Raw genomic sequence first — 55404 nt, forward strand, 5'->3', positions numbered from 1 at the left:
TCGCCCCGCGGGATCTACGAAGCAGCCGACGGGAAGTTCCTGTCGATAGCCGCATCGAATCAGACCATTGCCACGCGGTTGTTCGCGGCCATGGGCAAGCCCGAGGTGATCGAGGATCCGCGCTACGCGACCAACGCGGACCGACTGCGCAACAACGACGACGTCCAGAAGATGGTGATCGACTGGTGCGCTTCGATGCCGCGCGCCGAAGTGTTGGCCACACTCGAAAAATTCGAGGTGGTAAGCGCCGCAGTCAACGACGCCTCCGATGTGGTGCAGGATCCGCACTTCCTCGAACGGACCCTGGTCGAGATCACCGGCAACGATGTGCTCGGCAAAGTTCTCATGCCGGGGCCGGTGTTGCACATGAAGAGCTATGACGGCCCGGTGTACGACGGCGTGCCGGGCATCGGTGAGCACACCGCCGAGATCTTGGCGGCCGAATTGTCCATCGATGCCGAAGAACTGGCAGATCTGGCCGGACGAGGAATCGTCAGTAAGTAGCGACTGTGAAGAACAAGAGAGTACTGGTGACGGGCGGCGGCTCGGGACTCGGACGCGCCATAGCCGTCGAGGCGGCGACGCAGGGTGCCGAAACCGTTGTCATCGCCGATATCTCGCCTGACCTACTCGCCGAGACCGAAGCTCTGATTTCGGCGGCAGGGGCAACGAGTGTGGCGCTGCGAGTAGATATGTCCGATGGCGCACAGGTGCGCTCGATGATCGACGAGGCCGTGGCCGCAGCCGGAGGCCTCGACACTCTGGTCAACAACGTGGGCGTCATCGATACCGGTTTCGTGCCGGGGGAGCAGGCGAACATCGTCGACCTCCCCGAGGAGGTGTGGGACGCCGTCATGAACATCAACGTGAAGTCGATGTGGCTGGCCACAAAATACGCCGCGCCACATCTGCGGGCGTCGGATCGGGGCCCGTCCATCGTCAATGCGGCGTCGGTGTCGGGGATGATGGGTTACAAGACCCCTGCCTATTCCGTAAGCAAGGCTGCAGTAATCCAACTGACTCGAACCACAGCGATTTCACTGGCAGACGAGGTTCGGTGCAACAGTTTCAGCCCTGGAAGCTTTCGAACCACCATGGCGCAGAAGCACATCGATGCCGCCGCCGATCCGGTGGAGCAGGAGCGCCACATGAGCGGTGCCCATCTGATCCCGCGAATCGGTGATCCGATAGAGGTTGCGCGGGTCGCGTGTTTCCTGGCCTCGGACGCGGCGTCGTTCATGACCGGTACGAATGTGCCCGTGGACGGCGGGACTATGGCCTGGCGGGGCTTACGGGTCTGAGTGCGCTTCGCGCAGTGGCACGGTGAAGGCCCGCCTGGGGCACTCAACCGTGCCACTGGAGGCGAAGCCTCCACTTCACCTACATCCCGCCGTCGACGGTGATGATGGATCCGGTGGTGTAGCTGGAGGCATCGCTGGCGAGATACAGCGCAGCTCCGACGATTTCGTTGGGATCGCCGCCGCGCTTCGCGGCGAAGGTTTCGGCGCGCTTGCCGAAAGCCTCCATGTCCCAGGCGTTGGAGACATCGGTCAGGAACGTGCCCGCCATGATGGCGTTCGTGCGTACATTCGGCCCGAACGTCTTGGCCAACCCGACGGTGATGGCGTTGAGGCCGGCCTTGGCAGCGGCGTAGGGCAGTACGTCGGGTCGGGGCTTGGTCGATGCTGCGCTCGATATGTTGATGATCGAGCCGCCGTCGCCCTGGGCCATCCGGGTTCCGATGAGTGCGGCCAGACGGAAAGGGCCCTTGAGATTGACCCCGAGGACTTTGTCGAAGAGAGCCTCGGAGATGGTGTCCACGGAGTCGTAGAGCGGGGACATGCCCGCGTTGTTGATCAAGATGTCGACCTTGCCGAAATGCTCGTAGGAAGCATCGACAAGCGCATCGAGCGCATCCCACTTACCTACGTGGGCAGCGATCGGGAATGCTCGGCGTCCGGTCGCTACGACGATTTCCTCGGCCGTGGCCTGGCAGGACTCGAAGTCACGGCTGGCGATGATCACATCGGCTCCCGCCTGGGCGAGTCCGAAAGCCATGGCTTTGCCGAGGCCGCGGCTTCCTCCGGTGATCAGGGCGACGCGCCCGGTGAGATCGAACTGGGCTGGAGCGTCGAACTGGGGCATCTATTTCTCCTGGATCCGGACCATGTCGTGCAATTCCTTAGTATGGTAATCATAGATAGACGAATGGAGACATGGTGTCGGAATCGGAACAGGGACTGTTCGAGCTCCCAAGTAAGTATGTCGAACTGCAGGTGGAAGCGCGCGCACTCGCAGAATCGGTCCGAGATATAGCCGCGCGCGCCGACGAGTCGGACGGTATCGACGTCGACGTACGCAAGCGCCTCCAGGCAAGCGGGTTGGCCGAGGTGACCGTGCCGTCCCGGTACGGCGGCCGCTTCGACGAGGTCGACTCACTCGCCGTCACTGTGATTCGGGAGCGCCTCGCCTCCGAGTGCGGGCACCTCGATTCGCTCTTCGCGATGCAGGGAATCGGTAGCTACGGATTGTCCGTCGGCGGGACTCCGGCGATGCAGGAGTACTGGCTCCCGCGGGTGGCCAACCTCGACGCAATCGCCGCCCTGGGGCTGACCGAACCCGATGTCGGTTCGGATCTGAAGGCGTTGACGACGTCCATCGAGGAGATCGACGGCCAACTCGTGGTGAACGGGCACAAGTCGTTCATCACCAACGGCGGCGACGCGGACTTCTACAGCATCCTCGGACGCGAAGGCGATGGTTATTCGCTGGTGCTGATTCCGGCGAACACGCCGGGGGTCAGCACTGAACGGCCGCATCAGATCATCGCGCCGCACGTGCTCGGTGACGTGATCCTGAGGGACGTTCGGGTTCCCCTGGATCACCGCATCGGCATGCAGGGCAAAGGTTTCTCGCTGGTACTCGCCACGCTGGCGACCTTCCGGGTGTCGGTTGCCGGTGCGGCAGTAGGGCTCGCCGAGGCTGCGCTGAAAGAGGCTGTGCAGCATGCGAAAGGCAGGGAGCAGTTCGGCGTCAGCCTCTCTCGCCTCGGTTCGGTGCCGGAACATCTGGCCATGTGTTGGACCGACATCGAGATGGCCCGTTCACTGACCTATCGGGCGGCCGCAGCCTCTGCTCGCGATGCCCGCGCCAACCTGCACCTGTCCTCGATGGCGAAGGTCGCCGCGACGGAGGTCGCCGGCCGGGTAGTGGACCGTGCCGTCCAGGTGATGGGTCGCTACGGCATCTCTCGCGGTAGCACTATCGAACGTCTGTACCGCGAGGCGCGTCCCATGCGTATCTACGAAGGCTCGACCGAGGTCATTCTCGACTCCTTGGCGAAACAACTCGTCAAGGACGGAACGCTCTAGAGATCGCCGCAGCGCGATATCCCGTCCGGCAGTGCATCGCGCCGGGCGGGAATCGTCGTGCGCGGACGCGAGTGTCTGGTCGTGAAATCGCCCTTGACGCAACATGATTGATGATTATGATTGGCCTTGTTGTGATTACCGTCACGCTCGCCTCGAGGAGAAATTTCATGTCGTCACGCCCCGGAATCGAAAACACCCTCAGCCGCTACGGCCTCGGATACGACGACCATCATCCCGAGATGATCATTGCCTCCTTTACCGAGGACGCCGTGCTCACGATGAAGATTGCCGACGGTGATCTGATCGGTCCCTTCGAGGGAATCGACGCCATCATGGAATTGATGAACGGTTCTGCGCACTCGCAGTCGGACCAGCGCCGCCACCTGACGACGAACATCCTGATCGACGACGTCGACGCCACTCACGCGAAAGTGATTGCGTACCTGACGATCATTTCGGTCGAGGGCGGAAAGCTGACGGTGTTGTCCACTGGAAAATACGAGGACGAGTTCGTGGAGGTCGACGGAACCTGGTTGATCTCCAAGCGTCACATCGCTCTCGACCTGCCGTATTGAGCCGAACCTGTCGTATCGATTCTCACGTGACGTACCGAGCCTAGGAATCACCAATGCAGAATCAGGGATTGATCCCCGCCAAATGGGCGGCACTGACGCCGGACCGGCAGGCGGTGTTCGACGTACCCAACGATCGACGCATCACCTTCTCCCAACTCGACGAGCGGGTTCGACGCCTCGCCAACGGTCTTCGCGGACTCGGGCTCGAGAAGGGCGACCGGGTCGCGGTGTTGACTCGCAACAGCGTCGAGTTTCAGGAGCTGTATTTTGCCGCCGGCCGCGCCGGTCTCGTTCTGCAGCCGCTCAATTGGCGACTCGGTGTCAAACAGCTCATCGGTCTGATCGCGGATGCCACCCCCAAGGTGATCATCACCGCCTCGGAATGGTCGGAAACGAAACAAGAATTGCAGCGCGCGGTGAACGTCGACCACTGGCTCGAGTTCGGTGCCGACTCCGACGGCAGCTACGACGAGCTGCTCGCACGATCGAGCTCCGAGGAGCCGATCTGGACGCCGTCGATCGGCGGCGAGGATCCGTTCTTCATCTTGTACACCGGCGGTACGACGGGCGAGTCGAAGGGCGCGATCCACACTCATACCAGCGCCGCCAACGGCATGCTCAATCAGACTGTGGCCGAACGTATCGTCCCGACCGACGTCTACATGCTGACCGGGCAGATGTACCACATCCCGGTGGTCCTTTCGATGAACTACATGAAGCACGGTTGCCCAGTCGTGCTGGTGAACTTCGAGGCGAAGCAGGCTCTCGAGATCATCGAGACCGAGAAGGTGTCGGCGTTTCTGGGCATCACCACCATGCTGAACTGGATGATGGCGGTCCCGAACTTCGCGTCCTACGACCTCTCCAGTCTGCGCAACATTCAATACGGAGGCGGCCCGATGCCGTCCACCATCGTCCGTGCGGCGCTCGATTCGTTCCCCTGCACCTTGATTCAAGGGTACGGACAAACCGAGGGCACGACGATGTCGTTCCTTTCCCAAGAGGACCATCTCAACGCCGTCAAAGGTATCGATGCTCACCGCCTGAAGTCCTGTGGCCGTGAAGGGTTCGTCACCACCATCCGAATCGTCGACGCGTTCGGTGAAGAAGTACCGCGGGACGGCAAGACGCCCGGAGAGATCGTCGTACGCTCCGAATCGAACATGATCGGGTACCTGAACCGTCCCGAACTCACCAAGGACACATTGCGCGACGGCTGGATGTGGACCGGTGACATCGCAACCTGGGACGAGGATCGGTACGTGTACATCGTCGACCGCGCGAAGGACATGATCATCTCCGGCGGCGAGAACATCTTCAGCGTGCAGGTCGAGGAAGCCATCGGCGCGCACCCGTCGGTGTTGGAATGCGCCGTCATCGGCATCCCCGACGACGAATGGGGCGAGGCAGTGAAGGCCGTCGTCGTGCTCAAGCCCGGAACGGAAGCCACCGAACAGGAGATCATCGACGTGGCGAAGAAGAACCTGGCGTCGTACCAGAAGCCGCGGTCGGTCGATTTCGTCACCGCCCTCCCCAAGGCTCCCACCGGCAAGATCATGAAACGTGATCTGCGGACGCCCTACTGGGAGGCCGCAGGTCGAACCGTATGACCGAGGAAGAACTACACGCGATGATCGGGACCCGGATGCCGGGCGGCACCCGAACGTTGGAGAAGTGGTGGGTCGGCCTCGTTCTCGACGCGATGGAGTGCTCGGCCGACGACGGCGCAGCGCACCCGACCTTCGTATTCCTCGTCGCAACCGGGTCGATGGGGTGGACGTGGGACGAACTGTTCGCGGTGTTCTCCGCAACCGACGCGGATGGTCCGATGTTCGGCGAGACCGACACCGTCGTCCACGTACCACTGCTGGTCGGTTCCACCTACACGGTTACCGGCGAGATCGTCTCCGCCGTCAGGAAGACAGGGAAGAAGACCGGAGTGTTCGACATCGTTGGGTACCGGTTGGATATTCACGACGCCGACCACACGCTCGTGGCGTCCACCACCAACTCGATCGTCTTCCCGCGCCGAGAGCAGGCCGCATGAGACCCGAAGTGGGACAGACGCTTCCATCGCGCATCATCGACGGTGTCGATCCGGAGAAGATGAAGTTACTCTCTGCGCTGATGCGTGATCCCAACCCGATCCACTTCGACCGCACGGCGGTCGCCGAACTCGGCATGGGGGACAGGACCGTCAACCAAGGGCCGTCGAACATGGCCTACGTGCTGTCGATGCTGGGGGCCTGGGCCGGCGGCGTCGACCGGATAACGCACCACCGCTTTCGATTCCTCGGAAACGTATTCGAAGGCGACCGACTCGAAGCAGGCGGCATCGTCACCGCAGTCCGAGAAACCTCGACCGCGTTCGAGGTGGAGTGCTCGCTGACATTGACCGTCATCGACGGTGCTCGAGTTCTGACCGGCACCGCAGCCGTAACCATCGACAAGGAGTGAACATGCCAGGACGTCTCGAAGGAAAAGTTGCATTCATCACCGGAGCCGCGCGCGGCCAGGGGCGAAGCCACGCAATCAGATTGGCGCAGGAAGGCGCTGACATCATTGCCGTCGACATCTGTCAGAACATCGACACCGTCACACCGTTCTACCCGCTCGGCACCGAGGACGAGATGGCGGAAACGGTGAAGCAGGTCGAGGCTCTCGATCGGCGCATCTTCGCTCGTCCTGCCGATGTGCGTGATCTCGAGCAGCTACAAACAGTGTTCGACGAGGGTGTCGCCGAGCTCGGCCGTGTCGACATCGTCGTCGCCAACGCCGGCATCGCGACCTATGGGCTCTCGTGGGAGCTGACGAGCGAGCAGTGGAAGGACATGATCGACGTCAACCTCACCGGCGTCTTCCACACCGCGAAGGTGGCCATTCCCGCTCTGATCGCGGCGGGTCGCGGTGGATCGATAGTGTTCACCAGCTCGATCGGCGGGCTCAAGGGTATCCAGCACGTGGGGCATTACGTGGCTGCGAAACACGGCATCGTCGGCCTGATGCGCACGATGGCGAACGAGCTGGGCCAGTACAGCATTCGCGTCAACACCGTCCACCCGACGAATGTCGACACCATCATGATCCAGAACCCGGGCACCTATTCCATGTTCGCGCCGGGCGATCCGGAGCCCACGCAGGAGAAGGCAATGGCCGGTTTCGCCTCGCTCAACACACTGCCGGTGCCGTGGATCGAGCCCGTCGACATCAGCAACGCCGTGCTGTACCTCTCCAGCGACGAAGGCCGTTACATCACCGGAGTCACCCTGCCCGTCGACGCTGGTGCCTACATCAAGTGAAAGGAACGTCATGACGACAACTCTTGCTACCCAGGACCTCGCTCACCGCGCACAGCAGGCTCTCTACCGGTACGCCTGGGCCGCCGATGCGGGCGATCTCGACACGCTTCGAGGTCTCGCGATGGAGGACATCAACGTCACGCAGACGACGGAGACGAAGCACGGGATAGAGGAATTCCTCGACATCTATCGGGCGTTCGCTGCGTCCGACACCGAGGTCTCGCGGCACGCCGTGACCAACACGTTGGTGAGCGAAGAGGACGGTGGAGTTCGCATCGATGCGTACTTCGAGGCCACCCTGTTCAATGCCGACAGCACCTCCCGTATTTTCGGTAGGTACTCGGACTCCCTGGTCGAGGTCGACGGGGAGCTCAAATTGGCGCACAAGCGCATCCTGGTCGACCGGGTGATGGCACTGCCGGTCGCGACGTCGGCGTTCGTCCCGTACGGGTCCGCCTCGTCGTGAGCCGGGTGGGGATCGACGACAACGAGAACCTCGAGTCGGTCCGGGCGACGGCCGAGGGCCGCTCGACATTGATTGCGACACAGACCGAATGCACGTTCACGTTCACCACCGAAGCAGGGTGGCCGGCGGGCGTCGTGATGAGCTATCTGTTCACTCGAGATCGCTTCTGGTTGACGGCGGCATCGGGCCGCGCCCACGTGCGGGGCGCGGTTCGTGACCCACGGGTGACGCTGGTGATCTCCAATGCAGGCACGACGCTGCCGGGACGGCAGATGTTGTCCATCCGCGGCACCGCCACCGTCCATTCCGACGACGCGGTGAAGTCGTGGTTCTACCCGGAGTTCGCGCGTCACCTCGCGCCGGCAGACCCCGACGCGTTCGCAGCGCTGCTGGACAGCCCTGCACGTGTCGTCATCGAGGTGGAGACCGTTCGCGTTGCGGTGAGCCATGATTCGACCAAGCTGCCCGGTGACGGGCGGGGCGGTCACCGGTCGCGGTAGGTGGACCAGGTCGGCGCGGATTCGGGGTAGTCCGCGCCGGCGTACCTGGTCTGTGGCCAGCGGATGCGCTGGTCCGTGCGAAAGCTCGCGCCCATGGCCTCGAACGGAACCGCGTACATGAACCTCACGCGGCGGTGCTGGAAGCGCCAGCGATCCGTCATGACATATCGGTCGGTGTAGCGAAAAGCACTCATCATCAACGTGTCTCGGACAGCCAGCTCGGCGTGTCCGGTCATGCGTCCGGCCGCGTGCCTGGGATCGTCGAGCGTGATCAAGTGGATCTCGGGCGTATGGAGCATGGTGGTGTAGCGATCCATACTGTCGACGTAGAACGCGCGCAGTTCCTCGTGGCCAGTGAGAGTCTTCCCCGCAATCGTGAACGTTGCATCGGGCGCGTACATCTCGAGTACCGACTCGATGTCGTGGTCGTCGACGGCCATCGAGTAAGCGCCGGCAAGATCTCGGATGGCGTCCTTGGCGATCAAGATGTCCAGCGGTTCCATGTGTTGTCCGTTCCAGCACGAAACGTACGTGCGTGTGCGCTGAGTACCAGCCGCACACGCACGTACGTTTCGTTTTCTCGTCAGGCCTCGAAACCGTCCATCTGCGGCGGCGTGAGAGGGGAGATCACGCGGGAGGAAATCTTCCACCCGTCTTCGGTCAGAACATACGTGTCCTGGTTCAGCGCAATGGCTTTGAACGCGGCCCCACTTTTCGTGTGGCCCTCGGAGAACACGTAATTGGTGCCGTGGGCCGTGGTGTCCGAATCGGCGTGCACGATGTGGTTGGTGATGATGTGGAACTGATCCTCGATCTGCTCCGCATCACGCTCGAAGAAGTCGAGTATCTGCTCGTGTCCCTCGTAACGTGCCAAGCCTACCGGGGTTGCGTCCCATACCGCGTCCGCGGCGAATGCACTCAGCGCGAGTTTCGGATCGAACTTGTCCAACCCGAGCGCGTAGGTGTGCGTCGTTGCAATGATGTCTTCTCGCATGTTTCGATCTCCTACTCGTCGTACATGATGACGCCGCGGATGTTCTTGCCGTCGCGCATGTCCTTGATGGCCTCGTTGATCTGCTCGAGCTTGTAGGTCTTGGTGACCAACTCGTCGAGCATGAACTCGCCGCGGCGGTACATATCCGCGATCAGGGGGATGTCGCGTCGGGCCGTCGTGGTGCCGTACAACGTGCCCTGCAGCCTCTTTCCGGACATCGCGAAGGTGAACAGGTCGAACGGGACGTCGCGCTGCGTGACGGGCGCGGCCGATGTGAGGACGAGAGTGCCGCCGCGTCGGGTCATTTCCTGGGCGGGGTTGAGTAGGTGTCCGTAAGCGATGTCGACGGTGATGATCACCTTGTCGGCTCCCTGGCCGTTGGTGAGGCTGTCGACCAGTTCTTTTGCCTGGTCGAGGTTCTCTACGGTATGCGTCGCACCGAACAGTTTGGCCTGGTCGCGCTTGTACTCGATCGGGTCGACGGTGATGATGGTCTTCGCGCCCTTGTGGCGTGCACCCTGGACAGCGTTGATGCCGACTCCGCCAGTACCGATGATCACGACCGTCTCACCGAGGGTGACCTCGGCGGCATACACCGACGAACCCCAGCCGGTGGGCACACCGCAGCCGATGAGCGCGGCCTTGTCCAGGGGGATGTCCTTGCCGATCTTGACGCACGAGTCGATATTGGCGACCAGGTACGGCGAGAAGGTGCCGAGGAAGGAGAAGGGGCCGACGCCCTGCCCGCGGGCGTGTACACGGTGGGTGCCGTCGGGTGCGAATCCGGCGAGAACTCCGGCACCCATCTCGCACATGTTGGATCGACCGATCGTGCACATCTGACAATGGCCGCACGAAGGAAGGAACGAGAGTACGACGTGGTCGCCCACCTCGAAGCCGGTGACGTCGGGACCGAGTTCTTCGATGACGCCTGCTCCCTCGTGGCCACCGATGATAGGAGCCCAATCGAGCGGAATGTCGCCTGTGTCGACGTGATCGTCGCTGTGGCAGATGCCCGAGGCCGCAAGTTTGATGCGAACCTCGCGGCTCTTGGGTGGATCGATCTCGATCTCTTCGACGCTCCAGCCCGAGCGCGTGCCCGGTTCCCAGATCAAGGCTCCGATGGTCTTCATTGATGCTCCTTCTTCGACGCGAACGCTGTTGTGCACGTGCGTTGTTGAATTGATGCGCATTGTTTGATGTGACTGTCATCACCATAACCATGATAATGATTAGTGTAAAGAGTGGGATGCTAGACAGTGAGTACAGAAAGAGGTGCCAAGATGGTCGACCGTCCAACCAGCCAGACATTCACGCTCGCCTACGGAGACTGCGATGCGATCGGTATCTCGTATTTCGCGATGAACTATCCCTGGATGGAGCGCACCTACAGCGTGTGGCTGCACACACACGGTCTGGACAGTCACACGATGATGGAGACGGTGGGGGCGGGCACCGTCGGATTCGCCTCGGAGTGCAGCTACCTGACCTCCTGTCGAGTGTTCGACGAGATCGTCTGCGGCATGGAACTCGAACACCTGGGCACCACCTCGTACGTCATCGGCTTCCCGTTCACACGCGGCGACGAGCGGGTCGCCTACGGCAAGATCAAGTACGCGGTGCGCGGATCCGACGGACTCAAGACCCCTATTCCCGACGCCTTACGCGCGGCTCTCGAGTCACTCGATCGTCCGTGAGTCGATCGCCGGCGGCCGGGTCGCTCCAACCCGTCGGCACTCGCCGAAAACGAGTGCTCGGGGTCGCTGCGGCGGCAGCTTTCGCTTCCCTCGTCGTGGGGTCCAACGTGCCGGGGCCGTTGTTGCCGCTGTACGCCGAGCAGATGGCGCTCTCCACGTTCACGGTGTCGGCGCTGTTCGCCGTGTATCTCGTTGCCCTGGTGGTGACCTTCACGGTGATGGCCAGGACCCGGCTGACACGATTCGCCTGGGCCCTGCTGCCCGCTGCGATGCTCGGGGGCGTTGTCGCCGATCTCTCGCTCCTTGCCGGCGGCGAGAACGTGGTCTTCCTGTTCGTCGGGCGGTTTCTGACGGGCACCTGTGTCGGTGTGGCAACCGGAGCGACGGCAACAATCGTCGTCGCAGCACGCGGTGAGAAGGGTCGTACCATTGCGTCGTCGGGAGCGATCTTCGGATCGTTCGTCGGCCTGATCCTCGGAGCCGGCGTCGCCGAATTTCTTCCGGGTCCGACAGTGACGGTCTACCTCGTTCATATGACATTGCTCGTGGTCGTGGCCTGCGTCTTGCTCGTTGCCCTCTACTCGGCTCGCGAGACGCTGCGGATCGCGCTGATCGAGCCGAAGGGTCGGCGTGAGGCCCGGCCGGGGCCGTACATCGCGCCACGGACCCGCGCCGCCGGCTATGGAATCGGCCTGGCGGGCTGGGCGATCGGCGGGATAGCCGTCGGGATCTTGCCGACGGCGGTGCGCGAGCAGACGGGTAGCGAATCCCTGGTGGTCGGGGCCCTCGCGCCGGTGGTGCTGTTGTCGATCGCGTGGTTGTCGCCGTTCGCCTTCGCCGCGATCCGGACCCCACTTCGTCCCGTGCAATCGTTGGCACTGATCGGGTGCGGGGCCGTTCTCACTGCGTCGGGGGTGGTGTTGCCGAGTCTGCCGCTGATCCTGGCCGGGTGCGTGTGTTGGGGACTCGGCCAGGGGTTCGCCTATGCCTGCGGTCTGCGCCTGCTCACCCGTGGACTGTCGGCCATCGAGCAGGGCCGTACTGCATCACGTTTCGCGTCGTCCTCCTACGGTTTCACCGCCGTGCTCGCACTCGTCACCGGTGGCATCTCGACCGAGTGGGGAACGGGAGTTGGCATGGCTTTCGCGGGGCTCGTTTTCGTAGTGCTGTGTACGGCGGTCGCCGTACTCGGCCACAGGCGATGGGAGCTGCCGAAGGTGACGGACGCATCGGCCCCGGAGCCCGTCGCAGCGCCGGGCACGGTATGAATCGCCGCGCCGGCTAGGTTCTGCCGGGCGTCGACACAGGAAAATAGCGGGCCAACCAACTGCCGTCGCCGTCGTGCAGGACATCGGGCCAGTCTGCCGGGCGGTGATCTCCGTACGCGCGCATACTCTTCGGATCGCCGAGGCCGGATTCGTACTCTGCTATCGGTAGGTAGTACATGTACGACATGAGGCGGTCCTCGAATTTCCAGATGCCGTCGTATCGGCGGTAGGTATCGCGGTAGCGCAGGGCGGCGACCATCGGTACCGAGTTCCGGACCAGTTCGGCGTGTGATCCGACGGATCCGCAGGCGAGATCGGGATCATCGTCGTCGAAGCGGACGATGTGGCCGTGGGTGACATGGTTCGTCGGGCCCAGGGCGTCGAACCGTCCCGTGAAGGCGGTGACGATCTCGTCGAGCCCGGACGCGGTGAACACCCCATCGATCGAACGCATCGAGGCCGTGTCGGAGAAGATCGCCCGGATACCGTCGACGTTTCGTTCGTCCATGACGAGGCAGTAGACGATCGGGAGCTCGTGGATGGCAGCGCGGGATTCGATTCGGTCGAGGCGCGCGGCGAGCTCGATGTCATTCAATTGCGTTGCCTCCCTGTGATTTCACGGTAGTCAGGACATGGGTTGATCAAACCCGCATCATGGTGTTGTCCAGTCTATGCGCATCATTATGAGTAAATGAGGTTTCGGATGAGATTGCTACGTGGCCCGGTGGGGATCGTCGCTCTGGTGTTGACCGTCGCGGGGTGCAGCGGTGGGGGAGGGGGATCTACGGCGTCGGGCGAGATGCCCCGCGACATCACGCTGTTCTCTGTCACCGACAAGACCGGTCCTCTGTCTTTCGCGGGCACGAATCAGCTCAAAGGTATCGAGTTGGCTATCGAAGAGATCAACGATCAACAGTTCCTGGGTGATTCGACGATTCTGCTCGAGAGTCGCGATGCTGCGGGCGAAGCGCAGACTGCTGCCAGCCAGGTCACCGAAGCGACCGTCAACCCGCAGGTCGCCGCGATTCTCGGCACGGTCACCAGTGCCCAGTCCATTGCCGTGGCACCGCTCGCGCAGGCTGCCGGAATCCCCATCGTCTTCACTCAGTCCGGCAGCGAGGGTGTCCTCGTCGGCGACCATACCTATCGCGCAACGGCGCCCATGGCGACCTATTACGACCAGGCGGGTGAGTACCTGGAAAGCCAGGGCGCGAAGACGCTCGGAATTCTGTACAACGGTGCCAACCCGACTCTGACCGAGCTCTCCGAAGACATCATCCCGGGGATGGCCGAGGAATTCGGATTCGAGGTGACCGCGACGTCCGGGGTGCAGAACACCACCCAGGATTTCACAGCCCCAATCGCAAAGATTCTCGCGTCCGACCCCGACGGGATCGCGATCATGCTGGCCGGTGCCCAGAATGCAACTGCCGTCGGGCAGGTTCGGCAAGCTGGTTTCGACGGCACCCTGATTACCCATACCGGTTCAGGTGCCGGCAATTTGACTCCCGTGGGTCAGGCCGGCGCAGGTATGACCTGGCCGACCGACTTCACCTATCACGGAACGAATCCCGCGACGCAGGACTTCGTCGCGGCCTACCGGGCGAAGTGCGACGGTGAGAATCCGAACAACTACGCGGCAGAAGGATACGACGCCGCGTGGATGATCGCCCGTGCCATCGACAAGTCGGGTGGGGCATCTCGCGAGGACATTCAGAACGGACTGCAACAGTTGGTGGCCGAGGGCTTCACCGGGGCCGAAGGAGAGATCACCTTCGACGGCAACGATATGCGCGTCACCGGTGCTCTCGTGCAGTGGAACGGAACCGAAGAAGTTCTGTTGTCGGAGAAGTAGATCACTGCGGATCGGGGAAGACGGCCTTTCTCTTCTCGAGGAAGGCCGTCGCGCCCTCGATCATGTCCGGGCTGCCGACCGCCTGGTTCAACATGCCCAGGCCCGAGGAGAACGAATCGCGGGCGGCGTTCCACCACAGGTTCGAGCTCGTCTTGGTGATCTCGAGGTAGCGGGGGCTCAGGGCGGAGATCTCGTCGCACCAGGACTGCACCGTCTCTTCGAGTCGGTCGTCGTCGACCACCTCGTTGATCAGACCGAGATCGAGCGCCTGCTGGGCGGAGTATCGACGGCACAGCATCGCCATCTCCTTGGCCCGCTTCTCCCCGATCTGAACGCCCATCACGTTGGTCGCCCCGGTGACCGGTGCGCTGCCGACCCGGGGGCCCGTCTGGCCGAACGTTGCGGACCGCGCTGCGACCGCAAGATCGCAGGCCACGATCAGCTCGTTTCCGCCACCCGCCGCAGCCCCGTTGACGGCAGCGATGACGGGACGGGGGCAATTGCGGATGGAGTCGAAGAGCCGCAGCGAACCGCGGTAGAGCCGACGCATCTCCTTGGGGGAGGGCTCGCTGAGTTTGGCCAGCGATCCGCCGGCGCAGAAACTACCGCCCGAACCGGTGATGACGACCGAGCGATACCCCGAGGCGTCATCGAGAGCGTCGGCTATCTCGGCTGACATCTCCGGGTCGAAGGCATTGCGTCGTTCCGGCCTGTTCAGTCTGATCCACAGGGTCGCCGGTGTACTTTCGATGATTACGTCGGGCATGGGTTTGATGTTCCTTCGGCGTCGGGGGTTGAAAAGTATGGAATGGGAATATCAGTTTCGAGGCCACGTGCAGCTCAGGGCCATTGTTATAATCAACCGCCTCGATCTTCGAGGTAGTGGTGGATCACGTTCTTCGATCCGCGTGCAGCTGGGAGGACACAACTGATGACCGTGACCAATCGCGCTCCCAAAGCGGCAATGGTGATCGCGCAGCAGATCATTCGAGACACGTTGCGCCAGGGCCTCACCGTCGGCAATCTCCTTCCGCCGGAGAAGGCGATGCTGGAGAAGTATCAGATCGGCCGCGGCACACTCCGCGAAGCGCTCAGACTGCTCGAGTTCCAGGGAGTCATCGCGCTCAAGCCCGGACCCAAGGGTGGCCCGGTTCTGCTCGATCCGGACGCCTCGCACCTGGCCAGTACGGTCATTCTGCTGATGCAGCTCAAGAACGCGCCGTTCAAGGCGATCGCCGAAGCCCGCGTCGCGATGGAGCCGATGATCAGCAGGCTGGCCGCGCAGCGCATCACCGACGAATCCCTCGTTCAGCTCAACGGCACCATCGAGACCATGCGTGATTCCCTCGGCGACCAGTACATCTTCCTCGAAGCGAACAAGCAGTTCCACGACATCATCGCCTGGTCCTCCGGCAACCCGCTGTTCGGATATCTGGTTGACTCGCTGTTGGGCATCATGGACGGCACGATCATCGGCATCGACTATCCGGCGCCGCGTCGCGCCGCGATCCTGACTGCGCATCAATCGATCTACGACTCTCTTCTCGTGCGCGATCCCGAGCTCTCTCAGGAACGGATGGCCCAACACATCAACGAGTACGTCCGTTACGCGGAGCGCAAGTTCCCGGGCGTGATGAGCTCGGTCATCCAATGGGACCGCGCGCTGTAGGCACCCCGCGTAGGTGAGTGGAAGCGCGACCCCTGCTACGAACTTCCACTCACGAGCGGAGCCGAGCTACTCGACCGAAATTGCGCGCTCCGGGCAGCTGTCCGCGCCTGCCCTGGCCTCTCCGAGATGGTTCGGCTCTTGTCCCTCGGGCAGCACATATGCGTGCCCGTCCTCATCGCGCAAGGCGAAGACCTGGGGCGATGTCATCTGGCACAGTCCGTGGCCCTGGCACTGGTTCGCGTCGACCGATACGTTCACGATTCCTCCTTCGAAACTGTTCGAGGCTTTGCTCGATTCTGGCCACCTCGGTGACCACGTACCTATGCTGCCACTGTTGTGATGTTGACAACAGCTGAATCTAGTATAACCATTATCAGGACATCGCTCGAAATGGTTACGCCAGATTTCGCCTGTAGGAGGACTGAAAGACATGACGGAAAGCGGCCGTTGCCCGGTCATCCACTTCGACCACAACTCGCAGGAACACTCCGCAGATCCCGTCGGCTCCTATCGGACGCTCCGGAACGCCGAGAAGCGCGGCTGGTCGGAAGCGCACGGCGGATACTGGGTGCTCTCCGACTACGACGCCGTGTTCGATGCCTCCCGCGACGACGACACGTTCTCCTCGGCGCGAAACGAATACGGCGGAGAGGGATTGTCGGTGGTCATCCCCAAGACCCCGATGCACTTTCACATTCCGATCGAGCTCGATCCGCCGGAGTTCCGCAAGTACCGCAAGATCATCAACCCCATCACCTCTCCGGCCGCTGTGGAGAAGATGAAAGATCTCGTCGAGCATCACACGACGGCGTTCATCGACAGCGTGATCGAAGAAGGCGAGTGTGATTTCACGTCGGTCATCGGGGTGCCGGCCATCGTTACCGTCGACTGGCTCGGGCTCGGAATCGAGGACTGGAAGACGTACGCTTCCGCTCACCACGAGGCTCTTGCCGGGGTTCCCGGCAGCGAACACTACGAGCATGCGATGAAAGTCGACTTTCCGTACCTGTCGGAGAAGATGCGTGCCGTTATCGCCGATCGTCGAGAGAACCCCACTGATGACGTCATCAGCTACCTGGTGCAGCAGGAAGTCGACGGACGGGTGCTCGACGATTTCGAGGTGTTCGCGATGGTCGAGCTCCTTGTCGCCGGCGGAACCGGTACCACCGCGTCGCTCGTCAGCCAGACCCTCGTGTGGTTGGCCGATCACACCGACGTTCGCCAGCGGCTCATCGACGATCCGTCGCTCATGGACCACGCGGTCGAGGAATTCCTGCGCTACTTCTCGCCGACTCAGGCGCTCGCTCGAACCGTCACCGAAGATGTCGAGTTCAAGGGGTGCCCGATGAAGAAGGGCGACCGGGTACTGCTGTCCTGGGCGTCGGCGAACCGGGACGAAGCGTTGTTCGAGAATCCCGATGACATCGACATCGATCGATGGCCCAACCGCCACACGGCATTCGGCATCGGTGTGCATCGCTGCTCCGGATCCCACCTGGGCCGGCTCATGGCGAAATCACTGCTCTCGCAGATCCTCGAGCGCATGCCCGACTACACGATCGAGCGAGACAAGCTCGAGCGTTACCCACACCAGGGGACCAACATGGGCTGGCAGCGGATCCCGGCACATTTCACCCCCGGCAAGAAAATTCTCGCCGACGGTGAAGCCGTTGCCGCGTCCACCGCGCCCGCAGCCCCGATGTACTGATGACGAAAGTAGTGGTCGTTGGGGGAGGGCTTGCGGGGGCCCGCACCTGTGAAACGTTGCGGGCGCACGGGTTCGACGGGGAGATCGTGATGCTCGCCGCCGAAGCGCACCTGCCGTACGACCGGCCTCCCCTCACCAAAGCCGCGTTGCGGGGCGAGCTGAACACGGAGCTGCGAACCGACTACGCCGCGCTCGACGTCGAAGTCCGAACGTCCACTCCCGCAACCGCTCTCGACACCGGTGCGAAACGGGTACTTACCGCAGCAGGTCCAGTGGGCTACGACGCCCTGGTTATCGCTACCGGTGCCGCACCGGTCCTGCTACCGGGCTCGGCCCGGCAACTCGCCGTCCGGACCGCCGAAGACTCCCGCGCGCTGCGCGAACAGTTGGTCCCGGGTGCGAAAGTCGTTCTCGTCGGGGCGAGTTGGATCGGAGCCGAGGTTGCGACCGCAGCTCTCGCTGCCGGTGCCGACGTGACATGCATCGAGTTCGGTCCCGCGCCGCTGGGCGGTGCGCTCGGCGAAGAAATCGGGCTCCGATTCGTGGACTGGTGGTCCGAGGTCGACCTGCGGCTCGGAGTCGGGGTCACGGCAGTGACCGACACCGGTGTCGAGTTGAACTCCGGCGAGCACATCGATGCCGATATTGTCGTTACCGGTATCGGTGTCAGACCGGACACGGCGTGGCTCGACGATTCCGGTTTGAAGATCGACCGAGGCGTGGTCGTCGACGAGCATCTGAGAACATCCGACCCGCACGTGTTCGCTGTCGGAGATGTCGCGGTTCGGTGGTCGCCTCGTGCCGATGACCTACTGCTGGCAGAACATTGGGACGATGCCCGCACGGGCCCCGATGCGATCGCTCGCACGTTGACGGGGGACGCTCCCGTCGTCCATGATCCGGTCCCGTATTTCTGGAGCGATCAGTTCGGACACAAGCTCCAGTACGTCGGCCACCACGGCCCAGGAGACTCGTCCGTGATCAGAGAAGGCGACGATGGTAAGTGGGCCGTCGCCTGGCTCGATGAAAAAGGTTTACTGACAGCGCATCTGAGCATCGACTCCCCGAAACTCATGATCGGCGCACGCACCGCCATAACCGCCGGCGTACGGCCCGATCCCGTTGCTCTGCAAGACATGACACAACCGCTCGGCCAATAGAGGAGACATACACGATGACCGTAACAGTTCCGACCTCGAGCACATTGAAGAGCTACGACAAACTGTTCATCGGGGGAAAATGGGTCGAGCCGTCCTCCGACAGGATGATTCAGGTGGTCTCGCCGATCACCGAAGAACTCCTCGCGACCGTTCCGGAGGCGATGCCTGCTGACATCGACAAAGCAGTTGCCGCGGCTCGCAAGGCATTCGACGAGGGCCCCTGGCCCCGCATGACACCCGCCGAGCGCGCGCCGTACCTGATCCGCATTCAGGAAGAAGTGGAAAAGCGCTTCGACGCGATGACCGAGGCCTTCACGGCCGAGATCGGAGCCCCGGCAGGCGCGAGCGTCGCGTTCCACAACAACGCGCTCAAGATGTGGGGGGACGCGTCGACTCTGCACGAGCGCTTCGAGTTCGAGGAGGAGCGCAGCTGGGCCGAGGGGCACGGCACTCTCGTGCGCGAGCCCATCGGCGTCGTCGCCACGATCATTCCGTGGAACGGCCCCGTCGCCACCGCGTCGCTGAAGATCGCACCGGCACTCGCTGCCGGGTGCACGGTAGTCCTCAAGCCGGCACCCGAGGGCCCAGTCAGCACGATGATTCTCGCCGAGGCGCTCGAAGCCGCCGGTCTGCCCGAGGGAGTCATCAGCTTGCTTCCCGGTGGACGGGAGACCGGCGAGCATCTGGTGCGGCACAAGGGCGTAGACAAGATCTCGTTCACGGGTTCGACCGTTGCCGGCCGCAAGATCATGAGCATCTGCGGCGAGCGCATCGCCCGCGTCACCCTCGAGCTCGGTGGCAAATCGGCAGGCATCATCGCTGACGACATCGCCCTCGACAAGGTCTTCCCGGCTCTCGCGTTCGCCGGTATCGGACACAGCGGGCAGGTGTGTGCAGCAATCACTCGCATCGTCGTACCGCGTCACCGTCAGGACGAGATCGTCGAGACCATCAAGGCGATCTTCGAGTCGGTCCCCGTCGGTGATCCCCGGGAAGAGGGGACGGTCATCGGACCATTGGCCGCTGAGCGTCAGCGCACCCGCGTTCTCGATTACATCGAGGTCGGAAAGGCCGAGGGCGCACGTCTGGTCACCGGTGGCGGCCGGCCCGCCGGTATCGAGAAAGGTTGGTACGTCGAGCCGACGTTGTTCGCAGATGTCACCAACGACATGCGCATCGCCCAGGAAGAGATCTTCGGCCCCGTCGTCGTTGTCATTCCGTTCGACTCCACCGATGAAGCCGTCGCGATCGCCAATGATTCCGATTACGGACTCTCGGGTGCCGTCTACGCGGAGGATGCGACGTTGGCAGAGAGCATGGCCCGACGGATTCGCACCGGTCAGATTTCGGTGAACAGTTGGGACATGTGTGTCACGCAACCGTTCGGCGGCTACAAACAGTCCGGACTCGGGCGCGAGGGCAACGTCGAGGGATTGAGTTCCTTCCTCGAAACCAAGCTGATTCAATTCACGAACTGATCGCCTACCAAAATGGGCCCCTCGGTGAGGGGCCCATTTTCGTTGGCGCGGACTATGCGGGAATATCCACGCGCACCGAGAGCAGGCTTGCATCTCGCGTGCTTTCCCGTTCACGCTCCGAAGACGACGGTGCTGCGCATGCAAACAGGGTCTTTCCATCCTGGCCGCCGAGTGCACACGCGAAAACGCCGGTCCCGAAGGTCTTTTCGCCGACAATATCGCCACCTTCGATGACGCGAATCACGCGTCGATTGAGTGCATCGGCTACCCAGATCCCCCCTTCCGAATCCAGGCCGATGCCGTCGGGGGCAACCTGGGCTGCGCTCATCGCGTCCTTGACCGTTGTGCGCGGAACTTCAGGGCCGAATGCCGCCCAGGTGCGGCGGTTGGACAGGGTGCCGGTGTCATCCACATCGAACGCCGTCATCCGGTTTCCCATCGACTCTGCGACCACCAGTGTGCGGTCCGGTGTGATCACAGAACCGTTGGGGAACAACAGGTCTCCCGCTGCGATGTCGGCGTGGCCGTTCGGTGCAACGTGGATCAGCACCGCGGACTCGACGTATGAGCGGCTGCGGAACTCGAAGCCGAACGTGCTGATGTACGCGTGGCCGCGATCGTCGACGACCATGTCGTTGAGCTTGCCGGTAGCGAGAGCCGATACATCCGAGTGGGTTACCAGGGAGCCGTCGAATTCGCGGCGTAGTACGAGCCCGTCGGTCATCGATACGATGAGAAGACGGCCGTCCGGCAACCAACCGAGCCCCGACGGCCGGCCTTCCACAGTTGCTTCGACGTTGATGTCCCCGTTGTCGCCGATCGAAAGAACCTCGTGCGCATAGAGATCCGATACCCAGATGCGTCCGTCGTGCCATCGGGGGCACTCGAGGAATGCCCGATCGGTGACTACGGTCGTGATGTCGGTAGTGCTGGTCATGCGGTGTCCTTTTGTGTCGATCCGAACAGTGCGAGGGAATCCCTCAGGGCTGTGAGGCTTTGAGCATGTCCTCACGCTCGACGACTTTGACGCGTTCGCGGCCTTCGGGTTCGCCGAGTGAGCGTTCGTGGGCGTCGAGGCGGTACCAGCCGTCCCAGGTGGTGAAGGGGACCTGCTTGCCGTCGAGGAACGAGGTGACGGCGTCGAGATCGGGCTCGGTGGCACCGGCGAAGTTCGGCGCATCCTCGAGCAGGTTGGCGACGGTTTCGTTGGCGTCGCCTTTGGTGTGGCCGATGAGGCCGACGGGTCCGCGTTTGATCCAGCCGGTGACGTAGGTGGCGGGGACGGGTGTGGTGGACGAGGGGGACTCGACGACGCGTCCGGCCTCGTTGGGGATGGTGTCTGCCTGCTCGTCGAAGGGGAGTTGGCTGATGTTCTGGCTGAGGTAGCCGACGGCGCGGTAGACGGCTTGGACGTCCCAGTCGTTGTACTTGCCGGTGCCCGTGACGTTGCCGGTGCCGTCGAGTTCGGTGCGCTCGGTGCGTAGGCCGACGACCTTGCCGTTGTCTCCGAGAACCTCGTGGGGGGATTCGAAGAAGTGCAGGAACAGCTTGTGCGGGCGCTTGCCGACGTCGCGGATCGCCCAGTCCTGCAGGGTGTTGGCGACCATGTCGATCTGCTTGGAGCTGCGGCGGGCCTGCTCGGAGCCCTCGTCGTAATCGATGTCCTCGGGGGCGACGATGACCTCGATGTTGGGGGAGTGGTCGAGCTCGCGGAGTTCGAGTGGGGTGAACTTGGCCTGAGCCGGTCCACGACGGCCGAAGACGTGTACTTCGATGGCCTTGTTGGCCTTGAGGCCTTCGTAGACGTTGGCGGGGATCTCGGTGGGGAGCAGTTCGTCGCCGGTCTTGGCGAGGACGCGTGCGACGTCGAGGGCCACGTTGCCGACGCCGAGGACGGCGACTTTCTCGGCGTCGAGGGGCCAGGTGCGGGGCACGTCCGGGTGGCCGTCGTACCAGGAGACGAAGTCGGCGGCGCCGTAGCTGCCGTCGAGGTCGATGCCGGGGATGTTGAGTGCGCGGTCGGCGTTGGCTCCGGTGGAGAAGATGACGGCGTCGTAGAAGCGGCGCAGGTCGTCGAGGGTGATGTCGGTGCCGTAGTCGATGTTGCCGAGCAGGCGTACCTGGGGCTTGTCGAGCACCTTGTGCAGGGCGGTGATGATGCCCTTGATGCGTGGGTGGTCGGGGGCCACGCCGTAGCGGATGAGCCCGAACGGCGCGGGCATGCGCTCGAAGAGGTCGATGCTGACGCCCGGTCCGCTGACATTGTGGTCGGACTTCATGAGCGCGTCGGCGGCGTAGATGCCTGCCGGTCCGGCACCGACGATGGCGACGCGGAGTGATCGCGAAGGGTTCATTCCGCAATCGTAGTTATGATGCGCATGAATGCAAGGCCTGTTGAGACAATCGTCGAGATTTACTGAACCAGTTGCGCGACGACGACGAAGTTGTCGTCGGTGGGTTCGCCGCCTTGGACGTCGCAGTTCGCCAGGATCAATCGTCCGGGCACCGAGCGTCGGAGTTCGTTGTCGGCCAACAGCGACCCCTTCGGTAAGGGGCCGACCGATTCGACCGCGTACTCCAGAGTGCCGCTCGCTGTGCGCAACGCGACGGTATCGCCGGGCATCACCACGCGCAGCGCCTTGAACGGCGCGTCGCGCTTCGAATAATTGTGTCCGGCAACCACTACCGTTTGTTCGGTGGAGGTTCCCGGCATGCCGCTCTCGGCCCACCAGGCAGGTAGCTCGTCGACGGGGTTGAGTACCTGGCCACTGTCGCCGCCGCGGTAGAGCGGATCGGGATGGATGGGGCTGCTCAGATAGGTCGTGCCGTCCGAGGACCGGAGTTCGATGTGTTCCGGCTGAGCGGGAGCGACGTCGCTCGCCGGTGCCGCCACGGAGATCTGTGACTGCACCGGCGAGCGATCCGGCGCGGCGACCCCGACTTCGTCACTCGCACAACCTGATACGAGGAGAACGAAGGTCAGGGTCGCCGTCCACAACCAGCGGGTACTACGAGGTGGCATCGGTGGAGCTGCGGCGACGCAGGTAGAACGCTCCGCCTGCCGCCGCGACGACGACCACGCCGACTCCGGCGAGAATCACCGGGGTGTTCGACGAGCTGTCCGATGCGCCCGACGCCTCGTCGGAGGAGTCGCCGAGAGCGAGATCGACCGGCGGCAGATCGCCGGCAACACTGACGACACCGTTCTCGTCGGTGGTGAAGTAGTCCGCGACCGTGAACGATCCGTCCTCGTTCTTGACGCCGACCAGGGAGACACCGGTCTTGTCGACGACGACGGTGTTCTCGTCGACCTCGGTGACCGGAACGTCCTCGCGGACGGTGTTTCCGAGATTGATCGTCCACTCGAACTTCGGTCCGCTGGCAGCCAATTCGGCGGCTGCGGCCTTCAGATCGGCTTCGGCCTTGGCCTTCTCGTCGGAGTTGGCCTTTGCGGCCGTCGCTTCGTCCTGTGCGGTCTTCAGCGCGGTCGCGGCCTCGGTGGCCTTGGTCTTGGCTGCTGCGGCTGCCTCGGTCTTGGTCGCCAGATCTGCGTCGGCGGCCACAACGGCTGCGTTGGCATCCGTCACTGCCTGTGCGGCGTCGGCGGCCGCGGCCTCCAACTCAGCGATATCGGCGTCCGACGGCGCGGCGTCGAGCGCAGCCTGAGCTGCGGTGGCCGCGTCGGCTTTGGCGTCGGCGTCGGCCTTGGCAGCATCTGCTGCTGTCCGGGCGTCGGCTGCGGCCTTCTCGGATTCGGTTTCCTCACCTGCTGCGGCCTCGGCTGCAGCTTCGAGGTTCAGAGCGTTCTGCTCGGCCATCGCGGCCACGGCAGCGGCCGTCTGCGCTTCGACGTGCAGTGCCAGCGACTTCGCTGCGGTCGCGGCTGCGGCCCTGGTGGCCGCCGCGATCTTGGCGAGGTTGAGGCTCTTGAACGACTCCTGCAGTGCCGCGACGGAATCCTCGACTGCCTTGGTCGACGCATCTGCCTCGACCTTGGCGCTTGCTGCCAGTTCGGCCTTGGCGTTCGCATCGGCGCGAGCTGCCTCGGCTTCTGCGGTGGCCTCGGGATCGCCCGATACCGCTGCGGCCTCGAGCTGGACGGCAAGCTCCTCGGCTGCTGTCGCGTCGGCTTCGGCCTGGTCCGCTGCAGCGTTGGCCTCGTCGGCGGTGGTCTTCAGCTCGGCAGCGTCGTTCTTGGCTGCGGTGACCGCAGCACTGGCGGCCGTGCTGGCGACCACAGCGGCCTTGGCCTCTGCGGCGGCCGTCTTGGCCTTGACGTCGGCCTCGGCTGCGGCAACCTCTGCCTTGGTGGCGTCGGTGCTCGCGGTGGCCTCGGCGGCCTTGGCGGTCTCGAGCCGCACCTGGGCGGCAGTGGTGGCTTCCACCGCTGCCTTGCTCTCGGCCTCGGCGTCGGCGATCGCCTGCTTCTCGGCGTCGGACAGCTGCGGGATGATGTCCAGGTTGACCGTCGCGGTGCCGTCGTCGTTGAAGACGACGCCACCGGTCACCTGCGGCAGTGGGCGGATGGCCGACGGGACCTCGGGGGCCGGCACTGCAGCTGCGGCGGCAGCTGCGGCGTCTTCAGGGGTGACGGCCGGAGCAGGCGCTTCGATCTGCCCGTCGACGGTGGCCGATCCCTCGACGGTTGCGCCCTCTTCCGCGGTGGGAGCGCCGGACTCGGTGCCTTCTTCGGTGGCGGGCTGTTCGACGGAGGAGCTTTCGGGTGTCTGCTCCTGCGCACTGGCGATTCCCGGTGCGGCGATGGAGAGGGACAGTGCCATGGCGGCCCCGGCAGCGGCGAGGCGCGCCTTCTTGGACCTGGCGATCGACTTCTGCGACATGGAGATTGTGGCCCTTCGGTCAGTGGCAGCATCGTGCTGCACGCACCCGCCCTCCCACGCGGAACGGGTGTAGTTGGTGAGTCACACGAACAACCGTGTTGACGTGACCGTAAACCAACCGGCCGGTCTCGGGAACCGTTCAGAGCTTTACCTGAGAATTGGTTATGAAAGTGTTACTGATGGGACGTATGTGACGAGAGAGATTCGAGACGTGAAACGGCGGTCGAGATGCGTACATCTCGACCGCCGCGAAAACCCAGTCGGGTGAACGTATTTCAGTCGCCGACCGTCACCGCGCGGGCCTCGTCGATGCTGTGAGGTGCGGGTTCGTGATCGTCGACGTGAGCGAGCACTTTCCGGCCGGTTGCCAACACGACGATGGCGAGAGCAGTACAGGCGGCACCCACCCAGAACGGAACGTGCATGTTCGACTCGCCCAGTTTGCCGGCCAGGTAGGGAGCCGCGGCCCCGCCGGTGAAGCGAACGAAACTGTAGGCCGCCGATGCCGTCGAGCGCTCGACCGGTGCCGAGATCATCACGGTCTCGGTGATCAGCGTGTTGTTGACGCCGAGGAACAACCCGGCCACGACGGTTCCGACGATGAGGACGGTCTTGTTCTCGGTGAACATCGCCATGACGGCCAGGTCGACGGCGAACAGCAGTAGCGCGAGCATCATCATGTTCAGCGTTCCGAAGGCCCGCTGCAGTTTCGGCGCGACGAACACCGACGCCACGGCCAGGCACAGGCCCCAGCCGAAGAAGATGAAGCCGATGGAGTAGGTGCCCATGTCCAACGGGAAGGGGGTGTAGGCGAGGAGGGTGAAGAATCCGTAGTTGTAGAGCAGCGCAGTGATGCCGACAGTGAGCAGGCCGCGGTGACGAAGCGCGCGGAACGGATCGAGAATCGACGTGGTGCGGGCGGGCTTCGGGGTGTCCGGGAGCATGACGATGAGCAGGATGAACGCGACGGCCATCAGTGCGGCGACGCCGAAGAACGGTCCGCGCCAGCTGAACCCGCCGAGAACTCCACCGACGAGAGGGCCGGTCGCGATACCGATACCGAGTGCTGCCTCGTAGAGGATGATCGCGCGTGCGACACCTCCCGATGCGGCACCGACGATGGTCGACAGCGCCGTCGCGATGAACAGGGCGTTGCCCAGCCCCCAGCCTGCGCGGAATCCGATGATCTCGCCGACCGATCCGGACGTGCCTGCCAAGGCTGCGAAGACGACGATGATCGCCAGTCCCACCAGCAGCGTGCGCTTGGGGCCGAAGCGACTCGACACCACTCCGGTGATCAGCATCGCGATGCCGGTGACGAGCATGTAGCTGGTGAACAGCAGTGACACCTGCGAAGGCGAGGCGTCGAGCTGTTCACCGATGGGCTTGAGGATGGGGTCCACGAGACCGATGCCCATGAAGGCGATGACGCTGGCGAACGCAACTGCCCATACTGCGCGAGGTTGCTTCAGCAGGCTGTCGGTCGAGGTGCTGGTGGTCACGAAAGAGTTCCTCTCGTTTCGTGATCGACGGGCTCGAGGATGCTGCGAAGCTCGCTCAAGCCGTCGGTCAGTTTCTGGATCTGTTCTGGGTCGCGGTCGGACAGGTACGGGAGAAGTCCGTCGACGAGGTGGCGTCGACCTTCGGCGAGCCATCGGTGGCCGGCCTCGGTCATCTCGATGAGGACGGCACGCGAATCGTCGGGGTCGGGTCGCCTGGTGACGAGATCGGCGCTGCTCAACTTGGCCAGTAGTGCCGTTGCCGAGGGTTGGGAGCAGCGGTCCAGCTCTGCGAAGGTGCTGATGCGCAGGGGCTGGTACTCCTCGAGCAACGACAGGGCTCGCATCCACGCCCTCGGCCATTCGTCGCTGCCGAACCGTGCGGCCAATCGGACGAAGCGCGACGAGCTGGTGACCAGCTGCGAGAGGAGATCTCGGATGTCTTCGTCGGAGTGACTCACCGATTTATTGTTACATACACTAACTATCTATCGCAAAATGCGCTCGAGGCCAGGGCGATGGACGAGCTCGAATCAGTGTTGCCGCAGCAGATCGGCGATCTCGCGGTCCCACTCGGCGTCCCGTCGACCGTCGTAGCGGAAGCGCATCAATTGATAGGCACCGATGAGAACGGATGCCACGAGCACCCAGCTGCCGATGGTGTTGAAAATGGATGCGGCGACGACATCCGACGAGGTCAGGGGGCGCATGCTCAGGTCGCCGCTGTTGTCGACCCAGATCTGCGTGGTGGTCCCGGCAGGCGATCCGGTGTCGACGCTGACGCGTCCGGTGTGCTCGACGCCTCGGTAGACCCAGCGTGAGTCGACGGCTGTCGCGGCTGCGCCGGATGCGCCGAGCTCGGTGGATACGGCGGGCACGGATTGTGCGACTGCCGTCGTGGTCGCGGTGACCTGGTGAATCGAATTCTTCTGGTCTTCGAGTCGCTGTTGTTGATCGGAGTGGGCAGTGGCACCGATCCACAGCGACACCGGAACCATGAGTATCAGCAGTGCGGTCACCCAGTGCTTGATGCGCGCCTGGCGAACGTCGCAGTCGCGGAGCAACGGGTTGGGATTGCCGGCGAAGGCGGATCGTCCCGAACTGTCCTGCCCGGTGAGTTTGCGGCGCATGATGGTCCCCACTACCTCGATATGATCCGACCGACCTCTCCACGATGGCGACGCGACCTGCGAGTATCAAGCGATAGGGGTCAGCGTCACATGTGACTTGCGCTGTGACGAGATTGTCGGTGGAGGTCTGCGATGGTTGTCGGTCGGGTTCGGCGGGCTCGTGCAGCCGCGCTGATAGCGGGTGCGGTGACCGTGGTCGGTGCGGCGGCGGGGTCGATGCCCGTGCAGCGCATGGCCAAGCCTCTGATCGTCCCGGCGCTGGCGAGCGGGCTCGATCCAGCGCGAGATCGGGTGCTCCTGGCGGGTCTTGCGGCGGCCACGGTCGGCGATGTTCTGTTGATCGACCCCGACGACGATTCCGCTCTGGAATGGGGCGCGCGTGCGTTCGCGGTGATGCAGGGCAGTTATACGTATCTGCTGCTCCGTCGGGATGCGCGTCCGACGCTGCTCGACGCCGTTCCGCGATACGCCGGATGGGCAGTCGCGTCGACGCTCCTGGCCCGGCGGCAGCCCGCGGTGGCGTCGACCCTGACCGGCTACGGTGCGGTGCTCGCGACCACGTCGACCCTGTCTGCGCGTTCGGTCTCGCGCGGCGGCGATCGCAGGCTGATCATCGGCGGTGTTCTGTTCACCGTCTCCGACGCGCTGATCGTGTTCAGACGGCTCTTCCTGACCGAGGACCGTCGGCGGCGCGCCGCGGAAGCGGTCATCCTCTCGACCTATGTGGCGGCGCAGGTCCTACTCGTCGAGGCCCTGGCCTCGGGGTAGAAGCAGTACCCGCTCGCGGTGGGCAGGGTCGACGCGAACGGCGATGACGGTGCCCGGCTCGAATCGTGAGCTGTCCGAACGTGGGATGTCGTAGACGATCTTGCCGAAGTAGCTGCCCGACCCCGGCACGGTGAATTCGAGGTCCAACTCGGCGGTGTCGTCGTCGATCCGGCGGATGGCATCGACCGTCGCCCACCCTTCCACGCCGTGTTCGATCAGTTCCTTCTGCTCACGTGTCGGGCGTCCGGCGATCAGCATCGCCAGTCCCAGAGCTGCGCCGAATCCGGCGACCAGGGCTGCCAATTGATACGGAAGCGTTCCCGGTGGGGTGCGGTCCCTCAACCAACCGATCCAGATCGCCAGCACAAGGGCGTAGCCGATCGTCACGACGACGACGGATCGCACGATTCTCGCGTTGTTCACTTCGGTGCTCCTACGCCGCCGAAAGCGGCCGTTGGATATTCGACGATAGGGGGTTACCGGTAAGTAGGGTTACATGTACGGTGATCGATGTGACTCGACCAACTGTCTTCATCTCAGGCGCAGCTGCCGGTATCGGCCGCGCGACGGCCCTCAAGTTCGCCGCCAGTGGCTACCTCGTCGGTGCCTACGACATCGACGAGACCGGCTTGGCATCGCTCGGCAAGGAAGCTGCCTCGCTCAGCGGCCGTGTGGTCACCGGCATCTTGGATGTAACCAACTCCGACCAGTGGGAAACCCGGTTGAAGGAGTTCGTCTCCGAGGGCGACGGTCGACTCGACATTCTGATCAACAACGCCGGTATCCTCGCCGCGGGCGCTTTCGAGGACATGCCGCTGTCGGTGCACCGCCGTCAGATCGACATCAACGTCAACGGGGTCGTCTACGGCACCCTCGCGGCTTTCCCATACCTCAAGGACACGGCAGGCGCGCAGGTCGTCAACCTGTGTTCGGCGTCGGCCATCTACGGTCAGCCCGAGCTGGTGACGTACGGCGCAACCAAGTTCGCGGTACGCGGCATCACCGAGGCGTTGGATCTCGAGTGGAGCAAGTACGACATCTCGGTCAAGGCCATGTGGCCGCTGTTCGTCCAGACTGCGATGACCCAGGGCGTGTCGACGGGCACCACGAGTTCGCTGGGTGTCCGGCTCACCGTCAAAGACGTGTCCGACGCGATCTTCGACGCGACCCGGCCGGTGAAGCGTCGGCTCCACAAGGTGCATTTCCCGGTCGGCTTGCCGTCCAAGGCGCTCTCGCTCGGCTCGCGCTTCTCGCCCGCGTGGCTCACTCGCGAGGTCAACCGGCGCCTGAGCCACACCTAGAACTCGTCGCCGAACGATGCCGGCCCTGACGCCGGTATCGTCGGTCTTTCGAGCAATCGGTGTCGAAAGGTGGGTCGGGGTTTCTTCATGCTGAGTACGTGGGGTTCGAGCAGGGTGCGTTCGAGCAGGGCAAGGCGAATGGGTCGGTTTCGAGCCTGGTCGGTGGGAATCGGGGCCGCGGCGCTCGTTCTCGCCGGTTGCAGCAGTGAGTCCGCTGCCCAGCCGCCGCCGCAGCCGTCGACCACCACTCTCGCGCCGACGACGACCACGGCAACCACCACTCCTGAGCCGGTGACGACGACGGAAGAAGCGCTCCCGCCGCCCCCGCCTCCGGTCGAGCCGCCGCCCACCGCGGAACCGCAGACGACGTACGCCGCCATCGGCGGTGCCTTCTACTTCAGTTCCCCCGACGGTCTGTTCCAGTGTGGAATCGTGCCGTTGTCGAACCGCACCGAGGCCGGGTGTCAGGGCGCCACCACTCCGGTGCCGCCGCGGCCAGAGGATTGCATGATCAACTGGGGCAACGGTATTCGAGTCACCAATCAAGGGCCGGCGGCCTTCATGTGCTCCGGCGGCGTGGTCTACACCTCGGGTGGGGAAACGATCGATCCACCGCTCGCGGTCGGGGCGACCATCGCCGAGAACGGATTCACCTGCACGTCCGCCGATAACGGCATCTCGTGCGTCGACGACGCGACCGGACACGGATTCCGCATCGCACCGGACAGCAACGAAATCTATTGACCAGCGACAGCACTTCTCCGTCGGACGATGCCGGTCCCACCGAATGGGGCGAGAACCCCAACGGTGTCGGACCGTGGTCCGACACCCACGCCGAACCACCACCCGACGACCCACGGTTGGACCCGGAACTGCTCGCAGGCGGTGACCGCCGCAACGTCGTCGACGCCTACCGCTACTGGCGGCGCGAGGCAATCGTCGCCGATATCGACACCCGACGGCATTCGCTGCACGTCGCCATCGAGAATTTCACCAACGACGCCAACATCGGGACGGTGGTGCGCACCGCGAACGCCTTCGCCGCCCAGGCGGTGCACATCGTCGGGCGACGTCGGTGGAACCGCCGCGGTGCCATGGTCACCGACCGCTACCAGCACATCCACCACCACGACACAGTGGAAGCGCTGATGGCGTTCGCCGCGGAGCAGGGCCTCGTCGTCGTGGCCGTCGACAACACCCCGGGGTCGGTACCGATCGAGACGGCGGAGTTGCCGCGCGACTGCCTGCTGCTCTTCGGACAAGAGGGACCGGGCGTCACCGACAGTGCCCGCGAATCGGCGTCGATGACCGTATCGATCGCCCAGTTCGGTTCCACCCGCAGTATCAATGCCGGGGTTGCCGCGGGAATTGCCATGCACTCGTGGATTCGGCGGCATGCCGACATCGATACTGCGTGGTGACACCGCAGCGGGTTCCGGAACGGTTTCGGGGGCGGTTTCCGGGGCGGGATGTAACGAATCTGCAACGGTAGTGGCAGGATTGCAGGTATGCAGGAGTTGTGGTCGCAGCGTGCGGACGCCGCGGAGGGGGCCGTCGTCGCGCGGCACATGCGTCGGCTCTGGGGGCTACCGGGCACGACCTTGGGAGTCGTCGCCTGGCCACCGGTCCGGAAGGAACGGATGTTCCTGCGCTGGCACTACTGGTGGCAGGCCCACCTGCTCGACTGCGCCGTCGACGCCGCAGATCGCGATCTCACCCCCAAGCGCCGTCGGCGACTGAACAAGATCACCCGAGCGCACCGAACACGCAACGTCAGCGGGTGGACCAACAACTACTACGACGACATGGCGTGGCTCGGGTTGGCGCTCGAACGGGCGCAGCGGAAGCACTTCGTCGGCAATCGCGGTGGCATCCAGCAGATCGAGATGGAATTGTTCGACGCCTGGGCACCGGCCGAGGGCGGCGGCATTCCGTGGCGCAAGAAGTCCGACTTCTACAACGCACCCGCCAACGGTCCGGCCGCGATCTTGTTGGCGCGCACCGGTCGGCTGTGGCGTGCCCAGGAGATGGCCGACTGGATGGACCACACCCTCAGGGACGAGCGCACGGGGCTGATTCTCGACGGAATGCATTCCACTCGCGCACTCGTCGACGCCGGCAAACCCGGTGAGATGGAACGCGCCGTGTACAGCTACTGCCAGGGCGTCACGTTGGGTCTAGAGACCGAACTCGCAGTTCGGCTCGGCGAACCCAGGCACGCGCAGCGAGTCCACGCTCTGGTCGACGCAGTCGACAACCACCTGACCCGCAACCTCGTCATCACCGGCGGCGGTGGGGGAGACGGCGGCCTGTTCAATCCGATCCTCGCGCGCTACCTGGCGATGGTCGCGGTGAAGCTGCCCGGGGACTCCGACGCCGACGACCGAGCTCGCGAACTCGCAGCTGCGATCGTGCTGAACTCGGCCGAAGCAGCCTGGGAGAACCGCCTCGAAGTGGAAGACAACCCGCTGTTCGGAGCCGACTGGACCCGCGAAGCCCGATTCCCTGGACAGGGTCTGCACATCGCCAGCTTCACCGAAGGAACAGTCCGACCGTCCGACGTACCCGAGCGAGACCTGTCGGTCCAACTGGGCGGATGGATGCTCATGGAAGCCGCGTACCGCGTCGCAGCTGCAGGTTTCTGAGTCGCTACTCCACGACCTCTTCGACCTCGATGGTCTCTTCGGGGCGTGCCATTTCCTTGCGGTACTGCCAGATGCCGAGTCCGGTTCCGACGACCAGCAGCACGACCATGCCGATGAGGACGGCGGGCATCAGCCACGGGATGCCGTCGATGAACGAGCCGAAGTAGAACCCGATCAGCAACAGCACCGGAGCCCAGATGATGGCGCCGAGAGTGCTGGCGATCGTGTACTTGCGGTGGTCCATCTTCGCGGCACCTGCGACGAGCGGGCACAGGGTGCGCACCCAGGGGATCCATCGCGCGACCAGCACCGCCCAGAATCCGTGCTTCTCGAGCAGGAGATTGACCTTGTGCAGGTTCTTGGTGTTGAGGTATTTGCCGTTCTTGCGGGCCACCAGCGTCGAGCCTGTGCGGTGACCGATCGAGTACCCCACCTGATTGCCGGCGATGGCGGCGACCATCGCACCGAGCGACAGCGCCCAGATGTGACCGGTGCCCGACGCGTGGGTTGCCATCACGATTCCTGCCGTGATCAGCATCGAATCTCCCGGCAGGAACAACCCGATGATCACCGCGCATTCGATGAACACGAAAGTCATCACGATGATCCACACGACGAGGGGGCCCGCGGTCTCCAGCGGACCGAAACTACCGACGGCTTGAACGGACACCGTGGGAAGCGCAGTGGCAATCGAAGACATGGTCTAGATCACTTTCGGAATGTCAGGATCAGGACTTGGCGTCCGGGGCGTCTGCCTCGATGACGTCCGTTGCCTCGCCGAGTGGAGTCGTGCGGGCCTTGAGCATGCGCTTGCCCACCTCCCACGCGATCGGCAGAACCGATACCGCCACGATCAGCAGAAAGATGATGTCGACGTGGTCGCGGATGAACGCGATCTGCCCGAGCAGGTAACCGAGGGTGGTCACACCCGCGCCCCAGAGCACGCCGCCGACGACGTTGTAGGTGAGAAACAGCGAGTACTTCATGTGCGACGCACCCGCGACGACCGGTGCGAACGTACGCACGATCGGCACGAAGCGCGCCAGCATGATGGTGATCGGACCGTGCTTCTCGAAGAAAATATGCGATTCGTCGATGTACTTCTTCTTGAAGAAGCGCGAATCGTTGCTCTTGAAGAGGGCTGCGCCGCCCTTCGTGCCGATCAGATAGCCGACCTGATCACCGAGGATTGCCGCGATCGGAATCAGGATCACGAGAGTCCAGATGGACGCGAACGGCTCGATCTCGGTGGACTTCGACGCTGCGATCAACCCGGCCGTGAAGAGGAGAGAATCGCCTGGGAGCAGCGGAAAGAGCAGCCCGGACTCGATGAACACGACCAGCAGCAGCCCGATCAGCACCCAGTGACCGAAGGAGTTGAGCAGGTTCACGGGGTCGAGAAATCCAGGTAACAACGCCAGATTGGTCGTCACCGATTCCGATGCAGCTAGAAGACTCACCGCGCCCACACTACCGGCCTGAACCGGGAAGTCCTTCTGTAGTTGGTGTCGCCCGGCTGTGAACACGCTGCCCGGTTCGATCTCCCGCGCAATGACCTCAGCGATGCGGGTACGCACGACACCGGGCCCGGAGGTTGCCATACTGCACAGGACACAACCGAACTTTTCAATGGAGGAATGACGCCGTGCCTATCGCAACTCCCGAGGTCTACGCCGAGATGCTGGGCCGGGCGAAGGAACACAAGTTCGCCTTTCCGGCAATCAACTGTGTGGGTTCCGAGTCCATCAACGCCGCCATCAAGGGCTTCGCCGACGCGGGTAGCGACGGCATCATCCAGTTCTCGACCGGTGGAGCCGAGTTCGGCTCGGGACTGGGCATCAAGGACATGGTCGTCGGCGCTGTGGCGCTCGCCGAGTTCGCGCACGTGATCGCCGCCAAGTACGACGTCACCATCGCTCTGCACACCGACCACTGCCCCAAGGACAAGCTGGACACCTACGTTCGGCCGCTCATCGCGATCTCGCAGGAGCGCGTCGACGCAGGCAAGAACCCGCTGTTCCAGTCGCACATGTGGGACGGCTCGGCCATCCCGATCGACGAGAACCTCGAGATCGCCAAGGACCTGCTCGCCCGCGCGGCGGCAGCGAACATCATTCTCGAGGTCGAGATCGGTGTCGTCGGCGGCGAGGAAGACGGCGTCGAGGCGGAGATCAACGACAAGCTCTACACCTCCAACGAGGACTTCCTCAAGACCGTCGAGGCCCTCGGCGCGGGCGACGCGGGCTCGCGCTACCTGCTGGCGGCGACGTTCGGCAACGTGCACGGCGTCTACAAGCCGGGCAACGTCAAGCTCAAGCCGTCGGTGCTGGCGGACGGCCAGAAGGTCGCGTCGGAGAAGCTGGGCCTGGCATCGGGTTCCAAGCCGTTCGACTTCGTCTTCCACGGCGGATCGGGATCGGCGAAGAGCGAGATCGAAGAGGCTCTCGAGTACGGCGTGGTGAAGATGAACGTCGACACCGACACCCAGTACGCGTTCAGCCGTCCCATCGCCGGACACTTCTTCTCCAACTACGACGGCGTTCTGAAGGTCGACGGCGAGGTCGGCAACAAGAAGGCCTACGACCCGCGCAGCTACCTCAAGAAGGCGGAGGCCGGCATGACCGCCCGCGTCGTCGAGGCCTGCAACGACCTGAAGTCCGCCGGTCGCAGCGTGAGTGCCGGCTAGCCGGCAGTGGCGTGGATAAGTGCCCTCTGGGGCACATAGGAGCGGAGCCTGCGGAGCGACCCGCAGGCTCCCTCACGCCACTGCAGCGTCAGCTGCACACCTTCCACTGATCGCCTTCGAGGCGCAGGTCGAAGGTGCGCGGCGATCGATCGTTCGGGTTGGCCTCGGTGTGCGCGATGACCTGGGCGATCGCGGTGGTGTCGTCGCCGACCTGGATGGCGTCGATGCTGTCGAGGGTCGGGATGTTGCCCTGCTCGGCCGAGACGCGGTGGACATCGGCGAACTCCGCGTCCGGGATGTCTCGGTAGAACGTCGCGAGGTCACCGCACGAGGTACTGCGCAGCGTGGCGAGGTCGCCGTCGGCCAATGCGCGGGTGAACGACTCGACGGTCGTTCTGATCCGTGCCTCCGGGGAGTCGTCGACGCCCGTGCGGTCGATCAGCAGATACGCACCGGCTGCGACTGCCGCGACCACGACAACCACAGCCACCAGCGCCGCCCACCACTTCTTCCGGCTCGGTTTGCCGGGTTCGGCCGGCGGAGGTCCGACGCGCTGAGGACCGACCTGCTTCGGTCGCGGTTGCTGCGGCTCGATCTTCCTGGGTCCGACCGGCTGCGGCACTGCGGCTGGTGATTTCTTCTCTGCTGCAACATCTTTCGCCGGCGCGCCGGACGGGCTTCGCGGCGGGATACGACGCGGGGCTGCAGTCGGCTTCGCGACCGGCTTCGCCTCCGCTGCTGCCGGTTCCTCGGCTGGGGTAGTGACGATCTTCTCGGTCGGAGTCTCGGCGGGCTCGTCGACCTGCTTCTTCTTGCCCAGGTCGATCTTCTCGGTGGCTGCGTCGGCCTCGGAGGGCGCCTTCTTCTTCTCGTCCGGCATGTGTTCTCCCTCGTTCACCGAATTCATCCGAGAACTCGGAGGTTCTCGATTTCGTCAGCTGGCAGCCTATCGACCGGGTGTGCCGCTCGCCGCGAGCGCCACCGGGGGTGTTCGGACACGATTCGGTGACGTAAGGGCACAATGAGCGCCATGACTTCTTTCGGTGATCTGCTCGGACCCCAACCCACACTGTTGCCCGGAGACGACGAGGCCGAATCCGCGCTGCTGAACCACGAAGCGCCCGAGGCTGTCGCGGCGGCGCACCCGACGGCGTCCATCGCGTGGGCCTACCTGGCCGAGGCCGCCCTCGAGTCCGGTGCCACCATCACTGCGTACGCCTATGCTCGTACCGGTTACCACCGAGGTCTGGACCAGTTGCGTCGTAACGGATGGAAGGGATTCGGGCCGGTCCCGTACAGCCATGAGCCCAACCGAGGATTCCTCCGATGCGTCGCAGTCCTCGCCAAAGCGGCCCGCGACATCAACGAGCACGACGAGTACGCCCGCTGCCTCGACCTCCTCGAAGACTGTGACCCCAAGGCAGCAGAAGCGCTCGGCCTGGGCTGACCGGGCCCGCGCCAGCCGGGTGCGCGGCCGAACCCGAGTGAAATCGGGCAGCGCTCGGCTGAAGTTGTCGCTGCTGCCCATCATTCAGTGCGCGTTGGCGGCAGGTGTGGCGTGGTTCGTCGCGACGGACATCGTCGGTCACGAGAGCCCGTTCTTCGCGCCGATCGCCGCTGTAGTCTCACTGGGCGTCTCGCTCGGTGCGCGGGTGCGCCGATCGGCCGAACTCGTCGTCGGAGTGACGGTGGGCATCGGCATCGGAGATCTGCTGATCTCACTGATCGGCAGCGGTCCGTGGCAGATCGCTCTTGTCGTGGTGTTGGCGATGTCGGCTGCGGTGTTCCTCGACGGCGGCCCGATCATCGCGATGCAGGCCGGATCGTCCGCCGTGCTGGTCGCGACACTCATTCCACCCGGCAACATGGGTGGCCCCAACCGCATGGTCGACGCGTTGGTCGGTGGTCTGGTGGGCATCGCGATCGTGGCGTTGATCCCGACGCATCCGGTGTGGCGAGCCCGTAAGGATGCGGCGAGCGTGTTGGCGACGGCTGCAAGCGTGTTGCAGAAGGTGGCCGACGGTTTGGTGGCCAACGATCCCAAACCGATCGAGGAGGCGTTGCGCAAGGCGCGTGCGACGCAGTCCGGTATCGATGCTCTGCGGACCGACCTCAAGGGCGGCCGGGAGATCGCGCGAATCTCTCCGATGTACTGGAATCACCGCAATCGTCTTGCGGCGCTCGCGGCTACGGCCGATCCCATCGACAACGCCGTCCGCAATATCCGGGTGCTCGCGCGCCGGTCGCTGACGTTGGTGCGCGACGACGAGATCCTCGATCCGCGTGTCGTCGACGAGGTGGAGAAGTTGGCGCATGCGGTGGAGGTGTTGCGGCAGATGATCCTCGCCGATCCGGGACAGAAGCCCGACGCGGCAGAAGCGGCGCGAGTGTTGAGGTCGGTTGCGGCCGGTGCCAAGCCGGAGTTGATCTCGAACGCCGGTCTGTCGGCGACGGTGGTGTTGGCGCAGTTGCGATCGATCATCGTCGACCTGCTGCAGGTCGCCGGGCTCAAGCGTATTTCTGCCTTGGCGACACTTCCGCCGACGGTGGACCATCCGCACGTCCCGCCGGAGTTGTGACCCGAGCACATCATTGCATATATGCGTATGTACGCATATGGTGACTTCCGGAAGTCGACATCGGTCACCAGGGGGAGTCATGGGCGCGGGTCACGGGCACAGCCACGGCGTGGGCGGTCACTCGCCTGCAGGTGCGGGGCCGCCCAGGTCTCGGGTGCGCAAGATGGTCGTTGCGCTGGCGATCCTGGTGGTGTTCCTCGTCGTCGAGGCAACCGTCGCCTTGGCTATCGGGTCGCTCGGCCTGCTTGCCGACGCCGGCCACATGCTCACCGATGTGCTCGGCATGTCGATGGGTCTGATTGCGTTGATGCTCGCTCGCAAGGGAAGTGCTGCAGCGGCAAGAACATTCGGCTGGCATCGGGCAGAGGTGTTGACCGCCATCGCAAATGCGGTTCTGTTGCTCGGTGTTGCGGCATTCATCATGTACGAGGCGATTTCACGCATCGGCGACGCTCCTGAAATCCCCGGCGTACCACTGATTCTCACCGCGACGGCCGGTCTCGCGGCCAATATCGTCGTGATGCTGCTCATTCGCGGCGATGCCAAGGATTCCCTGGCCGTCCGCGGTGCGTACATGGAGGTTCTGGCCGATGCGGTCGGTAGTGTCGGCGTGCTCGTGGCCGGCGTGCTGATGGTCGTGTTCGGGTGGACGTGGGCGGACATCGTCGTCGGTGTCCTGATCTCGCTGTGGGTCATTCCGCGTGCGATCAAGCTCGCCGGGTCGGCGCTGCGCATTCTCACCCAGGCGAGCCCGGCAAATGTCGACGTCGACGCGCTGACCGGCGACCTGAGCGCATTACCGGGCGTGACGGGGGTGCACGACCTGCACGTGTGGACACTCACCACCGGAATGGATGTGGCCACGGTGCACCTCGAATGCGAGGGGTCGTCGTCGATGGTGCTCGATCGTGCCAAGTCGTTGCTGTCCGGCTACGGACTCGATCACGCCACGGTGCAGGTCGAACCCGCCGCGCACGGCCGAACGTGCAAGGAAGAGCTCACCTGGTGACGGTATGTACGTCGGAGCCGGGACGCCACACGTCGATCTGCATGTGATCGTCCACCAGTGAGGTCAGTACGACTTCGGTGATGTCGAGATCGAACACGTGGTACGGCACCAGCTCGCCCGGCGCGGCGTCGAATATCGGTTGCAGCACAGCAGGATCGGTGATTTCGACGGCACGCCCGCCGATCTTCGCGTCCCCACCCTCCATCGAATGGTGACCAGGATTGCTGTGCAGCGCGAACCGTCCGTCGCGCTGCAGATCTCGTGCTTTGACGGCTCCGAGCATCGAGCCGAGGCGCAGGACGCCGCTGTCGTCGAACTCGACCTCGGTTCCGCTGACGCGCGGTGAGCCGTCCACCCGGAGCGTCGCGAGTACATGGTGCTTGTGGGCGGTGAATCTGGTGCGCACCGCCGATGCCAGGCTCGGTGCTGCCGTCGAGAAGTCGTTCCACGTCGTCATGGGGAAATTATGCGACCGAGCACCGACACAATCGGGAAAGTCTGCACAGAACCTGCCTGCATCGACGGAATCCCGTCGATCGCGCTCGATACCGTGCAATTCTTCCCGCTACTCCTGGATGAACCAGCCGTCACAGCCAGAATCGCATCAGGTAGTTGCCGTTGCCGGCGAAGAACTCGGGAACACCGGACAGGCCGAACAGGGTGTAGATCGCACCGAAGAACACGGAGTTGACTGCGGGCACGAACAGCAACGCGACGAGCACGAGGATTCCGTAGCCCTTGAACTGATTCAGCGATGCACGGGTGGCGGGCGAGAGCGAGGGCTCCAGCGCGGCGTATCCGTCGAGTCCCGGTACCGGAATCAGGTTCAGGATCGTGGCCATGATCTGCAGGAACGCCAGGAAGCTGAGCCCGTACCAGAAGGCCTGATGAGTGCCGTCCGTGCCGAACACGCGAATGACGATCAGAAGTGCCACGGCGACAACGGCATTGGCGAAGGGGCCGGCGAGGGCGATGCGCCGCTGCGTGGACGCCGAGAACTGGCCGGTCCGCAGGTACACGGCCCCGCCCGGAAGTCCGATTCCGCCGATCGCGATGAATACCACCGGCAAGACGATGGACAGCAACGGGTGGGTGTACTTCAGCGGGTTGAGCGTCAGATAGCCGCGGAGTTCGACTTCTCGATCGCCGGCGCGAAATGCGGTGAATGCGTGCCCGAATTCGTGCAGGCACACCGACGCGATCCAGCCGGCCAGCACCAGAACGAACACCCCGAGACGCGCCGTGAGCGACGTGACGTCCTCGGCCGTCCAAGCCAGTGCGCCGCCTACTCCCGCGACGGCGAGAACGGCCACGAACACCGGGCTCGGCAGAACGGGGCTGCGGCGCAGCGGAACGGTCATCGGACCAGCAGCCACTCTTCGTGGTGACGATAGAACGTCGACCGCTTCACCGTTCTGTCGCCGGCAATGCCGTCGCGGATCAGGTCTGCGGCGGGGGAGCCGAGCTGCATCGCCCGTCCGCTCACCCAGCGGCGAGGCAGAAATCGTCGGCGGCTGATCACTCGCGCGCGCAGTCCCGGCAACTCCGGAGTCGGTGCCACCTCGACGCCGGGTACGACTCCGGAGAACAACCGAGTGTCGTCGACGTAGGCCTCGCCTTCGAGTTCCGCGCCGCCGGCACCGCCGAGGAGTGCGCGACCGACGACGGCCTTGCCTGCGTCGTCGCGAATGAGGGGTGTGCTCGACGCCTTGCCCGTCAGTGCCACTTTGGCGGCGCGAGATCCGGTTCCGAGCTTGTAGATGTGGGCGGCGTCGGTTGCGGTCTCCGGTACGAACGCGACTTCGACGTGCAGACGGTCGGTGCGCATCAATCGGGTCAGTACGGCCGCCAGGGACGCGTCGCTGCCCAGGACGATGATGCGGGGGGCCGGTGCGGATTCGATGTCGGAGAAGATCGCGCTGCAGTCGTCGTCTGTCGGTACGGCATCGGCGGTGCGCAGTGGGACGTCGGTCAGCGTGATCGGCAACGGCGGATTTCCGCAGTGCAGAACGAACGGTGTCACGGCGCTCCTAGATCTTCGTCGAACCCTCGAACGACCATAGTGCCCTCGTTTCGGCTCCACCGTAGCGGCATGCGGGCCAGCTCACCGCCTCGGCTAGACTGTTCCCCCGGCCACTGTCGCGCCTGCGGCAAATGGTGACGGCTGCGTTCGATCGAGCAGTATTTGCAGCGCGTCCTCGCACGAAAGCAACGTAGGAGAGCACATGCCGGCGATAGTCCTGATCGGCGCCCAGTGGGGCGACGAGGGCAAAGGCAAAGCCACCGACCTGTTCGGCGAACGCCTTCAGTGGGTCGTTCGCTACCAGGGCGGCAACAACGCCGGTCACACCGTCGTCCTTCCGAACGGTGACAAGTTCGCGTTGCACCTGATCCCGTCGGGAATTCTCACGCCCGGCGTGAAGAACGTCATCGGCAACGGCGTCGTCGTGGACCCGGGTGTGCTGCTCACCGAGCTCGAAGGCCTCGAGAAGCGTGACGTCGATACCACGAACCTGCTGCTCAGTGCAGATGCGCACCTGATCATGCCGTACCACGTCGCCATCGACAAGGTGACCGAACGCTTCCTCGGTGCCAAGAAGATCGGAACCACCGGCCGCGGTATCGGGCCCTGCTATCAGGACAAGATCGCTCGCGTCGGCGTCCGCGCAGCCGATGTGCTCGACGAGAAGATCCTGACCCAAAAGGTCGAGGCCGCACTGGAATTCAAGAACCAGGTGCTCTCGAAGATCTACAACCGGCGGGCGCTGGACTCACAGCAGGTGGTCGACGAGGTGCTCGAGCAGGCCGAGGGCTTCAAGCACCGCATCACCGACACCAGGTTGCAGCTGAACCTCGCACTCGAGCGCGGCGAGACCATCTTGCTCGAGGGGTCGCAGGGCACCCTGCTCGACGTCGACCACGGCACCTATCCTTACGTCACGTCCTCGAACCCGACTGCGGGCGGCGCATCGGTCGGTTCCGGCATCGGCCCCAACAAGATCGGGACCGTCCTCGGCATCCTGAAGGCGTACACGACGCGTGTCGGCTCGGGACCGTTCCCGACGGAGTTGTTCGACAATTACGGTGAGTACTTGGCCAAGCAGGGCGGCGAGGTGGGCGTCACCACCGGGCGTGCTCGACGCACCGGCTGGTTCGACGCCGTCATCGCGCGATACGCCACCCGCGTCAACGGCATCACCGATTACTTCCTGACCAAGCTCGACGTGCTCTCCAGCCTGGACACGGTGCCCATCTGTGTCGCGTACGACGTCGACGGCGTCCGGCACGACGAGATGCCGATGACGCAGACCGGTTTCCATCACGCCAAGCCGATCTACGAAGAGATGCCCGGTTGGTGGGAAGACATCTCCGGTGCCCGCACGTTCGAGGAACTGCCGATCAACGCACAGAACTACGTGCTGCGTCTCGAAGAGCTTTCGGGTGCGTACATGTCGTGCATCGGAGTCGGACCAGGCCGCGACGAAACCATCGTTCGCCGCGACATTCTGCGGTAGGCAACCACTGCGAAATTCAGGCCCCGAGGCGTAATGCCTCGGGGCTTTTTCGTGCCCGGATGCGCCGTCGATTGTCGACTTCGAACATCGGTGAGAAACAGCGGACCGGGTCGGGAAAGTGAGGGCGAAAGCAATTCGCTCGCTGTAATCGATCACGCCACCTGGGGCGATCCGCTGCAAGGTGGCTGTTTTCGTAATTCGAGAAGCTTTACACGCCGAGATCATGTGTAAACCAAAAGTATGAAACAAGCGGCCGAACATTCCCTCGGACTTTTACCATCACTTGGGTAACGGCCGAGAAGGTCGTTCCGAAACAATGGGCATCGCACCAGTTGCGGAGGCCTCTTCGGATGGCCGACCGACCTATAACCGGGTCACCTCCCCCTCCGGCCTCACGAACAAGGCCACCGAAGAAAGCGACCAAGAATGAACAAGGCAACCAAAGGCGCCATAGCCGCGGGGGCGGCAGCTGTACTGCTGCTCGGCGGTTTGGGCTCCTATGCGCTGTGGCAGGACACCGAAACTGTGACCGGAGGTGAGATCAACTCCGGTGAACTCTATTTCGATCCGGTCGCAAATACTGCGAACTGGACAGAGACGACGTCCGGGACGGTAATCGGAACCGACCCCTCTGGCTTCCTCATCGTGCCGGGCGACGTGCTCGAATACACGACCGACTACAATGTCACCTGGGCTGGAAACAATCTTCTTGCAAGCATCACCGCCGACTTCGCCGACGTTACGGGTGATGCCGAGCTTGAAGCGGCTTTGGCCGGTGCAACGGTGTCAGTCAACGGTGGCCCGAACGTGCCGAACGGCGATCCGGTGAGCCTGCCGCTCGGGGCTACATCGCCAACTCTCATCACTGTCGCTGTCACGATCCCGTTCGATATCGATACCGGCGGACTCATCGCGCAAGATGAGAGCGTCAGCCTCGCTGACATCACCCTCACGCTCGACCAGGTTCGTCCCTGACCGGTAGCAGTGACGAACAAGCACGGTCGTTATTGGGCGCTCGCAGCCGCGTCCGTCGCGGTGGTGGTCTTCGGATCAGCACAGTCGACGGGCGCGCTGTGGCGTGACGAGCAGATCGTCGCAGGCGGGACCATCAACTCCGGCACCTTGGACATCAAGGTCGGCCCGAACGGAGCGGAAGTGAACGATTACGTTCTCACTGCACTCGGCGCGGCAGACCTCGGACCGAACGGTTTCTCGCAGGCACCGCTGTCGATTCGGAACGCCGGCAACGTACCGTTCAACTTTCGGCTGCAGGGAACGACCGCGACCGGAACGGTCCCCCTTGCTTTGACTGCGACAACTGTTGCGGCCGAGGAGAATTGCCCGGCAGCAGGTGCGCCGACGGGTCCGACGACGCAGTTGTACACCGGAAATGCCAGTGGTGCGCAAGCTCCGGTGCCACCGGCGGCCAGACTGTTGGCCGCAGGTGCCCGCGAAGTGTGGTGCTTTCGGCTCGCCGTCGGTGCCGATCCGCCGCAGAGCGCGTCGTCGACGGTGATGTTCTCGTTCAGGGCGGACCAGACGTGAATGCCGACGACGACACGGACGTGATCGAAACCGTCACGGACGTATCCGAGGAGAACCGGACCGGTGTCTGGTGGTGGGCGAGCCGGATCGCGTCGTACACGCTTCTGGCGGCGATGTTGTTCGTCCTCGGGGTGACCGTCGTCATTCCGAAAGTCACCGGTTCGACGCCTTACACGATTCTCACCAGCTCGATGAAGCCGACGTACCCACCTGGAAGCCTGGTGGTGGTCAAGCCCGCCGACGCAGCCGAACTCGAGGTAGGCACGCCGATCACCTACCAAATCCGTTCGGGCGAGCCCGAAGTGGTGACTCACCGCATCGTGGCGACCCGGCAGAGCGGACGAGGTATCACCACCTATGTCACTCGCGGGGACAACAACGGATCCGACGACGAGAACCCGGTGCAGATCGGGCAAATTCGCGGAAAAGTCTGGTACTCGGTGCCGTACATGGGCTACGTCAACAATTGGCTCAACGGTGAACAGCGAAAGATCACAGTGACTGTCATCGTCATCGGCTTGGCCGGGTATGCACTGTTCATGTTCGTCGGGGCAGGTGTCGATCGCTACCGCAGCCGAAAGGAGGAGTCGCCGTGAGGCACAGTACTTTTGTCGCCTGCACGGCCGTCTTCGCCGGCGTCGCAGTCGTGTTGTTCCTCGGTGCCGGATCCACCCGAGCGCAAACGATCAAGTACAGCGACGACGGGAGGGAGTGGGCGCCGACCCTTCGAAGTGCATTCTTCGACAACGATATTCGGTGGGTTCCCGGCGACTCGCGTGAATCGCAGTTCCACGTGTTCAACGACACCGACCGGGACGGACGTCTCTGGCTGACCTTCGACAGCGACAACCCGGCGTTCCTTCGAGCCCTGAGCGTCTCCATCGGCGGCGGCGAGTTGGCCGAATCGTGCGCGTGGATCGACCTCGAGGCCGGAGAGAAGAAGCGCATCGACGCGGAGGTCTCGATGGCCGATTCAGCCGGAAACGACACTCGAACCTCCATCGCACGAATCGATCTGATCGTGCAATGGGACAACAGCAACAACGCCGAGTGCCCGGAAGTCTCGGGCGCGCGGACGGATACGGAAGGGGCGCAGCCCTGATGTCGCGTCACAGTGGCACCGCCGGTGCAAGGTCGGTTCTCCGCCGAATAGGCTCTGCGCTCATCAGCGCGCGCGCCCGAGCCATCATGTCGATCGGTATTGTCCTAGGCCTCGGTGCCGTGGGAACCCTTGCCGCATGGTCGGATACGGCGACCGCGACGTCGGGTGTGTTCACAACGGGTCGGCTCGACATCAAGGTGGGTGACCCCGCTGTGGACAACAATCCGCCGGCGTTCACCACGACGCTGGCCAATCCTGCGATCTGGCCGGGAGATACCGTCGCGGCCGGGCTTCTGGTGACCAACGACGTCGGTTCGGTCGCCAATTCCTACACCATTTCTGTTCTGGCCAGCAATGCCACTCTCGGGAATCTTCTCAACTCTTCGGTGCACTCCGGCCCGCCTGTGTCCGGCGTGTGTACTGGAAGCCCGATCAGCACGGTGACGGGACTCGGAACATCGAAGGTCTTCCCAGGTCTCAATCGGTCACTGATTGCGCGGCCGACAGAGGCCGTCATCGCTGGGCAGACCGACCAACTGTGCATCAGCGTGACCATGCCGGCCGGGACAGCTCAGCCCAATCCCGTTGCCACCGGTACCATCACGTACACCATCACCGCGACTTCGACGTAGATCATGTCCGCTACCCACGCCGCCTCCGCTGACCGCACCCGATCTCGCCCACGCCTGTTTCGCGAAATTGTTCTGACCGTCGGCGCTGTCGCCGGACTCGTCTGTGTGCTTTTTGCGCTCGCGGCCGTGTTCTTCGGTATCACCCCCTTGGTCTTCCGCTCTGGGTCCATGGCCCCCGCCATCGACACCGGCGCTCTGGCGCTGAGCAAGACGACTCCGGTCGCGGACATCGAGGTCGGCGACATCGTCAAGGTCACCAACTCGTCGGGAGCAGGAATCACCCACCGCGTGGTCGAGATCGGGGCCGTCGGAACCGATAGCGCGCAGCTGTTCCTTCAGGGTGACGCGAACGCTGAGCCCGATGCCGAGAGTTACGTGGTGTCAGAGGCCGATCGCGTGTTCTTCAGCGTCGGGAAACTCGGTTACGCGGTCAGCTGGCTCAGCGGCCCGGTCGCAGTGTTCATCGGTGGCATCGCCGTCGGCGCACTTCTCATGACTGCGTTCGGTTTTCGTAGGCCCAGCGTGGAGTCCGATGCAGAGTCCACTGCGAAGCCCGACGACGATCGACTGCAGGAATCGCGCAGTGGGCGGCACAGTGCCCACGGACGTGGGCCGTCGACCCTCGGGGTGGTGCTCACGTTGGCGACCATCTCGGCCGTGGGTATCGGTGCCTCGAACACTCCGACAACCCTTGCTGCGGGACAAGATACGGCGACGGCCCTCAGCGGCACCATCACCACGGCGTTGCCTCTTCCGGTGCCACAATCGGTAGACTGCAACAATCGCAGCGGCCTGATAAATGTGATCGGTAATTACGTCACCATGTCGTGGGCGTCCGCCGGTACAGGTTTCACGTACAGGTGGACGATCACCAGGGTGACGCAGAACGGGCAAGCTGATCGGATCGAGAACGTGTCGGGCACTTCCGTCGACATTTCCAACGGGCTCTTGTTGGGCACGAGGACGGGAACGTGGCTCTTCACAGTGCAGACAGTGTCCGGCACCAGGCTGTCCGCGCCGAGTGCCGGCTTTACGTTGGACATGGCATCGACGACGTCTACGTTGAATCTCCTTCCCAGCGTTCGGTGCGGCTCCGCGGTAGCCGCCGGCATCTCTGCTCGCAGTGCCCCCTTGGCAGTAGAGCCCGAGACCACCGAACCCGCGCCGACGGTGACGTCTATCGTTCCGGAGTCGACACTCGCACCGGCCCCAACAACGACGGATCCGTCGCTCACCGAGGAGTCCCCGGCTCCGCCGCCGGTCGAAGTTCCGGCAACAACGACAACCGTCCCGCCGACAACGACAACAACGACCGTCCCACCGCCGACCACCACCACTCCGCCTGCTCCCGCGGTTCTGTCCGCCCCGGTGACCTCGCCGTCGGGTGCGTCGACTGCCCAGGTCGTCGACATCGACGGCGTTCCGACGTTGCAGATCGTCGACGCCATCGGAGCAGTCCAGTACAGCGCTCCCGCCACGTCCAGTGAGGCATACGGCTATGGCGTGAACTGGTCGGCGGGAGACCAGCTGTGGCTGCTCGGTCCCGATCAGTTGGTTCGTCTCGACAGCAGCGGCGGTTCGTGGTCTCGAACGGTGATAGATCCGACGGCGACGGATCTCGTTCCGGCCGATATTCTCGAGCTCCTGAACTAGCCCATTTCACATATATGTCTTATTCGTCAGGCGCCGCCGCTGTTCGACGTGGATAATTGTCGCCAGGTCGGGCGACGAAAGGTCGAGTAATGACTGAAAATTACAATGGGTTGGAAGTTTTCAGCTACCAATTCGATCGCTTCGCATACGAACATCCTTGGATCGGCGCTCAGGCCGGTGAATTCATGCTCGGCCCCGAGGGTGGGGGAATGCTCGAATTCACCCATGCGACCGTGTTCGCTCTCCCCGAAGGTGGCGCGCACGAAGTGCACGGCCCGATCCTCGACTGGTATCTCGGCCACGGGGGACCCTATGGCGCACTTGGCTATCCGATCAGCAACGAGCGTCCGACGCCTACCGGATCCGGTCGCTACAACTTGTTTCAGCGCGGAGCTATCGGGTGGTTGCCGGATGTAGGTGCATTCACCATCGGCGGTCGGAGCGAGGAATCCGATGTCAGTCCGGGACCGGAAGCCGTGTTGGTGTCCGCGGTCGATGAACCTATCCCGGCATTCGGCATTTCTGCCTGAAACCCGTTCTTGCTCCCTGTTTCGGGCGATTTATTCGGTCGAGTAGTTTCATCTGGTCCGGCAGCAATTCAGAACAATCTCGGCTCGTCGAATCCCGGTACACCCTCGATGCCGAGTATCTTTTGTTTGGTATTCGTACCACCCGGTGCCGAAAAGCCGCCGACTTCCGTACCGGCACCGAGCACTCGATGGCACGGGACGATGATCGGTACAGGGTTGCGTCCCAGCGCACCGCCTACGGCCTGCGCTGCGCCGGGGTGGCCGAGTCGGCGGGCAATGTCGCCGTATGTGAGTGTCGCGCCCCGGGGAATCCCACTGCATACGGTGTACACCGCGGCGTCGAACTCCGAGACGTCCAGCACCAGTGGAATCGGGCTCATGTCGACAGTACGTCCATCGAGCAGGGCGACAATTCGCTCGATCGCGTCGGCCGCGAGAGCGTCGACGGGTCGTTCCGCTGCACCGAAGCCGGCCAGGTAGTCCAACATCGCCTCGTCCGATGGTTCGGGGAGGGCGACCGCGACCACTCCGTCGTCGGTCCAGGCGATGCCGCAACGGCCGATGGCGGTGTCGAAGAGCGTGCTGCTCGGCATCGGTCCAGTATTCACCTGACCTCAGTCGGCAGTCCAGTGAAAAGCTCAATGGACTTGAAAGTCGAAGACCAGTGGGCGAATACTGGTGGGCATGGCTTCAAGAGTCCTCAATGCAGCGTCACTGGCCCGTGATCTCGGCAGCTGGCGCGGCGACGCGTCCTCGGACGGATCCGGCAGGCGCAAGGCGTCGCGTCCGACGTATCGGGCGTTGGCCGACGGCGTTCGACTTCTCATTCACGACGGTCGCATTCCGCTCGGTGTCGGTCTGCCCAGTGAGCGTGATCTGTCGGCGGCTCTCGATCTCAGTCGTACCACCATCACGTCCTCGTATTCGGTCCTGCGCGACGAGGGCTATCTGATCAGCAGGCAGGGATCGCGCAGTACCGTCGCCCTGCCCGCAGCGCCCACCCCCAATGGACTATTGATTCAGTCGACGACGCCGTCGGGTCCGGTGGTGGACATGTCTCACGCGGCGATGGCAGCGGCGGACGGCACCATGACCGCGGCGTACGAGTCTGCGCTACAGGCACTTCCGACGTATCTGCCGACGCACGGCATGGAACCCATCGGTCTGGCGGTGCTGCGGGAGGCCATCGCACAACGCTTCGTCGAGCGTGGCCTGCCGACGACTGCTGATCAGATCATGGTGACTTCCGGTGCGCAGCAGGCGGTCCGGCTGTTGCTGGGCACGTTGACCTCGCCCGGTGATCGAGTGCTGATCGACCATCCGACCTATCCCAACGCGCTCGAAGCCATCAGGCGAGTCGGTGCCCGTCCCGTGCCGGTGCCGGTGCGTCCGGCCGACGGCGACTGGGATCTCGACGGGATCCGCAGTGCCGCACGGCAAACCGCCGCCAAGGTGGCGTATCTGATTCCGGACTTCCACAACCCCACCGGCCAGGTGCTGGGTGCCGAGGGTCGAGCGGAGCTCGCCCGCATCACCCGTGACACGCGCATGACGCTCATCGTCGACGAGACCATGGTGGATCTGTGGCTCGACGCCCCACCACCCCCACCGGTCGCGTCGTTCGGGCGGGTCTCGGGGTCCGATATCGTCACGATCGGATCGGCATCCAAGTCGTTCTGGGGTGGTCTGCGCATCGGATGGATCAGGGCGCATCCGTCGCTCGTCTCGCAGCTGGCGGGCTCGAGGGCGGCACACGACCTCGGCACGTCGATCATGGATCAGTTGGCGTCCTCGTTCCTGCTGCAGGACGCGGAACCGGCGCTCGAGCTCCGTCGGTCGCAGCTACGTGAGCGTCGTGAGGTGCTCGAAGACGCTCTGGCAGAACATCTTCCGGACTGGCGCTACCGCCGCTCCGAGGGCGGCATGTCGCTGTGGTTGCAGCTGCCTGCACCGGTGTCGAGTGCGCTCGCCGCCACCGCTCCCGCCTTCGGCGCAGTGCTGGCCGCGGGACCGAGGTTCGGCGTCGAGGGTGCCTTCGAGCGCTACCTCAGGCTGCCGTACACCCGTGAGCCGCAAGAGCTTCGGGCCGCGGTGATGGCGACGGCGGCGGCGTATCGAGCACTGGCCCCGAGCGCCGAATCGGAACAACCGGCGCTGGTCTTCTGACCGCGAACTCGAAGTTACGGACGGAAATCAGCCGAAATCCGTCCACAACTTCGAGTTCGACGCGCAATCAGCTCCAGACCGAGCCGATGTCGGTTGCGGTGGAGGGCGGTGGCGTCGGGACTCCGTTTTCGGTGCGGGAGAACCGCGGTGCCGGACGGTGCTGGGTGACGCCGCCGACGTCGATGAGCGAGTCGCGATCCTTCATGTGCGGGTGATTCGGTGCCTCGGCGAAGGTGAGGACCGGTGACACACAGGCGTCGGTGCCGTCGAAGATCGCGGCCCACTCGTCGCGGGTCTTGGACAGGAACGTCGCGGTGAACTTCTCGCGCAGCTCGGGCCATCGCGACTTGTCCATCTGCGGCGGCAGGTCCCCATCGGCGAGGCCCAATCCGGTGAGCAACTGAGCGTAGAACTGTGGCTCGAGCGAGCCGACTGCCATGTACTGGCCGTCGGAGGTCTCGTAGGTGTCGTAGAACGGCGCGCCGGTGTCGAGCAGGTTGGTGCCACGGTCGTCGCTCCAGGCTCCGACGCCACGCCACGACCAGATCATGTGCGAGAGTGCCGCGGTGCCGTCGACCATCGCTGCGTCCACCACCTGTCCCTGCCCGGAGCTCTGGCGCTCGTAGAGCGCAGCCATGATGCCGAAGACAAGGAACATGGAGCCGCCGCCGAAGTCGCCGACCATGTTCAGCGGCGGCACGGGCCGCTCGCCCTCGCGGCCGATCGCGTTGAGCACACCGGTGACGGAGATGTAGTTGATGTCGTGGCCGGCGGTCTGCGACCAGGGGCCTTCCTGACCCCAGCCGGTCATCCGGCCGTAGACCAGACGAGGGTTGCGGGCCAGGGCGTCGTCAGGTCCGAGGCCGAGGCGTTCGGTGACGCCGGGGCGGAACCCTTCGATCAGCACGTCGGCGCGCTCGATCAGGCCGAGGACCTTCTCGATGTCGGCGGGATCCTTGAGGTTCGCCTCGACGATGGTGCGGCTGCGCAGCTGATGGTCGTGCGGGGACACCTGGCCTGCGCGCTGGACGCGTACGACGTCTGCCCCGAGGTCGGCCAGCAGCAGCGCGGCGTGCGGGCCGGGCCCGATGCCCGCGAGTTCGACGACGCGGAGCCCTGTCAGCGGTCCACCAGTGTTCGACACGTTGTTGCCTCGTTCCGACTCGTCAGCTGCGAATGTGAATGGAGACTAACTTGTACTAGGTCGTCCAACTGATCGGGGTGTGGATAATAGGGCTGTGACTGCCCCAGATCCCGTCCGCATCGGTACTCCGCTCACTCCCGGGGCCACCCGGGTGATGTTGCTCGGCTCTGGTGAGCTGGGCAAAGAGGTGATCATCGCGTTCCAGCGCCTCGGCGTCGAGGTGATTGCCGTCGATCGCTACGACAACGCCCCTGGTCACCAGGTTGCCCATCACGCGTTCACCATCGACATGAGCAACCCCGAAGAACTACTGGCGCTGATCGATTCGCAGCAGCCGGACTTCGTGGTGCCGGAGATCGAGGCCATCGCCACCGATGCCCTGGCCGAGGTGGAAGCGCGGGGCCGGACGGTGGTGATCCCGACGGCTCGCGCGACTCAGCTGACCATGAATCGTGAGGGCATCAGACGTCTCGCGGCCGAGGAGCTCGGGCTGCCGACGTCCCCCTATGCGTTCGCCGATTCACTGGAAGACGTGCGAGAAGCGCTGTCCACCATCGGTTTTCCCGCGGTCATCAAGCCCGTCATGTCGTCTTCGGGCAAGGGGCAGTCCGTCGTTCGCAGCGAGGCCGATGTCGAGGCGGCGTGGGAGTACGCGCTGAAGGGCGGCCGCGTCGACCTCGGTCGTGTCATCGTCGAGGGATTCGTCGATTTCGACTACGAGATAACGCTTCTCACCGTCCGAGCAGCGAACGGAACCTCGTTCTGCGAGCCGATCGGGCACCTGCAGGAATCCGGCGACTACATCGAATCCTGGCAACCCCAGCCGATGTCCGACGCGGCCCTGGCCGGTGCGCGCGATGTCGCCGAGCGGATCACGACGGCCCTGGGTGGGCGCGGGTTGTTCGGCGTCGAACTGTTCGTGCAGGGCGACAACGTGTATTTCTCCGAGGTCAGTCCGCGGCCACACGATACGGGCCTGGTAACGCTGCGGACGCAACGGTTCTCGGAGTTCGAGCTGCATGCCCGGGCAGTTCTGGGTCTGCCGATCGACACGACGCTGCTCTCGCCCGGTGCGTCTGCGGTCATCTACGGCGGCGTCGATGCGGAGGGCATTCACTTCGACGGCGTCGCCGACGCGTTGGCGGTTCCCGAGACCGATCTTCGTCTGTTCGGCAAGCCGACGAGCTTCGTCCGGCGTCGGATGGGAGTGGCGGTGTCGACGGCGTCGGATATCGACACCGCACGGAGCCGGGCACGCGAGGCAGCGGGCAAGGTTCGTCCCGTCGTCTGACCGGACACGGGGCACACTGAGCTTATGAGTGCGCTCGGAGAAGTCCTAGTCGGCCTGGTGATTCTGGTCGGCCTCGTCGGTATCGTCGTCCCGATTCTGCCGGGCACCATCCTGATCTTCGGGGCCGTCGCAGTGTGGGCGTGGGTCACCGGCGGAGCCGCCGCGTGGACAGTCTTCGCGATCGCGACGGTGCTGCTGGTGATCAGCGGCGTCGTGAAATACACCTGGCCCGGGCGGCGCATGCGGGAGGCGGGTGTGCCGACGCGATCGCTGATGATCGGCGGATTGCTCGGCATCGTCGGATTTTTCGTCATCCCCGTCCTCGGCCTGTTCGTCGGCTTCATCGCCGGCGTCTACGTGGCGGAAGTGCCCAGGCATCGAAACCATTCCGAGGCATGGAGATCCACCGTGCACGCCACCAAGGCCGCTGGTCTGTCCATTCTGGTGGAACTGTTCGGTGCCCTGCTCGCCTCGGCGGTGTGGCTCGGCGGAGCGCTACTCGTCTAAGGGACCCGATACCAAGCCCGGGCGTTGCCGTCGAGCACCGCCGGGAGATCGCCGCCGACGGCGTGAGAAATGATGTCGATGTCGTTCGCCGAGAACGGGCGTGGGGCGCGGGTGCCCGGTAGATCGGTGCCGAACATCAACGCCGCGGGATTGACCCGGTGAATCTGCTGCAGGGTGTCGGCGATATCGAGATCGACCCGGCCGAATCCCGTTGCCTTGACGCGTACTCCGCGGTCGACGAGATCGAGCAGGTACGGCAGACCCTGTGTCGAGAGTCCCAAGTGATCGATGCTCACCGCCGGCAGTTTCGCGAGGACGGGTTCGAGCGAGAGCAGCAGGGACGCATCGACGTACAGCTCCGCGTGCCACCCCACCAGATCGTGGACACGACGCGCCTGAACGGTGAGCATCTGCAGATCCGTCTCGCCGCGTTTGAGATTGAACCGCATTCCCCGCACGCCCGCGTCGTTCAGTGCCACGATGTCCTCGTCGGAACATTCCGGATCGATCTGAGTGACGCCGACCCAGCCGCGTCCCAGAGTCTCCAACGCAGCGAGAAGGAAGCTCTGATCGGTGCCCTGGAACGACCCCGTGACCACTGCGCCACCGGTGATACCGAGCCCGTCGACGTCGTACAGGTAGTTCGAGACGGTGTACGGATCGGGCAGGAAACCGTGGTTCTCGATGAGCGGAAACTTCGGGTCGATGATGTGTAGGTGGGCGTCGAACACGGCCCCCAGCATGCCAGCTCACCCATTCGGCGTCGCGGCCACCGTTCGCGGTGTTTGAATTCGAAACATGAAACCGGAGACCACTGTCGTTCTCGACGGATACACCTATTTCGAATGTCCACGCTGGCACGAGGGGAGGATCTGGGTATCGGACTTCTACTCCCATCGCGTCGTGTCCGCCCTCGAGGACGGCTCCGACGTACGAGTCGAAGCCGAAGTACCCAATCAGCCGTCGGGCCTGGGATGGTTGCCCGACGGGCGGCTGCTCATCGTGTCGATGCGCGACTACAAGCTGCTACTGCGTGAGCACGACGGCTCACTGACCGTGCACGCCGATCTGTCGACGTACGTGAAGGCGAACCTCAACGACATGCTCGTCGACGCGCAGGGCCGCGCGTACATCGGTAACTTCGGGTTCGATCTGATGAACTTCGCGCCCGTCGAGACGGCCGAACTGATTCGCGTCGACCCGGACGGTTCCGCGCACGTCGTGGCGTCGGATCTGTACTTCCCCAACGGGATGGCGTTCACGGCGTCGGGCGAACTGCTCGTCGACGAGACGGTCGGCAACAGGGTCAGTGCCTTCGACATCGCCGAGGACGGGTCGCTGGGGGAGCGTCGCGATTGGGCGAAATTCGGTGAGCTGCCGTCGTCGACGGACATGGCCACCGCCATGGGCGAGGTGAAGGTGGCGGCCGACGGTTGCTGCATCGACACCGACGGCACCATGTGGATCGCCGACGCGCTGGGGCAGCGAGTGCTGCACGTGGCACCGGGCGGAGAGATTCTTCAGCAGCTCGATTTCGATCTCGGGGTCTTCGCCTGCGGACTCGGCGGATCCGACGGTCGCACGCTGTTCGTCTGCGCTGCACCGGATTTCAACGAGCATCAGCGCAAGATCGAGACCGAGGGAAAGCTGCTGGCAGTGCGGGTATAGAGCGCTCCGCGCATGTGAGTGGAACTTCGTAGCAGGGGTCGAAGTTCCGCTCACATGCGGCGCAGCCGCTCTAGGCCTTGTCGGGCTCGGATGCCTTCAGCATGTCCTCACGCTCGACGACCTTGACTCGTTCGCGGCCTTCTTCTTCGCCGAGTGAGCGTTCGTGGGCGTCGAGGCGGTACCAGCCGTCCCAGGTGGTGAAGGGGACCTGCTTGTTTTCGAGGAACGAGGTGACCGCGTCGAGATCCGGCTCGGTGGCACCGACGAAGTTCGGCGCATCCTCGAGCAGGTTCGCGACGGTTTCGTTGGCGTCGCCCTTGGTGTGGCCGATGAGGCCGACGGGTCCGCGTTTGATCCAGCCGGTGACGTAGGTGGCGGGGACGGGTGTGGTGGACGAGGGGGACTCGACGACGCGTCCGGCCTCGTTGGGGATGGTGCCTGCCTGCTCGTCGAAGGGGAGCTGGCTGATGTTCTGGCTGAGGTAGCCGACGGCACGATAGACGGCTTGGACGTCCCAGTCGTTGTACTTGCCGGTGCCCGTGACGTTGCCGGTGCCGTCGAGTTCGGTGCGCTCGGTGCGTAGGCCGACGACCTTGCCGTTGTCTCCGAGAACCTCGTGGGGGGACTCGAAGAAGTGCAGGAACAGCTTGTGCGGGCGCTTGCCGACGTCGCGGATCGCCCAGTCCTGCAGGGTGTTGGCGACCATGTCGATCTGCTTGGAGCTGCGGCGGGCCTGCTCGGAGCCCTCGTCGTAATCGATGTCCTCGGGGGCGACGATGACCTCGATGTTGGGGGAGTGGTCGAGCTCGCGGAGTTCGAGTGGGGTGAACTTGGCCTGAGCCGGTCCACGACGGCCGAAGACGTGTACTTCGATGGCCTTGTTGGCCTTGAGGCCTTCGTAGACGTTGGCGGGGATCTCGGTGGGGAGCAGTTCGTCGCCGGTCTTGGCGAGGACGCGTGCGACGTCGAGGGCCACGTTGCCGACGCCCAGGACGGCGACCTTCTCGGCGTCGAGGGGCCAGGTGCGCGGCACGTCCGGGTGGCCGTCGTACCAGGAGACGAAGTCGGCGGCGCCGTAGCTGCCGTCGAGGTCGATGCCGGGGATGTTGAGTGCGCGGTCGGCGTTGGCTCCGGTGGAGAAGATGACGGCGTC

General features: G+C 64.0%; 63 protein-coding genes (2 of these 63 running past the window's edge). 38 read left to right on the plus strand and 25 right to left on the minus strand.

The window, feature by feature from the left end; genetic code table 11:
* A protein-coding gene (locus tag CH291_RS13785; protein ID WP_179276534.1) for a CaiB/BaiF CoA transferase family protein crosses the window boundary here: on the plus strand, nt 1-504 show its 3' portion. Its footprint begins 699 nt before the window's first position; 504 of the gene's 1203 nt are visible here — the last part of the coding sequence; its start codon lies off the left edge, out of view; its stop codon occupies nt 502-504.
* 5 nt (nt 505-509) lie between these two features.
* Nucleotides 510-1301, plus strand: coding sequence for an SDR family NAD(P)-dependent oxidoreductase (locus tag CH291_RS13790; RefSeq protein WP_094687805.1), 792 nt, complete (start codon nt 510-512; stop codon nt 1299-1301).
* 79 nt (nt 1302-1380) lie between these two features.
* On the opposite strand, the gene CH291_RS13795 is transcribed toward CH291_RS13790, so the two are convergent.
* Entirely contained in the window at nt 1381-2145 is a 765-nt protein-coding gene (locus CH291_RS13795; protein ID WP_094687806.1) for an SDR family NAD(P)-dependent oxidoreductase, read from the minus strand.
* Nucleotides 2146-2216: 71 nt separating this feature from the next.
* Here CH291_RS13795 and CH291_RS13800 point away from each other — a divergent pair, with 71 nt between their 5' ends.
* From CH291_RS13800 to CH291_RS13835, 8 genes are all read left to right on the plus strand, one after another.
* Nucleotides 2217-3371 carry an acyl-CoA dehydrogenase family protein gene (locus tag CH291_RS13800; protein WP_094687807.1) on the plus strand — a complete coding sequence of 385 codons (1155 nt, stop codon included), beginning with the start codon at nt 2217-2219 and terminating at the stop codon, nt 3369-3371.
* Between the two features lie 167 nt (nt 3372-3538).
* Entirely contained in the window at nt 3539-3946 is a 408-nt protein-coding gene (locus tag CH291_RS13805; RefSeq protein WP_094687808.1) for a nuclear transport factor 2 family protein, read from the plus strand.
* Between the two features lie 53 nt (nt 3947-3999).
* Nucleotides 4000-5556 (plus strand): class I adenylate-forming enzyme family protein, encoded by a 1557-nt coding sequence (locus CH291_RS13810; protein WP_094687809.1) that lies wholly within the window; start codon nt 4000-4002, stop codon nt 5554-5556.
* A complete protein-coding gene (locus CH291_RS13815; protein ID WP_094687810.1) occupies nt 5553-5993 on the plus strand; it encodes a hypothetical protein in 441 nt (146 codons plus the stop codon). The genes CH291_RS13810 and CH291_RS13815 overlap by 4 nt, the downstream gene beginning before the upstream one ends.
* Entirely contained in the window at nt 5990-6403 is a 414-nt protein-coding gene (locus tag CH291_RS13820; RefSeq protein ID WP_094687811.1) for a MaoC family dehydratase, read from the plus strand. Before CH291_RS13815 ends, CH291_RS13820 begins: the two co-directional genes overlap by 4 nt.
* A 2-nt stretch (nt 6404-6405) precedes the next feature.
* Nucleotides 6406-7245, plus strand: coding sequence for a mycofactocin-coupled SDR family oxidoreductase (locus tag CH291_RS13825; protein WP_094687812.1), 840 nt, complete (start codon nt 6406-6408; stop codon nt 7243-7245).
* A gap of 10 nt (nt 7246-7255) precedes the next feature.
* On the plus strand, nt 7256-7711 hold the full coding sequence (locus CH291_RS13830; RefSeq protein ID WP_094687813.1) for a nuclear transport factor 2 family protein: 456 nt from the start codon (nt 7256-7258) through the stop codon (nt 7709-7711).
* On the plus strand, nt 7708-8211 hold the full coding sequence (locus CH291_RS13835; protein WP_094687814.1) for a pyridoxamine 5'-phosphate oxidase family protein: 504 nt from the start codon (nt 7708-7710) through the stop codon (nt 8209-8211). The genes CH291_RS13830 and CH291_RS13835 overlap by 4 nt, the downstream gene beginning before the upstream one ends.
* On the opposite strand, the gene CH291_RS13840 is transcribed toward CH291_RS13835, so the two are convergent.
* The 3 genes from CH291_RS13840 to CH291_RS13850 form a co-directional block, all read right to left on the minus strand.
* Nucleotides 8196-8714 carry a nuclear transport factor 2 family protein gene (locus tag CH291_RS13840; RefSeq protein WP_094687815.1) on the minus strand — a complete coding sequence of 173 codons (519 nt, stop codon included), beginning with the start codon at nt 8712-8714 and terminating at the stop codon, nt 8196-8198. The two genes, CH291_RS13835 and CH291_RS13840, sit on opposite strands and share 16 nt — an antisense overlap.
* Nucleotides 8715-8794: 80 nt before the next feature.
* The gene (locus CH291_RS13845) at nt 8795-9205 is read right to left on the minus strand and encodes a nuclear transport factor 2 family protein (RefSeq protein ID WP_094687816.1); all 411 of its coding nucleotides are present in this window, start codon (nt 9203-9205) and stop codon (nt 8795-8797) included.
* A gap of 11 nt (nt 9206-9216) precedes the next feature.
* Complete coding sequence (locus tag CH291_RS13850) at nt 9217-10338, minus strand: NDMA-dependent alcohol dehydrogenase (protein ID WP_094687817.1); 1122 nt, start codon at nt 10336-10338, stop codon at nt 9217-9219.
* 150 nt (nt 10339-10488) lie between these two features.
* Between CH291_RS13850 and CH291_RS13855 the strand changes: the two genes are divergently transcribed.
* Both CH291_RS13855 and CH291_RS13860 read left to right on the plus strand, forming a co-directional pair.
* Complete coding sequence (locus tag CH291_RS13855) at nt 10489-10902, plus strand: acyl-CoA thioesterase (RefSeq protein WP_094687818.1); 414 nt, start codon at nt 10489-10491, stop codon at nt 10900-10902.
* A complete protein-coding gene (locus CH291_RS13860; RefSeq protein WP_256980844.1) occupies nt 10899-12170 on the plus strand; it encodes an MFS transporter in 1272 nt (423 codons plus the stop codon). The genes CH291_RS13855 and CH291_RS13860 overlap by 4 nt, the downstream gene beginning before the upstream one ends.
* A gap of 13 nt (nt 12171-12183) precedes the next feature.
* Here CH291_RS13860 and CH291_RS13865 read toward each other — a convergent pair whose 3' ends face one another.
* Entirely contained in the window at nt 12184-12765 is a 582-nt protein-coding gene (locus CH291_RS13865) for a nuclear transport factor 2 family protein (protein ID WP_094687819.1), read from the minus strand.
* Nucleotides 12766-12873: 108 nt separating this feature from the next.
* Between CH291_RS13865 and CH291_RS13870 the strand changes: the two genes are divergently transcribed.
* Entirely contained in the window at nt 12874-14025 is a 1152-nt protein-coding gene (locus CH291_RS13870) for an ABC transporter substrate-binding protein (protein ID WP_094687820.1), read from the plus strand.
* A gap of 1 nt (nt 14026) precedes the next feature.
* On the opposite strand, the gene CH291_RS13875 is transcribed toward CH291_RS13870, so the two are convergent.
* Nucleotides 14027-14791, minus strand: a complete 765-nt coding sequence (locus CH291_RS13875) for an enoyl-CoA hydratase/isomerase family protein (protein ID WP_094687821.1) — start codon at nt 14789-14791, stop codon at nt 14027-14029.
* A 165-nt stretch (nt 14792-14956) separates the two neighbouring features.
* Between CH291_RS13875 and CH291_RS13880 the strand changes: the two genes are divergently transcribed.
* Nucleotides 14957-15694 carry a FadR/GntR family transcriptional regulator gene (locus CH291_RS13880; protein WP_094687822.1) on the plus strand — a complete coding sequence of 246 codons (738 nt, stop codon included), beginning with the start codon at nt 14957-14959 and terminating at the stop codon, nt 15692-15694.
* A gap of 66 nt (nt 15695-15760) precedes the next feature.
* On the opposite strand, the gene CH291_RS13885 is transcribed toward CH291_RS13880, so the two are convergent.
* A complete protein-coding gene (locus CH291_RS13885) occupies nt 15761-15952 on the minus strand; it encodes a ferredoxin (RefSeq protein WP_042938387.1) in 192 nt (63 codons plus the stop codon).
* A 172-nt stretch (nt 15953-16124) separates the two neighbouring features.
* Between CH291_RS13885 and CH291_RS13890 the strand changes: the two genes are divergently transcribed.
* From CH291_RS13890 to CH291_RS13900, 3 genes are read left to right on the plus strand one after another with little or no spacing between them, the layout of a single operon-like run.
* The gene (locus CH291_RS13890; protein ID WP_094687823.1) at nt 16125-17402 is read left to right on the plus strand and encodes a cytochrome P450; all 1278 of its coding nucleotides are present in this window, start codon (nt 16125-16127) and stop codon (nt 17400-17402) included.
* The gene (locus tag CH291_RS13895) at nt 17402-18562 is read left to right on the plus strand and encodes an NAD(P)/FAD-dependent oxidoreductase (RefSeq protein WP_094687824.1); all 1161 of its coding nucleotides are present in this window, start codon (nt 17402-17404) and stop codon (nt 18560-18562) included. Before CH291_RS13890 ends, CH291_RS13895 begins: the two co-directional genes overlap by 1 nt.
* 14 nt (nt 18563-18576) lie before the next feature.
* On the plus strand, nt 18577-20040 hold the full coding sequence (locus CH291_RS13900; protein WP_094687825.1) for an aldehyde dehydrogenase: 1464 nt from the start codon (nt 18577-18579) through the stop codon (nt 20038-20040).
* A gap of 52 nt (nt 20041-20092) precedes the next feature.
* Here the strand turns inward: CH291_RS13900 and CH291_RS13905 are convergent, their stop codons facing one another.
* From CH291_RS13905 to CH291_RS13935, 7 genes are all read right to left on the minus strand, one after another.
* Entirely contained in the window at nt 20093-20977 is an 885-nt protein-coding gene (locus CH291_RS13905; RefSeq protein ID WP_094687826.1) for an SMP-30/gluconolactonase/LRE family protein, read from the minus strand.
* Nucleotides 20978-21020: 43 nt separating this feature from the next.
* Nucleotides 21021-22394, minus strand: coding sequence for an FAD-dependent oxidoreductase (locus CH291_RS13910; protein ID WP_094687827.1), 1374 nt, complete (start codon nt 22392-22394; stop codon nt 21021-21023).
* A 59-nt stretch (nt 22395-22453) separates the two neighbouring features.
* Entirely contained in the window at nt 22454-22951 is a 498-nt protein-coding gene (locus CH291_RS13915; protein WP_256980845.1) for a class F sortase, read from the minus strand.
* A 97-nt stretch (nt 22952-23048) separates the two neighbouring features.
* Nucleotides 23049-24881, minus strand: coding sequence for a hypothetical protein (locus tag CH291_RS13920; protein ID WP_094687829.1), 1833 nt, complete (start codon nt 24879-24881; stop codon nt 23049-23051).
* Between the two features lie 275 nt (nt 24882-25156).
* Nucleotides 25157-26383 carry an MFS transporter gene (locus CH291_RS13925; protein WP_094687830.1) on the minus strand — a complete coding sequence of 409 codons (1227 nt, stop codon included), beginning with the start codon at nt 26381-26383 and terminating at the stop codon, nt 25157-25159.
* Nucleotides 26380-26841 (minus strand): MarR family winged helix-turn-helix transcriptional regulator, encoded by a 462-nt coding sequence (locus CH291_RS13930; RefSeq protein ID WP_094687831.1) that lies wholly within the window; start codon nt 26839-26841, stop codon nt 26380-26382. The genes CH291_RS13925 and CH291_RS13930 overlap by 4 nt, the downstream gene beginning before the upstream one ends.
* Nucleotides 26842-26913: 72 nt before the next feature.
* Nucleotides 26914-27510 (minus strand): Rv1733c family protein, encoded by a 597-nt coding sequence (locus CH291_RS13935; protein WP_143545925.1) that lies wholly within the window; start codon nt 27508-27510, stop codon nt 26914-26916.
* Nucleotides 27511-27642: 132 nt separating this feature from the next.
* Here CH291_RS13935 and CH291_RS13940 point away from each other — a divergent pair, with 132 nt between their 5' ends.
* The gene (locus CH291_RS13940; protein WP_094687833.1) at nt 27643-28278 is read left to right on the plus strand and encodes a lysoplasmalogenase; all 636 of its coding nucleotides are present in this window, start codon (nt 27643-27645) and stop codon (nt 28276-28278) included.
* On the opposite strand, the gene CH291_RS13945 is transcribed toward CH291_RS13940, so the two are convergent.
* Nucleotides 28249-28701 carry a hypothetical protein gene (locus CH291_RS13945; protein WP_094687834.1) on the minus strand — a complete coding sequence of 151 codons (453 nt, stop codon included), beginning with the start codon at nt 28699-28701 and terminating at the stop codon, nt 28249-28251. The two genes, CH291_RS13940 and CH291_RS13945, sit on opposite strands and share 30 nt — an antisense overlap.
* Before the next feature lie 89 nt (nt 28702-28790).
* Between CH291_RS13945 and CH291_RS13950 the strand changes: the two genes are divergently transcribed.
* The 4 genes from CH291_RS13950 to CH291_RS13970 all read left to right on the plus strand — a co-directional run bounded on the left by CH291_RS13950 (nt 28791) and on the right by CH291_RS13970 (nt 32224).
* Nucleotides 28791-29579, plus strand: coding sequence for an SDR family oxidoreductase (locus tag CH291_RS13950; protein ID WP_068053942.1), 789 nt, complete (start codon nt 28791-28793; stop codon nt 29577-29579).
* Between the two features lie 138 nt (nt 29580-29717).
* Entirely contained in the window at nt 29718-30323 is a 606-nt protein-coding gene (locus tag CH291_RS13960; RefSeq protein WP_179276535.1) for a DUF6636 domain-containing protein, read from the plus strand.
* A complete protein-coding gene (locus tag CH291_RS13965) occupies nt 30320-31000 on the plus strand; it encodes a TrmH family RNA methyltransferase (RefSeq protein WP_094687837.1) in 681 nt (226 codons plus the stop codon). Before CH291_RS13960 ends, CH291_RS13965 begins: the two co-directional genes overlap by 4 nt.
* An 87-nt stretch (nt 31001-31087) precedes the next feature.
* Nucleotides 31088-32224, plus strand: coding sequence for a glycoside hydrolase family 76 protein (locus CH291_RS13970; protein WP_094640954.1), 1137 nt, complete (start codon nt 31088-31090; stop codon nt 32222-32224).
* A 4-nt stretch (nt 32225-32228) separates the two neighbouring features.
* Here the strand turns inward: CH291_RS13970 and CH291_RS13975 are convergent, their stop codons facing one another.
* Both CH291_RS13975 and CH291_RS13980 read right to left on the minus strand, forming a co-directional pair.
* Nucleotides 32229-32924: a DedA family protein gene (locus CH291_RS13975; protein WP_094687838.1), complete on the minus strand. Its 696-nt coding sequence runs from the start codon at nt 32922-32924 to the stop codon at nt 32229-32231.
* 28 nt (nt 32925-32952) lie between these two features.
* On the minus strand, nt 32953-33693 hold the full coding sequence (locus tag CH291_RS13980; RefSeq protein ID WP_373455138.1) for a VTT domain-containing protein: 741 nt from the start codon (nt 33691-33693) through the stop codon (nt 32953-32955).
* Nucleotides 33694-33869: 176 nt separating this feature from the next.
* Between CH291_RS13980 and fbaA the strand changes: the two genes are divergently transcribed.
* Nucleotides 33870-34910, plus strand: coding sequence for a class II fructose-bisphosphate aldolase (fbaA, locus tag CH291_RS13985; protein WP_068053901.1), 1041 nt, complete (start codon nt 33870-33872; stop codon nt 34908-34910).
* A gap of 88 nt (nt 34911-34998) precedes the next feature.
* Here the strand turns inward: fbaA and CH291_RS13990 are convergent, their stop codons facing one another.
* On the minus strand, nt 34999-35790 hold the full coding sequence (locus CH291_RS13990; RefSeq protein ID WP_256980846.1) for an Rv0361 family membrane protein: 792 nt from the start codon (nt 35788-35790) through the stop codon (nt 34999-35001).
* 150 nt (nt 35791-35940) lie between these two features.
* Between CH291_RS13990 and CH291_RS13995 the strand changes: the two genes are divergently transcribed.
* From CH291_RS13995 to CH291_RS14005, 3 genes are all read left to right on the plus strand, one after another.
* On the plus strand, nt 35941-36357 hold the full coding sequence (locus tag CH291_RS13995; protein WP_068053907.1) for a DUF3151 domain-containing protein: 417 nt from the start codon (nt 35941-35943) through the stop codon (nt 36355-36357).
* Between the two features lie 37 nt (nt 36358-36394).
* Complete coding sequence (locus CH291_RS14000) at nt 36395-37489, plus strand: FUSC family protein (protein WP_094640956.1); 1095 nt, start codon at nt 36395-36397, stop codon at nt 37487-37489.
* 79 nt (nt 37490-37568) lie between these two features.
* Entirely contained in the window at nt 37569-38498 is a 930-nt protein-coding gene (locus CH291_RS14005; protein WP_094640957.1) for a cation diffusion facilitator family transporter, read from the plus strand.
* Here CH291_RS14005 and CH291_RS14010 read toward each other — a convergent pair.
* The 3 genes from CH291_RS14010 to CH291_RS14020 form a co-directional block, all read right to left on the minus strand.
* A complete protein-coding gene (locus tag CH291_RS14010) occupies nt 38488-38955 on the minus strand; it encodes a pyridoxamine 5'-phosphate oxidase family protein (protein ID WP_179276536.1) in 468 nt (155 codons plus the stop codon). The two genes, CH291_RS14005 and CH291_RS14010, sit on opposite strands and share 11 nt — an antisense overlap.
* A gap of 130 nt (nt 38956-39085) precedes the next feature.
* Entirely contained in the window at nt 39086-39859 is a 774-nt protein-coding gene (locus CH291_RS14015; protein ID WP_094687840.1) for a site-2 protease family protein, read from the minus strand.
* Nucleotides 39856-40521: a hypothetical protein gene (locus CH291_RS14020; RefSeq protein ID WP_094687841.1), complete on the minus strand. Its 666-nt coding sequence runs from the start codon at nt 40519-40521 to the stop codon at nt 39856-39858. Before CH291_RS14020 ends, CH291_RS14015 begins: the two co-directional genes overlap by 4 nt.
* A gap of 202 nt (nt 40522-40723) precedes the next feature.
* Between CH291_RS14020 and CH291_RS14025 the strand changes: the two genes are divergently transcribed.
* The 8 genes from CH291_RS14025 (at nt 40724) to CH291_RS14060 (ending at nt 47475) form a co-directional block, all read left to right on the plus strand.
* A complete protein-coding gene (locus tag CH291_RS14025; RefSeq protein ID WP_094640959.1) occupies nt 40724-42013 on the plus strand; it encodes an adenylosuccinate synthase in 1290 nt (429 codons plus the stop codon).
* 426 nt (nt 42014-42439) lie between these two features.
* Complete coding sequence (locus CH291_RS14030; RefSeq protein WP_094640960.1) at nt 42440-42988, plus strand: alternate-type signal peptide domain-containing protein; 549 nt, start codon at nt 42440-42442, stop codon at nt 42986-42988.
* A 9-nt stretch (nt 42989-42997) separates the two neighbouring features.
* Nucleotides 42998-43558, plus strand: a complete 561-nt coding sequence (locus CH291_RS14035; RefSeq protein WP_094687842.1) for a hypothetical protein — start codon at nt 42998-43000, stop codon at nt 43556-43558.
* Complete coding sequence (locus CH291_RS14040) at nt 43555-44154, plus strand: signal peptidase I (RefSeq protein WP_068053956.1); 600 nt, start codon at nt 43555-43557, stop codon at nt 44152-44154. Before CH291_RS14035 ends, CH291_RS14040 begins: the two co-directional genes overlap by 4 nt.
* On the plus strand, nt 44151-44660 hold the full coding sequence (locus tag CH291_RS14045) for a hypothetical protein (protein WP_068053958.1): 510 nt from the start codon (nt 44151-44153) through the stop codon (nt 44658-44660). Before CH291_RS14040 ends, CH291_RS14045 begins: the two co-directional genes overlap by 4 nt.
* On the plus strand, nt 44660-45292 hold the full coding sequence (locus tag CH291_RS14050; protein ID WP_094687843.1) for a SipW-dependent-type signal peptide-containing protein: 633 nt from the start codon (nt 44660-44662) through the stop codon (nt 45290-45292). Before CH291_RS14045 ends, CH291_RS14050 begins: the two co-directional genes overlap by 1 nt.
* 3 nt (nt 45293-45295) lie before the next feature.
* On the plus strand, nt 45296-46945 hold the full coding sequence (locus CH291_RS14055) for a signal peptidase I (protein ID WP_094687844.1): 1650 nt from the start codon (nt 45296-45298) through the stop codon (nt 46943-46945).
* A gap of 89 nt (nt 46946-47034) precedes the next feature.
* The gene (locus CH291_RS14060; RefSeq protein ID WP_094640966.1) at nt 47035-47475 is read left to right on the plus strand and encodes an LGFP repeat-containing protein; all 441 of its coding nucleotides are present in this window, start codon (nt 47035-47037) and stop codon (nt 47473-47475) included.
* 68 nt (nt 47476-47543) lie between these two features.
* Here CH291_RS14060 and CH291_RS14065 read toward each other — a convergent pair whose 3' ends face one another.
* Nucleotides 47544-48068: a methylated-DNA--[protein]-cysteine S-methyltransferase gene (locus tag CH291_RS14065; protein ID WP_094640967.1), complete on the minus strand. Its 525-nt coding sequence runs from the start codon at nt 48066-48068 to the stop codon at nt 47544-47546.
* Nucleotides 48069-48159: 91 nt separating this feature from the next.
* On the opposite strand from CH291_RS14065, the gene yczR reads away from it, so the two are divergent.
* Nucleotides 48160-49641 (plus strand): MocR-like transcription factor YczR, encoded by a 1482-nt coding sequence (yczR, locus tag CH291_RS14070; protein ID WP_094687845.1) that lies wholly within the window; start codon nt 48160-48162, stop codon nt 49639-49641.
* Between the two features lie 67 nt (nt 49642-49708).
* Here the strand turns inward: yczR and CH291_RS14075 are convergent, their stop codons facing one another.
* Complete coding sequence (locus CH291_RS14075) at nt 49709-50785, minus strand: CaiB/BaiF CoA transferase family protein (RefSeq protein WP_094687846.1); 1077 nt, start codon at nt 50783-50785, stop codon at nt 49709-49711.
* Between the two features lie 94 nt (nt 50786-50879).
* On the opposite strand from CH291_RS14075, the gene purT reads away from it, so the two are divergent.
* The gene (purT, locus tag CH291_RS14080) at nt 50880-52076 is read left to right on the plus strand and encodes a formate-dependent phosphoribosylglycinamide formyltransferase (RefSeq protein ID WP_094687847.1); all 1197 of its coding nucleotides are present in this window, start codon (nt 50880-50882) and stop codon (nt 52074-52076) included.
* Nucleotides 52077-52100: 24 nt separating this feature from the next.
* On the plus strand, nt 52101-52583 hold the full coding sequence (locus CH291_RS14085; RefSeq protein ID WP_094687848.1) for a DUF456 domain-containing protein: 483 nt from the start codon (nt 52101-52103) through the stop codon (nt 52581-52583).
* Here CH291_RS14085 and CH291_RS14090 read toward each other — a convergent pair.
* Complete coding sequence (locus tag CH291_RS14090) at nt 52580-53326, minus strand: amidohydrolase family protein (protein ID WP_068053980.1); 747 nt, start codon at nt 53324-53326, stop codon at nt 52580-52582. The genes CH291_RS14085 and CH291_RS14090 overlap by 4 nt on opposite strands.
* 55 nt (nt 53327-53381) lie before the next feature.
* Between CH291_RS14090 and CH291_RS14095 the strand changes: the two genes are divergently transcribed.
* Nucleotides 53382-54251, plus strand: coding sequence for an SMP-30/gluconolactonase/LRE family protein (locus CH291_RS14095; RefSeq protein ID WP_179276537.1), 870 nt, complete (start codon nt 53382-53384; stop codon nt 54249-54251).
* A gap of 70 nt (nt 54252-54321) precedes the next feature.
* Here CH291_RS14095 and CH291_RS14100 read toward each other — a convergent pair whose 3' ends face one another.
* On the minus strand, nt 54322-55404 hold the 3' portion of the coding sequence (locus tag CH291_RS14100; protein ID WP_094687850.1) for an FAD-dependent oxidoreductase. The gene runs 303 nt beyond the window's last position; 1083 of the gene's 1386 nt are visible here — the last part of the coding sequence; the start codon falls outside the window, past its right edge — the gene reads right to left on this strand; the stop codon is at nt 54322-54324.

Source organism: Rhodococcus sp. 14-1411-2a (assembly GCF_002259485.1).
GTDB lineage: Bacteria > Actinomycetota > Actinomycetes > Mycobacteriales > Mycobacteriaceae > Rhodococcoides.

Excerpts from the sequence above, each read along its gene's own strand:
- CH291_RS13795 (WP_094687806.1), bottom strand. The coding sequence starts at position 2,145 with ATGCCCCAGTTCGACGCTCCAGCCCAGTTCGATCTCACCGGGCGCGTC.
- CH291_RS13800 (WP_094687807.1), top strand. The coding sequence starts at position 2,217 with ATGGTGTCGGAATCGGAACAGGGACTGTTCGAGCTCCCAAGTAAGTAT.
- CH291_RS13805 (WP_094687808.1), top strand. The coding sequence starts at position 3,539 with ATGTCGTCACGCCCCGGAATCGAAAACACCCTCAGCCGCTACGGCCTC.
- CH291_RS13810 (WP_094687809.1), top strand. The coding sequence starts at position 4,000 with ATGCAGAATCAGGGATTGATCCCCGCCAAATGGGCGGCACTGACGCCG.
- CH291_RS13815 (WP_094687810.1), top strand. The coding sequence starts at position 5,553 with ATGACCGAGGAAGAACTACACGCGATGATCGGGACCCGGATGCCGGGC.
- CH291_RS13820 (WP_094687811.1), top strand. The coding sequence starts at position 5,990 with ATGAGACCCGAAGTGGGACAGACGCTTCCATCGCGCATCATCGACGGT.
- CH291_RS13825 (WP_094687812.1), top strand. The coding sequence starts at position 6,406 with ATGCCAGGACGTCTCGAAGGAAAAGTTGCATTCATCACCGGAGCCGCG.
- CH291_RS13830 (WP_094687813.1), top strand. The coding sequence starts at position 7,256 with ATGACGACAACTCTTGCTACCCAGGACCTCGCTCACCGCGCACAGCAG.
- CH291_RS13840 (WP_094687815.1), bottom strand. The coding sequence starts at position 8,714 with ATGGAACCGCTGGACATCTTGATCGCCAAGGACGCCATCCGAGATCTT.
- CH291_RS13845 (WP_094687816.1), bottom strand. The coding sequence starts at position 9,205 with ATGCGAGAAGACATCATTGCAACGACGCACACCTACGCGCTCGGGTTG.
- CH291_RS13850 (WP_094687817.1), bottom strand. The coding sequence starts at position 10,338 with ATGAAGACCATCGGAGCCTTGATCTGGGAACCGGGCACGCGCTCGGGC.
- CH291_RS13855 (WP_094687818.1), top strand. The coding sequence starts at position 10,489 with ATGGTCGACCGTCCAACCAGCCAGACATTCACGCTCGCCTACGGAGAC.
- CH291_RS13870 (WP_094687820.1), top strand. The coding sequence starts at position 12,874 with ATGAGATTGCTACGTGGCCCGGTGGGGATCGTCGCTCTGGTGTTGACC.
- CH291_RS13875 (WP_094687821.1), bottom strand. The coding sequence starts at position 14,791 with ATGCCCGACGTAATCATCGAAAGTACACCGGCGACCCTGTGGATCAGA.
- CH291_RS13880 (WP_094687822.1), top strand. The coding sequence starts at position 14,957 with ATGACCGTGACCAATCGCGCTCCCAAAGCGGCAATGGTGATCGCGCAG.
- CH291_RS13890 (WP_094687823.1), top strand. The coding sequence starts at position 16,125 with ATGACGGAAAGCGGCCGTTGCCCGGTCATCCACTTCGACCACAACTCG.
- CH291_RS13895 (WP_094687824.1), top strand. The coding sequence starts at position 17,402 with ATGACGAAAGTAGTGGTCGTTGGGGGAGGGCTTGCGGGGGCCCGCACC.
- CH291_RS13900 (WP_094687825.1), top strand. The coding sequence starts at position 18,577 with ATGACCGTAACAGTTCCGACCTCGAGCACATTGAAGAGCTACGACAAA.
- CH291_RS13905 (WP_094687826.1), bottom strand. The coding sequence starts at position 20,977 with ATGACCAGCACTACCGACATCACGACCGTAGTCACCGATCGGGCATTC.
- CH291_RS13910 (WP_094687827.1), bottom strand. The coding sequence starts at position 22,394 with ATGAACCCTTCGCGATCACTCCGCGTCGCCATCGTCGGTGCCGGACCG.
- CH291_RS13920 (WP_094687829.1), bottom strand. The coding sequence starts at position 24,881 with ATGTCGCAGAAGTCGATCGCCAGGTCCAAGAAGGCGCGCCTCGCCGCT.
- CH291_RS13935 (WP_143545925.1), bottom strand. The coding sequence starts at position 27,510 with ATGCGCCGCAAACTCACCGGGCAGGACAGTTCGGGACGATCCGCCTTC.
- CH291_RS13940 (WP_094687833.1), top strand. The coding sequence starts at position 27,643 with ATGGTTGTCGGTCGGGTTCGGCGGGCTCGTGCAGCCGCGCTGATAGCG.
- CH291_RS13960 (WP_179276535.1), top strand. The coding sequence starts at position 29,718 with ATGGGTCGGTTTCGAGCCTGGTCGGTGGGAATCGGGGCCGCGGCGCTC.
- CH291_RS13970 (WP_094640954.1), top strand. The coding sequence starts at position 31,088 with ATGCAGGAGTTGTGGTCGCAGCGTGCGGACGCCGCGGAGGGGGCCGTC.
- CH291_RS13975 (WP_094687838.1), bottom strand. The coding sequence starts at position 32,924 with ATGTCTTCGATTGCCACTGCGCTTCCCACGGTGTCCGTTCAAGCCGTC.
- CH291_RS13990 (WP_256980846.1), bottom strand. The coding sequence starts at position 35,790 with ATGCCGGACGAGAAGAAGAAGGCGCCCTCCGAGGCCGACGCAGCCACC.
- CH291_RS13995 (WP_068053907.1), top strand. The coding sequence starts at position 35,941 with ATGACTTCTTTCGGTGATCTGCTCGGACCCCAACCCACACTGTTGCCC.
- CH291_RS14005 (WP_094640957.1), top strand. The coding sequence starts at position 37,569 with ATGGGCGCGGGTCACGGGCACAGCCACGGCGTGGGCGGTCACTCGCCT.
- CH291_RS14010 (WP_179276536.1), bottom strand. The coding sequence starts at position 38,955 with ATGACGACGTGGAACGACTTCTCGACGGCAGCACCGAGCCTGGCATCG.
- CH291_RS14015 (WP_094687840.1), bottom strand. The coding sequence starts at position 39,859 with ATGACCGTTCCGCTGCGCCGCAGCCCCGTTCTGCCGAGCCCGGTGTTC.
- CH291_RS14025 (WP_094640959.1), top strand. The coding sequence starts at position 40,724 with ATGCCGGCGATAGTCCTGATCGGCGCCCAGTGGGGCGACGAGGGCAAA.
- CH291_RS14030 (WP_094640960.1), top strand. The coding sequence starts at position 42,440 with ATGAACAAGGCAACCAAAGGCGCCATAGCCGCGGGGGCGGCAGCTGTA.
- CH291_RS14050 (WP_094687843.1), top strand. The coding sequence starts at position 44,660 with ATGTCGCGTCACAGTGGCACCGCCGGTGCAAGGTCGGTTCTCCGCCGA.
- CH291_RS14055 (WP_094687844.1), top strand. The coding sequence starts at position 45,296 with ATGTCCGCTACCCACGCCGCCTCCGCTGACCGCACCCGATCTCGCCCA.
- CH291_RS14060 (WP_094640966.1), top strand. The coding sequence starts at position 47,035 with ATGACTGAAAATTACAATGGGTTGGAAGTTTTCAGCTACCAATTCGAT.
- CH291_RS14065 (WP_094640967.1), bottom strand. The coding sequence starts at position 48,068 with ATGCCGAGCAGCACGCTCTTCGACACCGCCATCGGCCGTTGCGGCATC.
- yczR (WP_094687845.1), top strand. The coding sequence starts at position 48,160 with ATGGCTTCAAGAGTCCTCAATGCAGCGTCACTGGCCCGTGATCTCGGC.
- CH291_RS14085 (WP_094687848.1), top strand. The coding sequence starts at position 52,101 with ATGAGTGCGCTCGGAGAAGTCCTAGTCGGCCTGGTGATTCTGGTCGGC.
- CH291_RS14090 (WP_068053980.1), bottom strand. The coding sequence starts at position 53,326 with ATGCTGGGGGCCGTGTTCGACGCCCACCTACACATCATCGACCCGAAG.
- CH291_RS14095 (WP_179276537.1), top strand. The coding sequence starts at position 53,382 with ATGAAACCGGAGACCACTGTCGTTCTCGACGGATACACCTATTTCGAA.